The following is a 56,050-nucleotide window of genomic DNA, read 5'->3' as shown; positions in this document are numbered from 1 at the left end:
GTTCGGTCAGGCGCAGGCTGGGGCGGGCCACTTGGAGTAATTCGAGCAGGCGATAGGAGCAGTTTTCGTCGAAGAAAAAATAGTCGAATTGAATCTGCTTGAGTTCCCAGACGTGCTCGACCATGCGCTCGGTTTCCGCCTGGCTCAGGTTGAGGCGGTATTCCCACAGGTCGCGGTTTTCCAGGCTACGGTACTCGGAGAGTTTTTCCTGGTATGGCACCAGGGCGAACAGGCCGGGATAGCCGCCCATCAGGCCTTTCCAGGCGTAGAGGATGCTGTTGTCCGAGCCTTCGATGTAGGCGCCGAAATTGATCGCATAGCTGAGCAGGGCGGTCTTGTCGCTTTGCACATCGGCCTGGTCGATGCGCAGCAGGGTATGGCCGAACATCGACGAAGGGCTGTTCAGGTACGCCGCGGGGAAAATCATCACCGCGCTGTGGGGCGACACATCCTTGAACCACTGGGTGAATTCGCGGCAATCGATGGCTGGCAGGTCCGTCAGCTTGAGCTGCGCCTTGAGCCAGCGCGTTCGCGCCGGGAACACGCACTGGGCGTGCTGCTGACCAGCGCTGGCCGGGCCGTACAGGGCTTGCAGGGTGGCGGTCAACTCACGGTCGGGATGTTCATTGCCGTCGGGCGCGAGGAAAAATTTCTTGTCGCTGACATAGCTGCGCCAGCCGCCAAGCTTGGCGGTTTCGTAGTGGCCCAGGGAAATCCAGAAGCGGTCATTGGCCAGTTGCTGCAAACGTTGAGGGTCGATATGAGGCGCGGCGGACAGCGGGGCGCACACACAGAGCGCCAGCCAGGCAAGGCGTTTGAGCATAGTCGGCTACTTGGAAAGTCGAAAATAAAGACCGAAAGGGGCCCCAAAAAGAAAAACCCGCTCCCCGAGAGGAGCGAGTGGTGCCGAGCTTAAGCTTGAGTGGCGTACTTGGCCAGGCGAGGATCGCTTTTCAGTACAGCCAGGGTGTTGGTATGCACGTCTTCTGCGGTCACGTCAGCCTTGCTGAAGATCTGCTGGAAGTGCTCGTGAGTGACGGCGGAGAAATGCGCACGGTCTTCCGGCGCCACGCCCAGTACCACAGCGTAGGTGGTCAGCGCTTCGCCCTGACCCTTGGCCATGTCTTCGGACAGCTCGTTCATCATGCCATTCATGGCCAGCCAGGACTTGCCACCGTAGGTCAGTGCCGCGTTGGTCGAGCAGCCGTTGGTGCCGGAGGTCATGCCGAAGGTCGCGTTACCGGAAGTGCCGTTGGTGGTGGATGCCAGGAAGTGAGCTGGAGTGCCACGCTGACCTTCGAACAGCATGTTGCCCCAGCCGCAATCCGGGCCGCCCGGCGCCTGAGCCATGGCGTTGAGGGATACAGCGGTGAAGAGAGTACCGAGAAGAATCCGTTTCATAGCTATGTTCTCTTTATGTGCATACCAATGGACAGGGTCTGGCCCCTACAGCTGCCAGTGGGCTGGTTATGTTCCAGCCGCGCAATTTGGAGTTTAGGCACGATCCAAGGGTTCCGTGACATTTTGCAAAAACTATCCTTCAAGTCCCGAATTCACCGAGCCCCGCTCGGGGTATGTCCCTCGACTATGCTTTGGCCTGAGGCGCTCCTTGCCAGTCAGGTGCGGGGGGCGCCAGAATGCCGTTATCTGCCCCGCCTGATGTAAGGAAGCCCGATGCCTGATCCTGTTGCTGCCAGCTTGCGTCTAGCGCCCGAAGCGCTGACCCGTCCGTTTTCCGCTGAACAGTTCAGCTTCTCTACCACCAATGATCTGGAGCCCTTCCGCGGTGTGCTTGGCCAGGAACGTGCGGTCGAAGCATTGCAGTTTGGCGTGGCGATGCCGCGCCCCGGTTACAACGTCTTTGTCATGGGCGAGCCCGGCACGGGCCGGTTCTCGTTCGTCAAACGCTATCTCAAGGCCGAAGGCAAGCGCCTGCAGACCCCGGCCGACTGGGTCTACGTCAACAACTTCGATGAACCCCGCGAACCCCGTGCCCTGGAGCTGCCGTCGGGCACTGCCGGGGCGTTCATCGCCGACATCAACGGCCTGATCGACAACTTGCTGGCGACCTTTCCGGCGGTGTTCGAGCATCCGTCCTACCAGCAGAAAAAAAGCGCCATCGACCGCGCGTTCAACCAGCGCTACGACCGCGCGCTCGATGTGATCGAGCGCCTGGCGCTGGAGAAAGATGTCGCGCTGTACCGTGACAGCAGCAACATCGCCTTCACGCCGATGAGCGAAGGCAAGGCGCTGGATGAGGCCGAATTCGCCCAGTTGCCGGAGGCCGAGCGCGAGCGTTTCCACGAGGACATTTCCGGCCTCGAAGAGCGTCTGAACGAAGAACTCGCCAGCTTGCCGCAGTGGAAGCGCGAATCCAGCAACCAGTTGCGCCAGCTCAACGAAGAAACCATTACCCTGGCCCTGCAACCCCTTCTCGCGCCGCTGTCGGAAAAGTACGCGGAAAACGCGGCGGTCTGCGGTTATTTGCAGGCCATGCAGGTCTATCTGCTCAAGACCGTGGTCGAGCAACTGGTGGACGACGGCAAGACCGACGCCATCGCCCGCAAGCTGCTGGAGGAACAATACGCACCGAGCCTGGTGGTCGGGCATCCGTCCAGCGGTGGCGCGCCAGTGGTGTTCGAGCCGCACCCGACCTACGACAACCTGTTCGGTCGCATCGAATACAGCACCGACCAGGGCGCGCTCTACACCACGTATCGGCAGCTGCGTCCGGGGGCCTTGCACCGGGCCAACGGCGGCTTCCTGATTCTTGAAGCGGAAAAAATGCTCGGCGAGCCGTTCGTGTGGGATGCGCTCAAGCGCGCCCTGCAATCGCGCAAGCTGAAAATGGAATCGCCGCTGGGTGAGCTGGGCCGGCTGGCCACGGTGACCCTGACGCCGCAGCACATTCCGTTGCAGGTCAAGGTCGTGATCATCGGCGCGCGCCAGCTCTACTACGCGTTGCAGGACCTGGATCCGGACTTCCAGGAAATGTTTCGCGTGCTGGTGGATTTCGATGAAGACATCCCGATGGGCGACGAGAGCCTGGAGCAGTTCGCCCAGTTGCTCAAGACCCGCACTTCGGAAGAGGGCATGGCCCCGCTGACCGCCGATGCGGTGGCGCGCCTGGCGACCTACAGCGCCCGGTTGGCCGAGCACCAGGGGCGCTTGTCGGCGCGGATCGGCGACCTGTTCCAACTGGTCAGCGAGGCGGATTTCATCCGTCAGCTGGCCGGCGACGAGATGACCGACGCCGGCCACATCGAACGCGCCCTCAAGGCCAAGGCCACGCGCACCGGGCGGGTCTCGGCGCGGATCCTCGACGACATGCTGGCGGGGATCATCCTGATCGACACCGACGGCGCGGCCGTGGGCAAATGCAACGGATTGACGGTACTGGAGGTCGGCGACTCGGCGTTCGGTGTGCCGGCGCGGATTTCCGCCACGGTGTACCCGGGCGGCAGTGGGATCGTCGACATCGAGCGGGAGGTCAACCTCGGCCAGCCGATCCACTCCAAGGGCGTGATGATCCTGACCGGTTACCTGGGCAGCCGTTATGCCCAGGAATTCCCGCTGGCGATCTCCGCGAGCATCGCCCTGGAGCAGTCCTACGGTTATGTGGACGGCGACAGCGCATCCTTGGGCGAGGCGTGCACGCTGATCTCGGCGTTGTCGAAGACGCCGTTGAAGCAGTGCTTCGCCATCACCGGCTCGATCAACCAGTTCGGTGAAGTGCAGGCGGTGGGCGGGGTCAACGAGAAGATCGAAGGCTTCTTCCGCCTCTGCGAAGCCCGTGGATTGACCGGTGAGCAAGGGGCGATCATTCCCCAGGCCAACGTCGCGACCCTGATGCTCGACGAGAAAGTGCTGGCTGCCGTGCGCGCCGGGCAATTCCACGTCTATGCCGTGCGCCAGGCCGACGAAGCCCTGAGCCTGCTGGTGGGCGAGCCTGCCGGTGAGCCGGACGAAAACGGCGAATTCCCCGAGGGCAGCGTCAACGCGCGGGTGGTGGAGCGGCTGCGGGTCATCGCGGAAATGATCAGCGAAGACGACATCAAGGAAGCGGAAAAGGAACTGGCGCAGCAGGCATTGGCGGAGGCCAAGCCGGCCTGATTGCTGTATTCCAAGTGGGACCCTGTGGGAGCGAGCTTGCTCGCGATAGCGGAATTTCAGTCACTCATCAGTCGACTGTCACACCGCTATCGCGAGCAAGCTCGCTCCCACAAGTTTTGGGTTGCTTCAAAAAAAACGCCGCCACTTTGGCGTCAATATTCACACTATGACCGCTCGGCGCATTCTGGTCTCGAAAACCCTTGCCCCCGGAACTTTTCTTCTATCCTCAGCTCAAGGATAACGAGAGTCATCATCGGATCGAAACAGCCTCTTCCCGGGGCTGAATACCGGATCTACCGAGGGGCGCCGCCATGTCGCGCAACCTTTGCCTCACTCGTCAATGCCTGGGCCTTGTCACCCGTATCGAATGCGCCATCCGCCCACTCGCGGGAGATACGGGTATGTGGACCGTGCTCTTCGCCGCCGGAATGGCCGGTGAACAACCTTCTGCAATCAAGGCCCAGGGCCCGTTTCCTGGCCCGAACGCCGCCGAATCGATCCTCGATAACATCGTCCAGACCCTGACCACGCACGGCTACACATTGGCCGACGATCCGCAAATCTGGTGCCTGCACATGCAGGCTCAATTGCGTGAGATCAATGGCGGTCGGTGTCGCAGCGTCGACGGCTTCGAGTTTCGCCCGCTGCATTGAAGGCCTCGGTGCGCGGGCAGCGGCTGTAAGATTTTGAAACAAGGGCTGGGGCCAAGGATGGGCCCGACGTTTGTAGGGCAGGTCGTGGCTGATATACTCGCCGCGATTTTTCAGCCCTGGTGTGAGATTCAATGGAACGCTTTATCGAAAATGCAATGTACGCCTCCCGTTGGCTGCTGGCGCCGATCTACTTCGGGCTGTCCCTGGGCTTACTGGCCCTGGCGCTGAAATTTTTCCAGGAAGTCTTTCACGTCATCCCCAACGTGTTTGCCATGGCTGAATCCGAGCTGATCCTGGTGTTGCTGTCGCTGATCGACATGGCGCTGGTGGGTGGCCTGCTGGTGATGGTGATGATTTCCGGATACGAGAACTTTGTCTCGCAATTGGACATCGACTCCGACAAGGAAAAGCTCAACTGGCTAGGCACCATGGACTCTTCGTCGCTGAAGATGAAAGTCGCCGCCTCGATCGTGGCCATTTCCTCCATTCACCTGTTGCGCATTTTCATGGACGCCAAGAACGTCGATCCCGAACACCTGATGTGGTACGTGATCATCCACATGACGTTCGTGGTCTCGGCATTTGCCATGGGCTACCTGGATAAACTGACCAAGCACTGAGGTCGTTTCATTGCCCTGGCGCGGCGCCCGCCTGCAGAGATGCAGGCGGGCGTTGTCGTTTCTGGGGCGATGCTTTGACGCGGGGCTCGTCACCCGCCCCGGCATCTGTGCTAGTCTGCTCGCCCTTTTGGTTCCGGGCGCTCCGGGAGGCGCTGTGTCACGCACGGCAATTTCCCGAGCCGTCCGCACAGCGGAGCAGCATCATGTCCGAAGTTAACCTGTCCACCGACGAAACCCGCGTCAGCTACGGCATTGGCCGTCAGTTGGGCGACCAGCTGCGCGACAATCCGCCACCGGGTGTCAGCCTGGACGCGATCCTGGCCGGCCTGACCGATGCCTTCGCCGGCAAGCCAAGCCGTGTGGGCCAGGACGAGATGTCCGCCAGCTTCAAAGTCATCCGCGAAATCATGCAGGCCGAAGCCGCTGCCAAGGCTGAAGCCGCCGCTGGCGAAGGCCGTGCGTTCCTCGCTGAGAATGCCAAGCGCGAAGGCATCACCACTTTGGCTTCGGGCCTGCAGTTCGAAGTGCTGACCCAGGGCGAAGGCGCCAAGCCGTCCCGTGAAGACCAGGTGCGTACCCATTACCACGGTACCCTGATCGACGGCACCGTGTTCGACAGCTCCTACGATCGTGGCCAGCCTGCCGAATTCCCGGTGGGCGGCGTGATCCCTGGCTGGACCGAAGCACTGCAACTGATGAACGCCGGCAGCAAATGGCGCCTGTACGTGCCGAGCGAACTGGCTTACGGCGCTCAAGGCGTTGGCAGCATTCCGCCGCACAGCGTGCTGGTGTTTGACGTCGAGTTGCTGGACGTTCTGTAAGATTTGCCGACATCGGTAATGTGATGTGGGAGCGGGCTTGCTCGCGAATGCGGACTGTCAGTCGACATTGTCGTTAACTGAGACACCGCCTTCGCGAGCAAGCCCGCTCCCACATGAGCTCCGCGTTCATCCGTGAAACCTGCCATTGAAATCACTCGTCGGGCGCAACGCCCGGGCATAACAGAACAGGAACAGGTTGCGCACCAACTCCTTGAGCACCAGCGGTTCGCTGGAATTGAGGCTGTTGAGGTCCAGATCCCCCTGGTCCTGCAACTCGTTCAAGGCTTCTTCTTCAAGCACTGCACAGACTTCTCCGGTTTCCCGATGCAGGATCCTGAGGTAGGGATGTGGGCGGTCCAGCCAGGCATCGATCAAATAAGTCATGGTTCTCATCTCCTTGATGGGTTCGATGAGAATAATTCTTATTCGCTAAATAGCAAGTCTCTATTGGTACTCCGATTCGTTTTCTGACGGTGGGTCGTGTCAGGTCAAACCGACTGGTGCTTGGCTGTGTGCGGAATACGGGGCTGAAACGGGGAGGGCGAAGCACCATCCCACGCAGGCGCGCGGGATGGGATACACAAAGATCAGACTTTTCTGACGAACTCGGATTTGAGCTTCATTGGGCCGATGCCGTCGATCTTGCAATCGATGTCGTGGTCGCCATCGCACAGGCGGATGTTCTTGACCTTGGTGCCTACCTTGACCACCAACGACGTGCCCTTGACCTTGAGGTCCTTGATCACGGTGATGGTGTCGCCATCCTGCAGGACGTTGCCGACCGAATCTTTCTTCACGGTGTCATCGGACGCCGTTTCAGCTTCGCCGCTGGCAGACCATTCGTGGGCACACTCCGGGCAGACCAGTTGGGTACCGTCTTCGTAGGTGTATTCGGAATTGCATTTCGGGCAGGGAGGCAACGTGCTCACTAAGGTTCCTTGGGTATCAGGAGGGCAAAAGGGCGCACATTATATAGGGTTTTGTTACAAGCAGGGGAGCCGGGGCTGCGTTCGGATATCTGTGGCGAGGGGATTTATCCCCGTGGGGCTGCGCAGCAGCCCCAAGAGCAGCGCTCAACCCAATCGGCCTGGAATACCGGGAATGACTTTTAGGGCTGCTTCGCAGCCCAGCGGGGATAAATCCCCTCGCCACAAAAAAGCCCCAGGGATGTTAGTGAGTGCGGGCCACCGCAAACTCACTCAGCTCCACCAGCGCATCGCGGTACTCGCTGGCCGGCAGGGCGTCGAGGCATTTGATCGCACGGGCGACGTAGTCACGGGCCAGTTTTGCGGTGTAATCCAGCGAGCCGGACGCCTCGACGGCTTCGCGAATGCTTTCCAGGTCCTCGATCCCGCCTTTCTGGATCGCCTTGCGTACCAGTGCCGCCTGTTCTGGCGTACCTTCGCGCATGGTGTAGATCAGGGGCAAGGTCGGCTTGCCTTCGGCCAGGTCGTCGCCGACGTTCTTACCCAGGGTTTCGGCGTCGCCTTTGTAGTCCAGCAGGTCGTCCACCAGTTGGAAGGCCACGCCCAAGTGATCGCCAAAGGTGCGTAGCGCTTCGCTCTGCTCGGCGCTGGCACCGGCCAGGGCCGCGGCACTGTGGGTCGAGGCTTCGAAGAGCATCGCGGTCTTGCCGCGGATGACTTCCATGTAGGTTTCTTCGGTGGTGCTGGCATCGCGCACCTTGGACAACTGCAGCACTTCACCTTCGGCGATGATGCGCGTGGCCTGGGACAGGATCTTCATCACCGGCATCGAGCCCAGTTCGACCATCATTTCGAACGAGCGCGAATAGAGGAAGTCGCCCACCAGCACGCTCGGGGCATTGCCCCACATGGCGTTGGCGGTCGAACGGCCGCGGCGCATGCCGGACATGTCGACCACGTCGTCATGCAACAGGGTTGCGGTGTGGAGGAACTCGATGGTGGCGGCCAGCAGGCGCATGTCATCGCCTTCACGACCCAGGGCCTTGCCGCACAACAGCACCAATAAAGGACGCAGGCGCTTGCCACCGGCTGAAGTGATGTAGTCGCCGATTTTCGATACCAGAGGCACTCGGGAAGTCAGCTGCTTCTTGATAATGCCGTCGACGGCGCTAAAATCGTCCGCCACCGCGCGGTAGAAAGCTTGGGGTTGCATCAGCGACAGGTGCTCCAGAAGGGTTGCGCGGCATGCTAGGACCCCCACCCAGACCTGTCAAGGCGCGATGGACGGCCACTTGCAAGGCGCTGGCGGCTTGCGTACAATCGCGCACCCTGAACTTCCTGGGCAGCACCTGCCTTACGCAATTGCATCCGGGCCTTCCAGCCCATGCAGCCATGCCAGCCAATACCTCTTCTTATAAAGCGCTGGGTGAGCAGGATTATCGGAGAAATACCATGTCGTACGCAGTAATTGTTACTGGTGGCAAGCAATACAAGGTCGCCCCAGGTGAATACCTGAAGATCGAAAAACTGGAAATCGCTACCGGCGAATCCGTGACTTTTGATCGCGTTCTGTTGGTCGCCAATGGCGATGACGTGAATATCGGCGCTCCAGTCGTTGCTGGCGCTACCGTTGTGGCTGAAGTGATCTCCCAAGGTCGTCACGATAAAGTCCGCATCATCAAGTTCCGTCGCCGTAAGCACCACATGAAGCGTATGGGCCACCGCCAGTGGTACACCGAGATCAAAATCACCGGTATTCAGGCTTAATTTCAGCCTAATTCCTCACTAGGAGAATTGAACTCATGGCACACAAAAAAGCTGGTGGTAGTACCCGTAACGGTCGCGACTCAGAAGCCAAACGCCTTGGCGTGAAGATGTATGGCGGCCAGAAAATCATTCCGGGCAACATCATCGTGCGTCAGCGCGGCACCCAATTCCACGCCGGTTACGGTGTTGGCATGGGTAAGGATCACACCCTCTTCGCTAAAATCGAAGGCGTGATCAAGTTCGAAGTAAAGGGCGCGTTCAACCGCCGTTACGTGAGTGTTGTCGCGGCTTAATCGCGAGAATGCTGGAAAAGCCCTGTCTTGCGACGGGGCTTTTTCGTTTGTGGGGTGAGTCTCTTGCAAAACTGTTTGTATGGGCTGCCGGCGCTGCAATTGGGGCGTTTCATCAGGTCGCTGCGTTCATTTTTGCAAGAGTCTTATGTCTTGTTTTTTTGGCTCGTCCGTATGGCGAGAGGCGTGTGTCATGAAGTTTGTTGATGAAGTATCGATTCGAGTAAAGGCTGGCGACGGCGGCAATGGTTGCATGAGTTTCCGTCGGGAAAAATTCATTGAAAACGGTGGTCCGAACGGTGGTGACGGGGGCGACGGTGGCTCGATCTACATGCTCGCCGACGAAAACCTCAACACCCTGGTGGACTACCGTTACACCCGGCACTTCGATGCCGAGCGTGGCTCCAACGGCGGCAGCACCGACTGCACCGGCAAAAAAGGTGAAGACCTGGTCCTGCGCGTTCCGGTCGGCACCACGGTGATCGACTCCGCCACTCAGGAAGTCATTGGCGACCTGACCAAGGCTGGCCAGCGTCTGCTGGTCGCCCATGGCGGCTGGCACGGCCTGGGCAACACCCGTTTCAAGTCGAGTACCAACCGTGCGCCGCGCCAGACCACGCCAGGCAAGCCCGGCGAGCAGCGTGACCTGAAGCTGGAAATGAAAGTACTGGCTGACGTCGGCCTGCTGGGCCTGCCGAACGCCGGTAAAAGCACCTTCATTCGCTCGGTGTCGGCAGCCAAGCCGAAAGTGGCCGATTACCCGTTCACCACCCTGGTGCCGAACCTGGGCGTGGTCAGCGTCGACCGTTGGAAGAGCTTCGTGGTCGCCGACATTCCGGGGCTGATCGAAGGCGCTTCCGACGGTGCTGGCCTGGGGATTCGCTTCCTCAAGCACTTGTCCCGTACCCGCCTGTTGCTGCACCTCGTGGACATGGCGCCGCTGGATGAAACCAGTGCCGCCGATGCCGCCGAAGTCATCGTCAGCGAGCTGACCAAATTCAGTCCGGCCCTGGCCGAGCGTGATCGCTGGCTGGTGCTGAACAAATGCGACCAGATCCTCGAAGAAGAGCATGAAGAGCGGGTCAAGGAAATTGTCGATCGCCTGGAATGGGAAGGTCCGGTCTACGTGATCTCGGCCATTGCCAAGGAAGGTACCGAGCGCCTGTGCCACGACATCATGCGTTATCTGGAAGATCGCGCCGATCGCCTGGCCAATGATCCGGCGTACAAGGAAGAGCTTGCCGAGCTCGACCAGCGCATCGAGGACGAGGCGCGTGCTCAGCTTCAGGCTCTGGACGACCAGCGTGCCCTGCGTCGCAGTGGCGTGAAGTCGGTCCATGACATCGGCGACGACGATTGGGATGAAGAAGATGTGGATGACGAAGACGGTCCGGAAATCATCTACGTTCGCGACTGATCTTGTGGTGATACCACTCAGTTGAGCCAGAACCTGTGGGAGCGAGCTTGCTCGCGAAAGCGGTCTGTCAGTTGGCATAGTTGTTAGCTGGCACGCCGCTATCGCGAGCAAGCTCGCTCCCACAGGTTCAAGTGTTTCAGCGCAGTGTTATCATCGCCGGCAAGCCGGTTTCCAAGGCGCCGCTCATTCGAGCGGCGTTTTGGTTTCTGTAAAACGCAAATACGAATAATCCCATGGACGTCGCTGGGTCGCGCCGTTCGCTGGCAAAGGTTGAAGATGATGCGGAGCAAGGTGACGGGTGCGCAGCGCTGGGTCGTGAAGATCGGCAGCGCGCTGCTGACGGCGGATGGCAAGGGGCTGGATCGCCAGGCGATGGCGGTGTGGGTCGAGCAGATGGTGGCCTTGCATGAGGCCGGCGTCGAGCTGGTATTGGTCTCTTCAGGGGCTGTGGCGGCGGGCATGAGTCGTTTGGGCTGGACATCGCGACCCAGCGCGATGCACGAGCTGCAGGCGGCTGCCGCCATCGGTCAGATGGGCCTGGTGCAGGCCTGGGAGTCGAGCTTTGCCGAGCATGGCCGCCATACGGCGCAGATTCTGCTGACCCACGACGACCTGTCCGACCGCAAGCGCTACCTCAATGCCCGCAGTACCCTGCGCGCGCTGGTCGAGCTGAAGGTCATCCCGGTGATCAACGAAAACGACACGGTGGTCACCGACGAGATCCGTTTCGGCGATAACGACACCCTGGCCGCGCTGGTGGCGAACCTGGTGGAAGCCGATCTGCTGGTGATCCTCACCGATCGCGACGGCATGTTCGATGCTGACCCGCGCAACAACCCCAATGCCCAGTTGATCTACGAAGCCCGGGCCGATGATCCGGCCCTGGATGCGGTGGCGGGTGGCACGGGCGGTGCGCTGGGGCGTGGCGGCATGCAGACCAAGCTGCGTGCCGCGCGCCTGGCGGCGCGTTCCGGGGCCCATACCATCATTGTCGGTGGTCGGTTGGAGCGGGTACTGGATCGCCTGAAGGCGGGCGAGCGCATCGGCACCTTGCTGTCCCCTGAGCGCGGCATGCTGGCGGCGCGCAAGCAATGGCTGGCCGGGCATCTGCAAACCCGTGGCACGCTGGTGCTGGATGCGGGTGCCGTGACGGCTTTGTCCCAGGGCAACAAAAGCTTGCTGCCGGTGGGTGTGAAGCTGGTCCAGGGCAGTTTCCGTCGCGGCGAAATGGTGGTGTGCGTAGCGCCGGATGGTCGCGAGATCGCCCGTGGCCTGGCCAACTACAGCGCTCTGGAGGCGCAGAAAATCATCGGTCAATCGTCTGATGCGATTGTTGGTCTGTTGGGTTACATGGCGGAGCCTGAACTGGTTCACCGTGACAACTTGATCCTCGTCTAAGGAAAAATCATGGGTTTGGCAAAAGGATTGATCGGTTTGCTGCTGGCGGTACCGTTGCTGGCGTCGGCCGAGGAAATTGGCCAGGTGTCGACGGTGTTCAAGTTTGTCGGGCCGAACGACCGGATCGTGGTCGAGGCATTCGATGATCCCAAGGTCGATGGCGTGACTTGTTACCTGTCGCGGGCCAAGACCGGCGGCGTGAAGGGCGGCCTGGGCCTGGCCGAGGATCGCGCCGAGGCGTCCATCGCCTGTCGCCAGGTGGGACCCATCAACTTCAAGGGCGAGCTCAAGGATGGCGAGGAGGTGTTCAAGGAGCGCACTTCCCTGGTGTTCAAGACCATGCAGGTGGTGCGTTTCCTCGACAAGAAGCGCAACACACTGGTGTACCTGGTCTACAGCGACCGTGTGATCGAGGGCAGCCCGCAGAATGCGGTGACGGCGATTCCGATCTTGCCGTGGGCTCGCGCTCAATAATCAACATATAGCCCTGTGGGAGCGAGCTTGCTCGCGATGGCGGTCTGTCAGTGGAGTGGATGTTGCCTGGCACACCGCTTTCGCGAGCAAGCTCGCTCCCGCATTTTTTGTGGCGTGCCTGTTAAATCCCGGGCAATAAAAAACCGACCCTGAGGTCGGTTTTTTAATGAGCGCGTCGCTTAGGCAGCAGCGGCAACGTTCAGGGCCTTTACGTGGCCATTCAGGCGGCTCTTATGGCGAGCAGCCTTGTTCTTGTGGATGATGCCTTTATCGGCCATGCGGTCGATAACTGGCACAGCCAGAACGTAAGCAGCTTGGGCTTTTTCAGCGTCTTTTGCGTCGATGGCCTTGACTACGTTCTTGATGTAGGTACGGACCATGGAACGCAGGCTGGCGTTGTGGCTGCGACGCTTCTCAGCCTGTTTTGCACGTTTTTTGGCGGAAGGTGTGTTGGCCACCGTCGAGCTCCTCGAAAGACTTTTTAGGAAATAGCAAACAAAATAGGCCGCGAATCATGCCGATGAGTTGACGTGTTGTCAAGGGCGGGTGACGCGTTCCGCTGAATGGCAGGTGCAGCGCACCGAAGGATTTCTTTCCGGCGTGCGACCTGTAAACTCGCGGGCTTTGGCTCTGTGCTGTTTAGCGGCGCGGAGTATCGCATAAGTGGGCGCGTTGTTCGCCTGCTGTTTATCGACAGGCAAAAACTCTTTTCATGAATCTGCTCAAATCGTTGGCTGCCGTCAGCTCTATCACGATGCTTTCCCGCGTCCTGGGGTTCGTTCGCGACACGCTGATTGCGCGGATATTCGGCGCCGGGATGGCCACCGACGCCTTCTTTATCGCCTTCAAGCTGCCCAACCTGCTGCGGCGGATCTTCGCCGAGGGGGCGTTTTCCCAAGCCTTTGTGCCGATCCTGGCGGAATATAAAAGCCAGAAGGGCGATGAGGCGACCCGCACGTTCATTGCCTACGTCACGGGTTTGTTGACCCTGGTGCTGGCGCTGGTCACCGCCGCCGGCATGCTCGCCGCCCCGTGGGTGATCTGGGCCACGGCGCCGGGTTTCACCGATACCCCGGAAAAATTCCAGCTCACCGCTGACCTGTTGCGGGTGACCTTTCCTTATATATTGCTGATTTCCCTGTCGTCCCTGGCCGGGGCGATCCTCAATACTTGGAATCGTTTTTCCGTGCCGGCCTTTGTGCCGACCTTGCTCAACGTCAGCATGATCGTGTTCGCGGTGTTCCTGACGCCGTACTTCGATCCACCCGTGATGGCCCTCGGCTGGGCCGTGCTGGTGGGTGGCCTGGCGCAGTTGCTATATCAACTGCCGCACCTGAAAAAGATCGGCATGCTGGTACTGCCGCGGCTGAACCTGCGCGACAGCGGCGTATGGCGGGTGATGAAGCAGATGCTGCCGGCGATCCTCGGGGTGTCGGTGAGTCAGATTTCCCTGATCATCAACACCATTTTCGCCTCGTTCCTGGTGGCCGGCTCGGTGTCGTGGATGTACTACGCCGACCGTCTGATGGAGCTGCCCTCCGGCGTATTGGGCGTGGCCCTGGGCACGATCCTGTTGCCGACCCTGGCCAAGACCTACGCCAGCCAGGACCGCCAGGAGTACTCGCGCATTCTCGATTGGGGCCTGCGCTTGTGTTTCGTGCTGGTCCTGCCCTGTTCCCTGGCGCTGGGGATCCTGGCCGAGCCGCTGACCGTTTCGCTGTTCCAGTACGGTCAATTCAACGCGTTCGACGCCTTGATGACCCAGCGTGCACTGATCGCTTACTCGGTGGGCTTGCTCGGGATCATCGTGATCAAGGTGCTGGCGCCGGGCTTCTACGCCCAGCAGAACATTCGCACGCCAGTGAAGATCGCCATTTTTACCCTGGTGATGACCCAGTTGTTCAACCTGTTGTTGATCGGCCCACTGGCCCACGCCGGCTTGGCCCTGGCGATCAGCGCCGGCGCGTGCCTCAACGCCGGGTTGCTGTTTTACCAGCTGCGCAAGCAGAAGATGTATCAGCCGCAGCCAGGCTGGGGCAAGTTTGGCCTCAAGCTGCTGGTGGCGGTGGCGGTGATGTCGGCGGTTTTGCTTGCAGCGATGCATTTCATGCCGGCCTGGGGCGAAGGGCAGATGCTCGCGCGTTTCCTGCGCCTGGGCGTGCTGGTCGTCGCTGGCGTGGTGGCGTATTTCGGTATGTTGCTGCTGATGGGGTTCCGCCTGCGCGACTTCAACCGCAAGGCCTTGGGCTGAGGCTCGGCCCTCGATAATCCCGGGCTGGGCAGTGGTTTTGTCGGTTCGATCACTTTGGGGTGCGGTGTTGCCTGTCGTCGGCCGCCGGGTGTGGTTATAATCGGCCACTTTATGAGCAAGAAGCGCGTTATGCAGCTGGTTCGAGGCCTCCACAACCTGCGCCCCCAACATCGGGGCTGTGTCGCCACTATTGGCAACTTTGACGGTGTTCACCGTGGCCACCAGGCTATCCTGGCGCGACTGCGCGAGCGTGCGCTGGAGTTGGGCGTGCCCAGCTGCGTGGTGATCTTCGAGCCGCAGCCCCGGGAGTTTTTCGCCCCGGACACCGCCCCGGCCCGCCTGGCCCGGTTGCGGGACAAACTGCAACTGCTGGCCGCCGAGGGCATCGATCGGGTCCTATGCCTGGCCTTCAACCAACGCCTGAGCAAGCTCAGCGCTGCCGAGTTCGTCGACACGATCCTGGTGGACGGTCTCGGCGTGAAGCATCTGGAAGTCGGCGATGATTTCCGTTTTGGCTGTGACCGGTCGGGGGATTTCGATTACCTGCAACAGGCCGGTATCGCCCAGGGCTTCACCGTCGAAGCGGCACAGACGGTCGAGATCGATGGTTTGCGCGTCAGCAGCACCCAGGTTCGCAATGCCCTGTCGGCTGCCGACTTCGAATTGGCCGAGCGCTTGCTCGGCCGGCCGTACCGGATTGCCGGGCGGATCCTGCACGGGCAGAAGCTGGCGCGCCAATTGGGCACGCCGACGGCCAACGTGCAACTCAAGCGCCGTCGTGTGCCGCTGACCGGGGTATTCCTGGTGAGTGTCGAGATCGACGGCAAGACCTGGCCCGGTGTCGCCAATATCGGCGTACGGCCCACGGTCCAAGGGGATGGCAAGGCCCACCTCGAAGTACATGTTCTGGATTTTGCCGGCGATCTGTATGACCGGCGTTTGACGGTGGTTTTCCACCATAAGCTGCGTGAAGAGCAGCGTTTTGCCTCTCTGGAGGCGCTCAAGACGGCGATCCATGCAGATATCGCCGCCGCCCGTGCCCTTGTCGCAACCAGCGCCAATCGCTAATGAAGAGCCTTAAATGACCGACTATAAAGCCACGCTAAACCTTCCGGACACCGCCTTCCCTATGAAGGCCGGCCTGCCTCAGCGCGAACCACAGATTCTGCAGCGTTGGGACAGCATTGGCCTGTACGGAAAGTTGCGCGAAATTGGCAAGGATCGTCCGAAGTTCGTCCTGCACGACGGCCCTCCGTACGCCAACGGCACCATTCACATCGGTCACGCGCTGAACAAGATTCTCAAGGACATGATCATCCGCTCCAAGACCCTGTCGGGTTTTGATGCGCCGTATGTCCCGGGTTGGGACTGCCATGGCCTGCCGATCGAGCACAAGGTGGAAGTGACCCACGGCAAGAACCTGGGCGCGGACAAGACCCGCGAGCTGTGCCGTGCCTACGCCACCGAGCAGATCGAAGGGCAGAAGTCCGAATTCATCCGCCTCGGCGTGCTGGGCGACTTCGCCAACCCGTACAAGACCATGGATTTCAAGAACGAAGCCGGAGAAATCCGTGCCCTGGCGAAAATCGTCGAGGGCGGCTTCGTGTTCAAGGGCCTCAAGCCGGTGAACTGGTGCTTCGATTGCGGTTCGGCCCTGGCCGAGGCGGAAGTCGAGTACGAGAACAAGAAGTCCTCGACCATCGACGTCGCGTTCCCGATTGCCGATGAAGACAATCTCGCCGCCGCGTTCGGCCTGGGCAAGCTGGGCAAGCCGGCGTCGATCGTGATCTGGACCACCACCCCGTGGACCATCCCGGCCAACCAGGCGCTGAACGTCCATCCGGAATTCAACTACGCCCTGGTCGACGTCGGCGACAAGCTGCTGGTGCTGGCCGAAGAACTGGTCGAGTCCTGCCTGGCCCGCTACAACCTCGAAGGCTCGGTGGTCGCCACCACGCCGGGTTCGGCGCTGGAGCTGATCAATTTCCGTCATCCGTTCTATGACCGCCTGTCGCCGGTGTACCTGGCCGACTACGTGGAGCTGGGCGCTGGCACGGGTGTGGTTCACTCCGCGCCGGCCTATGGCGTCGACGACTTCGTGACCTGCAAGAAATACGGCATGGTCAACGACGACATCCTCAACCCGGTGCAGAGCAATGGCGTGTACGTGCCGTCGCTGGAGTTCTTCGGCGGCCAGTTCATCTGGAAAGCCAACCCGGCCATCGTCGACAAGCTGACCGAAGTCGGCGCGTTGCTGCACACCACCGTCATCGAACACAGCTACATGCACTGCTGGCGCCACAAGACCCCGCTGATCTACCGCGCCACCGCGCAGTGGTTCATCGGCATGGACAAGCAGCCCACCAGCGGCGACACCCTGCGCCAGCGTTCGCTCAAGGCCATCGAAGAGACCCAGTTCGTGCCGGCCTGGGGCCAGGCGCGCCTGCACTCGATGATCGCCAACCGTCCGGACTGGTGCATCTCCCGCCAGCGTAACTGGGGCGTGCCGATCCCGTTCTTCCTGAACAAGGAAAGCGGTGAGCTGCACCCGCGCACCGTCGAGCTGATGGAAGCGGTGGCCAAGCGCGTCGAAGTCGAAGGCATCGAAGCCTGGTTCAAGATGGATGCCGCCGAGCTGCTGGGCGACGAAGCGCCGCTGTACGACAAGATCAGCGATACCCTGGACGTCTGGTTCGACTCCGGTACCACCCATTGGCACGTGCTGCGCGGTTCGCACCCGATGGGCCACGAGACCGGCCCGCGTGCCGACCTGTACTTGGAAGGTTCGGACCAGCACCGCGGTTGGTTCCACTCGTCGTTGCTGACCGGTTGCGCCATCGACAACCACGCGCCGTACCGCGAGTTGCTGACCCACGGTTTCACTGTCGATGAGTCTGGCCGCAAGATGTCCAAGTCCCTGGGCAACGTGATCGCGCCGCAAAAGGTCAACGACACTCTGGGCGCCGACATCATGCGTCTGTGGGTGGCGTCCACCGACTATTCCGGCGAGATGGCCGTTTCCGAGCAGATCCTGCAGCGCAGCGCGGACGCCTACCGGCGGATCCGTAACACCGCGCGCTTCCTGCTCTCGAACCTGACCGGCTTCAACCCGGCCACCGACCTGCTGCCGGCCGAAGACATGCTCGCGCTGGACCGTTGGGCCGTGGACCGTACCCTGTTGCTGCAACGCGAATTGCAGGAGCACTACGGCGAGTACCGCTTCTGGAATGTCTACTCCAAGATCCACAACTTCTGTGTGCAGGAGCTCGGTGGTTTCTACCTCGACATCATCAAGGACCGCCAGTACACCACCGGCGCCAACAGCAAGGCCCGTCGTTCGTGCCAGACCGCGCTGTTCCATATCAGCGAAGCGCTGGTGCGCTGGATCGCGCCGATCCTGGCGTTCACCGCCGATGAGCTGTGGCAATACCTGCCGGGCGAGCGCAACGAGTCGGTGATGCTCAACACCTGGTACGAAGGCCTGACCGAATTGCCGGCCGGCTTCGAGCTGGACCGTGCGTACTGGGACCGGATCATGGCGGTCAAGACCGCGGTCAACAAGGAAATGGAGATCCAGCGCGCGGCCAAGGCCGTCGGTGGCAACCTGCAGGCCGAAGTGACCCTCTACGCTGAAGAAGCCCTGAGCAGCGACCTGGCCAAGCTGGGCAACGAGCTGCGCTTCGTGCTGATCACTTCCACCGCCAGTGTCGCGCCGTTGGTGCAGGCGCCGGCCGATGCGGTGGTCACTGAAGTCAGCGGCCTGAAGCTCAAGATCGTCAAGTCGAGCCACACCAAGTGCGCCCGCTGCTGGCACTGCCGCGAAGACGTCGGCGTGAACCCGGAGCATCCGGAAATCTGCGGGCGTTGTGTCGACAACATCAGCGGCACCGGTGAGGTTCGCCACTATGCCTAATGTGGCGCCTAACGCAGCGGGCCGTTTCGGACGGCTGAGCTGGCTTTGGTTGAGCGTGCTGGTACTGGTCATCGACCAGGCCAGCAAGTTCTACTTCGAAGGCTCGCTGACCATGTACCAGCAGATCGTGGTCATCCCTGACTATTTCAGCTGGACCCTGGCCTACAACACGGGTGCAGCGTTCAGCTTCCTGGCCGACAGTTCGGGCTGGCAGCGCTGGCTGTTCGCCCTGATCGCCATCGTGGTCAGTGGCGTGCTGGTGGTCTGGCTCAAACGCCTGGGCCGCGACGAGACCTGGTTGGCCGTGGCGTTGGCGTTGGTGCTCGGTGGCGCACTGGGCAATCTTTACGACCGAATTGCCCTCGGCCACGTGATCGATTTCATCCTGGTGCATTGGCAGAACCGCTGGTATTTCCCGGCGTTCAACTTTGCCGACAGCGCCATCACCGTGGGCGCCGTGATGCTCGCCCTGGACATGTTCAAGAGCAAGAAAACCGGAGAAGCCGTCCATGACTGAGCAGCGTATCGCTCAAAACACTGAAGTGAAGCTTCACTTCGCCCTGCACCTGGAAAACGGCGACACCGTCGACAGCACCTTCGACAAGGCCCCGGCGGTGTTCAAGGTCGGCGACGGCAACCTGCTGCCAGGCTTCGAAGCGGCGATCTTCGGTTTCAAGGCCGGCGACAAGCGCACCGTAGTCGTGCCACCGGAAAACGCCTTTGGTCAGCCCAACCCGCAAAACGTGCAGACCATGCCACGCTCCCAGTTCCAGGACATGGAGTTATCCCTGGGCCTGCTGGTGATCTTCAACGACGCCGCCAACACCGAGCTGCCGGGTGTGGTAAAGGCGTTCGACGATGCCCAGGTAACCGTGGATTTCAACCATCCGTTGGCGGGCAAGACCTTGAACTTCGAAGTGGAAATCCTCGACGTCAAGGCGTTGTAACTGAGTGAATGCGGTTTAGTGTGGGAGCGGGCTTGCTCGCGAAAGCGTCGGCACATCCAATATCTGTGCTGACTGACACTCCGCTTTCGCGAGCAAGCCCGCTCCCACATGGGATCTCCATTGTTTTCGGGTTTTTTTGCTTGATCGACAAGCACTGATTCAATTTCTTGCGCGCAAGACACGAGGCATAGCATGCAAATCAAACTCGCCAACCCCCGTGGCTTCTGCGCCGGTGTGGACCGGGCGATCGAAATCGTCAACCGCGCCCTGGAAGTCTTCGGGCCGCCGATCTACGTGCGCCACGAAGTGGTCCACAACAAATTCGTCGTCGAAGACCTGCGTAGCCGCGGCGCCATTTTCGTCGAGGAACTGGACCAGGTCCCTGACGACGTCATTGTGATCTTCAGCGCCCACGGGGTTTCCCAGGCGGTGCGCACCGAAGCCGCCGGCCGTGGCCTGAAAGTCTTCGACGCGACGTGCCCACTGGTGACCAAGGTGCATATCGAAGTCGCGCGCTACAGCCGTGACGGTCGTGAATGCATCCTGATCGGCCACGAAGGCCATCCGGAAGTCGAAGGCACCATGGGCCAGTACGACGCCAGCAACGGCGGGGCGATCTACCTGGTCGAAGACGAGGAGGACGTTGCGGCCTTGCAGGTGCGTAACCCCGAGAGCCTGGCGTTTGTCACCCAGACCACCCTGTCCATGGACGACACCAGCCGTGTGATCGACGCCCTGCGCTCCCGCTTTCCGGCCATTGGTGGCCCACGCAAGGACGACATCTGCTACGCCACCCAAAACCGTCAAGACGCGGTCAAGCAACTGGCGAACGAGTGCGACGTGGTGCTGGTGGTCGGCAGCCCGAACAGCTCCAACTCCAATCGCTTGCGCGAACTGGCTGAGCGCATGGACACCCCGGCCTACCTGATCGACGGTGCCGAGGACATGCAGCGCAGTTGGTTCGATGGCGTCGAGCGTATCGGCATCACCGCCGGTGCTTCCGCGCCAGAAGTGTTGGTACGCGGCGTGATCCAGCAATTGCAGGCCTGGGGCGCCACCGGTGCCGATGAACTGGCCGGTCGCGAGGAGAACATCACCTTCTCCATGCCCAAGGAACTACGCGTTCGTTCCCTGCTTTAAGCCTTTTTCGCACAAGGCCTGTTCGGCTTTCTCGCTGCGCAGGCTGATGCGTCCGCTACGCGCCAGCACCACCTGATGGTGACTGATCGGCTCGCGTCTGGCGCAGACATGCAGCGTGCCGGCCTGGAATGCGTCGCTGGGCAGCAGCGCTTGCCCTTGGCTGCCGAACCTCACCGAACGCTTCACCGGCCAGTTGCCAATCACTCGCGCGCGGCCGCTGTGCTCCATCAGCAATGTCTTTTCCTTGTCGTCCAGGGTGATCCGCCAGCCTCGGCCCCAATCGTTGTCTATCCCCCTGATCACGACGGTCCGGTTGCGCGTGATGGCTTCGCTGCGGGCGCTACGCAAACCACTGGCCAGCAACTGCGCGGCGTCTTTGCGTTCGCTGGCTTCGACCAGCGCTGTATAGCTTGCGCAGGCCCACGGCAGAACAATTGCCGCAATCGCCAGTCCCATAAGCAGCTCGATCAGGCTGAAGCCCTGTTGGTGCATGACCTCTCCTCCCTGGAGAATGTGAAGCGGATTCAAGATTAATGGCTCATTGTGGTGTTACGCACACGGCGGTGGTTTGTTCTAGCGTGTAGAAGCAGGTATAGCCGACGGCAACGGAGGGCACCGATGGATCCTCGTACAAAAGGTTTCACGCTGATCGAGGTGTTGGTGGCCTTGGGTGTGCTGCTGATCCTGATCACGATGGCGGTACCGGCGTTTACCGGATCGATGCAAAGCACCAAGGCCGATACCGAGATCGGCGATCTGCGTCGGGCACTGAACTTCGCCCGGATGGAGGCGATCGATCGGGGCACCACCATTCGAATTCGCCCCACGGCCGAGGGCGGGGCCTGGAGCAGCGAACTCACGGTGTACGACAGTACTGGCTCGTCGCCCACTGTGTTGCGGGTTATTCCAGCGATGGGCAGCGGCGTCACTCTGACACTAAGCTTGGAGGTGACCAGCATCGATTTCAACAGTTTTGGCGGGTTGTCGGCCCTGGCCATGCCGGTGAGTTTCAATTATGTAAGGGGGGCGCAGAGCAGGACGCTGAGTGTTTGCCTCAATGGACGAATCGTATTGGGTGGTGGGTGCGGATGAAGGGTTGCAGTAACAGGGCACAGGCAGGCATGACGCTGATCGAGGTGCTGGTGGCGGTGCTGATCCTCGGCGTGGGCATGCTGGGGGCGGCGATGATCCAGCTCAATGCCCTCAAGTACACCGACAGCTCGCGCATGACCAGCCAGGCCAGCTTCATCGCCTATGACATGCTGGACCGCATCCGCGCCAACTCCGGCGCCGACTACACCATCACGCCGCCCAATTCACCCAATCTCAACGTGGCGCGGGACCAGGATCTCTACGATTTCAAGACCAACATCGTTGCCTTCGGCGGAGCCACGGCCACTGGCACCGTTGCGCTGAACCAGCGGGTCTACACCATCACCATTTCCTGGGACGACACCCGGGCCGCCAACACGACCGACGCGGCCGAGGCGCGACGCAGCTTTGTACTGACCAGTCGTGCCGCCGTCGACCCGCTGGGGACGCCGCCATGAGCAGGCATTGCCGGGGATTCGGTCTGATTGAATTGATGATCGCGCTGGTGCTCAGCCTGATCGTCGTGCTGGGCGTCGTGCAGATTTTCATTGCGGCCAAAAACACCTACGTCAGCCAGGGTGCCGCGGCGGTGATACAGGAGGATGCCCGGTTCGCCCTGAGCAAAATGGTCCAGGAGCTGCGCATGGTGGGCATGTTCGGTTGCCTGGGAGCCATTACCGATGCTTCCACGGCGGGAGATTTCAACGCCAGCCAGATCACGCCGATCCGTTGGGACAACGCCAACCTGAAGCTGACCCTGGTGACGACGGATGTCGGCAGTGGCGGTGGTGCGCCGACCTGGACCGTCGTCTCCGATTGCCGCACCTCGGCCACCGCCTACACCGGCGTGCGGGCACCCGCGAGCGGGCAGCTGGCGTTCCCGATACGGCGCCTGGTCTACAGCTTCAGCAACAACCAGTTGCTGATGGGCACCGGTGCCGGCAACCCGACCCAGGCGGTGCTGGTAGACAACGTGCGAACGTTCAACGTGACGTTCGGCATGGCCGCTAGCGCGTCGGATACCGCGGCGTCGAGTTACAGCAGCAACCCAACGGATCCGGCCCTGATTCGCAGCGTGCGCCTGACCCTGACGCTCTTCGATCCGAAGAACGCCGTGCGCGAGCAGACCTTCAACGTGGTTGCCGCTTTGCGCAACCGGCTCTTGTGAGGGGCGCTTGATGAATACGACGTCCATCCAGCACCGCCAGCGCGGCATGGCCTTGCTGGTCAGTTTGGTCTTCCTGCTGCTGCTGACGCTGATCGGCCTGTCGTCGATGCAGAGCGCCACCCTCCAGGAAAAGATGACCAGCAGCGTCATGCTGCGCAACCAGTCTTTCCAGATCGCCGAAGCGGCGCTGAGGATGGGCGAGAGTGCGGTGCAGGTCGAGACCTATTCCTTGCCAGTCTGTACCTCCACTAGCCAATGCGCGCCGCCGCCTGAGTCGGCCACCGTTAACGCGGCGGGACGTTATTCTTCTTCGGGAGTGACCTGGGTCGCCGCCGCTGGCGGGTTTTATGGGGTGCAGAACATCGGCACCACGCTCGCGGCGGTCAATGTGCCCAGCAATACGTCGGCGACGCTTTACAGGATCACGGCGGTGGCTGTGGTGGGGAATAACCAGCGCAGCGTGGTGGAGAGCATTTATGCGAAGTACTAAGGTACGCCGCCATTGGACGCAGGCGCTGTGGGGCGCGCTGCTCAGCCTTTACCTGGCGGCCCCGGCGTATGCGTTCACACCCTCGGATTCGCCGCTGTTGAGTGCGGCTGCGGTTACGCCGAACGTGATGCTGCTGATCGATGATTCGGGGAGTATGAATAACATCATCTGGGCGGCGGGGTTTGATCCGGCGGCGACACAGACGCGCACTTATGCCTGCAGCGCCAGTAACAACTGTAACGACAGGTATGAGCTCGACTTGGAGGATTCGAACATCCTGTTGGTAGGTCTGTTGCGTGGCGGTTGCTCGTCTGGCTGGTACGGTTTCTATCGACCCAGCGTTGGCCGGGTCTGTCTGCGGCTACCTGACCCAGTGGGGAGCGGCAATACCCGTTACACGGCCAAGTACCTGGCGTATCTGGTGACCCTGGCCAACGGTTCAAGCCGGGATTTCACCACCGGCACGATTCCCAACGACTATCGAATCAACGTGGCACGGGAGGTCTCCAACGACTTGGTCGCCGCTAACCGCGCCTTGCGCATTGGTCTTGCCACCTTCAACCCGCCCAACAGCAGCAATTCCGGTCCGGGGGGCTACATCGCCCGCGCTATCAGCGACCTGTCACCGGTCACCGGCAGCGTGACCCAGACCCAGGCCAACACCAACTACAGCGCCCTGATCAACGCCATCAACGCGCTGGGCGCTGTCGCGAATACGCCGCTGGCCGAGAGTTATTACGAAGTCACCCGTTACTTCAGGGGCATGGCGCCGTACTACAACGGCACGCCGAGCACCTACACCAGCCCGATCCAGTACCGTTGCCAGAAAAACTTCGGCGTGGTGATCACCGACGGCTTGCCCACCTATGACCGGACGTTCCCCACCAACGACCCGCAGGGTACCCCAACGGGTGGCGCCCGGCTGCCCAACTGGGATGGCATCAGCACCAACGATGGCGACAACCCCAGTGGTGACAGCGAGGGCGACACGCTGTACCTGGACGACATCGCCAAGTTCGCCTTCGACATCGACATGCGGTCCACCGGCACCGATGCCACCGGCCAGAGCTGGAACGCCACGGATTTTCCCCGGCAGTACCTCAATACCTACACCGTGGGGTTTGCCGTTACCAACCCGATGCTGTCCGACGCCGCCCGTTACGGCGCGGGTAAATACTATCCGGCGACCGACAGCGAAGGTCTCAACTCTGCGTTGGCCTCTGCCCTGAGCGACATCACCTCCAAGGCTGGATCCGGGGGCGCTGGCACGACCAATGCCGCCACGTTGTCCAGTACCTCCAGCTACTACCAGACCACGTATGACCCCAAGGACTGGCGCGGGACCATCCGGGCGTTCGGTTTTACCTCGGCCGGCACGGTCAATAGGGCCGCAGCGCAATGGACCACCGACACGGCCATCGTGCCCGGTGCCACGGCACCGATTTATCAGTCGTGGAATACCGCAACCAACGTGCCGGTCACCCTGGCCTACGCTAACTTTTCACCCATCCAGCAAACCAGCCTCAGCCAGAATCTGCCCACGGGAATCACCGGCAACGATCTGGTGGAATGGAGCAAGGGCGTCAATAAAACCGGCTTGAAGGTGCGCAGTGTATTGCTGGGGGACATCATCAACTCGCCACTGGTGCTGGCATCGCCTAATGAGCAGACCGCCGCGGATTTGCTCAACGACACCAGCTACAGCACGTATCTGACGACCAAGGCGACGAACATGAGCGCCAACCTGGTGGTGAACGCCAACGACGGTTTTTTCAGTGTCATCAACAGCGCCAACGGTACGCGGCGTTACGCCTACATGCCGTCGAGCGTGCTGCCCTCGCTGGTGAACATTGCCGACACCAATTACGTCAATGGCGTGAGCCACAAGTTTCTGGTGGATGGCCAGATTGGCGTATTCGATACGCAGTCGGGAAGTGCCTGGAAGACGGTGGCCGTGGGCGGCACTGGCGCCGGAGGCAAGACGTTCTTCGCGGTCCAGTTGTTCGATGCGGCGGCGGGCAATGCACTTCGGGCGCTGTGGGAAATCAGCGCACCGACCGTTGCCAATACGGCCAACGCCTTCAATGATCTGGGCTACGCCTACGCCCGCCCCGAAGTCGCCCGCCTGGCGGATGGACGCTGGGCGGCGTTCATCTCCAATGGCTATGGCAGCAACAGCGGTGTGGCGGCGCTGTACGTGGTGGATATCCGCGACGGTTCGTTGATCCGCAAAATCGTCATCAACAGCAGCGAGACCAATAACGGCCTGTCGTCGGTCAAGCTGCGGGTCAACTCCCAGAACGTGGTTCAGGCAGCGTACGGGGGCGACTTGAGAGGGCGGATGTGGAAGTTCGACCTCAGTGGTACTTCCCCGACCACATGGGGCGTCGCGTTTTCCGGCCAGCCGTTGTTCACCACGTCCGGTGGCGCGACCCAGCCGATCACCGTTCAACCGTTGCTGGCAGCCAATCCGCAGGGCGGTACCCAGGTATTTTTCGGCACCGGCAAGTTCAACGAAACGGCGGACAAACTCAACAAGGACCTGCAAGGGTTCTACTCGATCTGGGACGCCACCGGCGGCGCCGGGCAAATCACTGTGTCGAGCCTGCAGGCGCAGTCCATCACCGGGGTGTTCTCAGGCACCACGGGGCAGTTCGTAACCACCAGCCAGAACGACGTGGCTTATCCTTCGAAAAAGGGCTGGTACCTGCCCCTGGTGTACAACAACGTGCTGACTGGGGAGCGGGTGATCAACCCGGCCAATCTGGTGAGCGGGCGCGTGGTCTTTACCACGGCCGCCGTGGACACCACCGACCCGTGCGCCAGCTTCGGTACCGGCAAACTGATCGAAGTGGATGCGTTCAACGGTAAGATGCTCAACTACGCGGTGCTCGATACCAACGGTGACGGTGCGCTCAATACCCTCGACACGATTTCCAGCGGGGTGGTCTTCACCGGCGGTATCCCGACCTTGAGTGCCGTCGTCAGCGCCAGCGGGGCCACCAACATGATCGTCAACGACTCCAGCGGCAACATCACCGAGTTGCTGGAAAAAACCGTGGGCGGCAGCCGTCGCATCATGTGGCGTCAAATACAGTGAGAGATAAGGTATGCGCAGATCCAACCGGGGTTTCACCTTGATCGAAATCATGATCGTGATTGCGATCATCGGTATCGTGATCACCGTCGGCTATCCAAGCCTGACCGAATACATGAAGAAAGGCCGACGCACTGAAATCGCCGGGCTGTTGTCGCAGCAGGTGCAGATTCTCGAGCGTTATTATTCGAAGAACAATGTCTACAGCAATGAGACGCCCGGCCTGAGCGGCGGGAATGATTTCTACACCATCAACCGGGCGCTGACGGAGCAGAGTTTCACCCTGACCGCCGTGCGCAAGAGTGGCTCGTCCATGGCGACGGACAAATGCGGTGACTTCAAGATCACCAATACGGGTGCACGAACCGTTGAAAACGCCGCCGCCGGGGTGACCACCAAGGATTGCTGGGGCCGCTGAGTTTCTTTCATTCGGGTGCTGTCTCGCGCCCTCTGTCTTATGAGTCGAATCAGAACATGACCAGGCAACAGCAAGTGGTGATTGTCGGCGGCGGAGTCATCGGCCTGCTGACGGCGTTCAATCTGGCGTCCGAAGGGCAGCGAGTGGTGCTGCTGGACCGTTCCAGTCTCGGCCAGGAATCGTCCTGGGCCGGCGGCGGTATCGTTTCGCCGCTGTACCCGTGGCGCTATAGCCCGGCGGTCACCGCGTTGGCCCATTGGTCGCAGGATTTTTATCCACAGTTGGGCCAGCGTCTGTTCGCCGCCACCGGGATCGATCCACAAGTGCATGTCACCGGCCTGTATTGGCTGGACCTGGACGATCAGGATGAGGCGCTGGCCTGGGCGGAGCGGGAAGGGCGTCCGCTGCGGGCTGTGGATATCTCCTCTGTTCATGATGCCGTGCCGGTACTGGGTCCTGGTTTTTCCCGGGCGATCTACATGGCCGATGTGGCCAACGTGCGTAATCCGCGCTTGGTGAAATCCCTCAAGGCTGCCTTGCTGGCGCTGCCCAATGTCACGATTCATGAGCACTGTGAAGTCAGTGGGTTTATTCGCGAGGGTGAGCGTGTCGTCGGGGTGGACAGCTCGGTAGGGCCGATGCATGGCGATCAGGTGGTGCTGGCCGCAGGTGCCTGGAGCGGTGAATTGCTCAAGACGCTGGGGCTGAAGTTGCCGGTCGAGCCGGTCAAGGGCCAGATGATTTTGTACAAGTGTGCGTCGGATTTTTTATCGAGCATGGTGTTGGCCAAGGGGCGTTATGCGATTCCGCGTCGTGATGGGCATATTCTGGTTGGCAGTACGCTGGAGCGTGAGGGCTTCGACAAAACGCCGACTGAGGCTGCTTTGGACAGTTTGAAGGCTTCGGCGCAGCAGTTGATTCCGGCGCTGGCGGGGGCTGAGGTGGTTGGGCATTGGGCTGGGCTGCGGCCTGGGTCTCCGGAGGGTATTCCCTATATTGGCGAAGTGCCGGGGGTTGCGGGGCTGTGGTTGAATTGTGGGCATTATCGCAATGGGTTGGTGTTGGCGCCTGCGTCGTGTCGGTTGTTTACGGATCTGATGTTGGGGCGGGAGGCGGTGATTGATCCTGTGCCTTATGCGCCGGCGGGGCGGTTGTAGGTTCGGGGATTTTTTTACTGAGTACATATCCGTTGCTGCGGTAACGGCTACTTAGGGTTCCGCCCTTACGGCGGCTCACTTTTGAGAAGCGCAAAAGTAAGCAAAACGCTTGTGCCCCACCACTCGGTGCCTCGCCTAGGCTCGGCATGCCCGAACGCAGGCATCGCTCCGTGGGCCGCCGCGAAGGGCCATCCATGGCCCAGCGCGGCTACCTCGGCATCCATGCCGAGATGCCCACTGCGCAATACCTACGTTCGGCCATCGTGGTTAATGGGGCGTCGAGATCAACGTCCGACGCGAGGCGGCCTTATAGCCGACCTGTCTCTTTTGTCGTACTCCGACCCAATTGTGGGAGCGGGCTTGCTCGCGAAGAGGCCAGTACAAACGACATCCTGGTTGACTGCGGTCGCGTCTTCATAGCCTCAGCCTGTTCACGATAATGGTAATTCCGTGACATCGCGGTTGGATTTCCTACCGTCATCGCGAGCAAGCTCGCTCCCACATTTAGACCTTCAACAGCCACAAATTTTGTATACGCCACACATCCCTTGTGGGAGCGAGCTTGCTCGCGATGAAGTCAGCAAACGCAACATCCTCATCGACAGTGACATCGCCTTCGCGAGCAAGCCTGCTCCCACAGGAGGAACGCGATCCCACCCAAACCAGGCCGGCTATCAGGCCGCCTCGCAGTGGACGTTGATCTCGGCGCCCCATTAACCACGCTGGCCGAACGCAGGCATTGCGCAGTGGGCATCCCGGCATGGATGCCGGGATAGCCGCGCTGGGCCATGGATGGCCCTTCGCGGCGGGCCCACGGAGCAATGCCTTCGTTCGGGCACACCGAGCCTAGGCGAGGTGCCGAGTGGTGGGGCATAAGCGCTTTGGTTACTTTCGCGCTTTTTCGAAAGTGACCCGCCGTCAGGGCGGAACCCTAAGTAGCCGTTACCGCAGAAATGGATATACACACTCCCGATGTCCTGACAGCCAAACCAGAATTTGTGGGAATGGTCGGACAACCTTCTAATTTAAGCAGACATTTCCGACGAGTTCTGGCGGTTGCCGGGTGGGAAGGGCTCTAGCTAACCTTCTCCCGTCGCTGCCAATTCAGCGTCCGGGCGTCGCGGCCCGCAAAACTTGGTAATCCATTCCCCTTTTGGAGTACCGCAATGTGTAACAAACCTCCATCACCTTCAGAAACCAATAACGCATCGCCCAACTCCAGCCTCAACCCCAAAAAACTCGACGAAGCCGCCAAACGCGCCCTCGACTATTACCTAGCCCCAAAGCCTGAAGCCAAAAAGAAACCACCCTCAAACCAGCTATTCACTGTCGTGGACGGCATCGACACCGAATGCCTCCTCGCCAACCTCAGCGAAACCCTTGCCTCAGCCAACGCAACAATCAGCGACCTGGCCTTCGAACTCGACGGCTCGCGAAGGTATGTTGCATTGGGTGTGCAACAGCTGATCGAGCTGAGCGAGTTGCTGGCCAATCGGGTGCTGGACGAGCAGGTGCCGGTGGCGAAGGGCTAGAAAAGCTGCCAAGGCGAACACAGCACCTGTGGTGAGGGGATTTATCCCCGTTGGGCTGCGAAGCAGCCCCAAAAAGCAGCGACTCAAACAACCTGATACACCGAGGTGCCAGGTTCGGGGCTGCTGCGCAGCCCAGCGGGGATAAATCCCCTCGCCACACACTTCGGTGTAGACCCAGCCATTTGATTGAGCTGAACCGGCCACACGCTCAATCCAACCCCAACTTCTTCAACCGATACCGCATCGACCGAAACGACAACTTCAACCGCTGCGCCGCCGCCGTGCGGTTCCAGCGGGTTTCCTCCAGGGCCTGGAGGATGAGTTTGCGCTCGACGTCTTCCAGGTAGTCTTCCAGGTTATCAACCTGCATCAAATCGGGGTTGCCCGCCTCAGAGCTGCCATTACCCTCGGCCAGGCGCAGGTCGTCGGCTTCGATCTGTTGATGTTCGCAAAGGGTGTAGGCCCGTTCGAGCATATTCTCCAGTTCCCGCACATTGCCCGGGAAACGGTAGTTGCGCAGGGCGTCCAGCGCTTGGGGATGAAGCTTGACCGTAGGGCTGCCGGCGTTGGCCGCCAGGCGCTGGAGCATGTGCTCGGCCAGCAGCCCAATGTCTTCGCGGCGTTCACGCAATGGCGGCACGCGCAGTTCGATGACGTTCAGCCGATAGTAAAGGTCCTGGCGAAAGCGCCCGGCGGCCACTTCGCCGTCCAGGTCCTTGTGGGTCGCGCAGAGGATTCGCACATCCACCACTTCTTCCTGCTGGCCGCCGACGGCACGCACGGCTTTTTCCTGGATCGCCCGCAGCAGTTTGACCTGCATGGCCAGGGGCAGGTCGGCCACTTCATCGAGGAACAAGGTCCCTCCATGGGCGGCCTGGAACAACCCAGGTTTGTCTTCGATGGCGCCGCTGAAGCTGCCTTTTCGATGACCGAAAAACTCGCTTTCCATCAACTCGCTGGGAATGGCCCCACAGTTGACCGGTACAAAACGCTGGTTGGTGCGGGGACCTTGTTCGTGGATCAACCGGGCAACCAGTTCCTTACCGCAGCCTGACTCCCCGCTGATGTATACCGGTGCCTGGCTGCGGGCGAGTTTTTCGATCTGTTTGCGCACGCTGCGCATCGGAGGGGAGTCGCCCAGCAGGCAGCGCTCGATGGTGGCGGCAGGTGTGGTGACGGATGGCAGGCGCAAGGCGCTGGTGACCAGTTCCCGCAGGCGGCCCAGGTCGACCGGTTTGGTCAGGAAGTCGAAGGCCCCGGCCTTGAGCGCGTCGATGGCGGTTTCCAGGCTGCCGTAGGCGGTGATCATCGCCACGGGGAGTTGGGGGTAACGCTGCTGGATGTGCTGTACCAGTTCCAGGCCGGTACCATCGGGCAGGCGCATGTCGGTCAGGCACAGGTCGAAGGTTTCGTCCATCAGCAGGCTTTGGGCCTCGGCGAGGTTCTTGGCGCTGCGGGTGTCGAGTTTCATCCTTCCCAGGGTGATGTCCAGGAGTTCGCGGATGTCCGGTTCGTCGTCGACGATCAGGATTCGTTGCCGTGAGCGAATATTCAAATCTGTTTCCGTCCGTGAGCAAAGGTGATGCGAAAGCAGCCGCCGCCTTGGCGTGGTTTGAAGTCTAGGCGGGCCTGGTTGCTTTCGCACAGCTCACGGGACAGATAGAGCCCAAGGCCAGTGCCCTGGTTGCTGGTGGTGAAGAAGGGCTCGAACAGATGCGCTTGCTGCTCCGCTGGGACGCCGGGGCCGTTGTCGAAGATATCCAGTGTGGATAACTGACTGTCGGGGTCGATGAACAGTTTCAGCCAGGCCTCGGCCTGTTCATGGAGCATGGCGCTGTGGCGCCAGGCGTTGCGCAACAGGTTGTCGAGCACTTGGGTCAACTGGTCGGGATCCATCAGCGTGGTGTAGTCGCCCGGGTCGATGCTCAGGTGCAATTGCTGGGGCTCGGTTGCGTTTTCGCGGGACTGGCGGACGAACTGCTCAAGCCAAGCCCGCAGATCCAGGCGTTGGGGCGTGGTTTGCTGGCGGCGGGACAGTTGCAGGACGTTTTCAATGACGCGATTCATTCGTTGAGAGTGGTCTTGAATAATCTGCGTCAGACGTCGATCCGCGTCGTTCAGTTCCTCGGATTCGCGCAGCAATTGCGCCGCATGACTGATCGCCCCCAAGGGGTTGCGGATTTCATGGGCGATACCGGCGGTCAGGCGCCCGAGAGAGGCAAGTTTGAGTTGCTGGGCGTGCTGGGCGACCTGGGCCAGGTCTTCGAGGAATACCAGGGTCTGATGCTGGTCATTGTGCCCCAGGGCGATGAAGCTCGGTTGCAGGCTCAATCCCGTGCTGGAAACGGTCAGGCTTGGCGGGCGCAGGCTGGGGTTGTTCAGCCACAATTGCAGGCGCTCGACCAGGGCCGTGGAGTAATCGTCGATGGGCTGGCCGACCAGATCGTGCATGCCCAACAGGTTCAGCGCGCTTTCGTTGGCCAGTTGTACCCGGCGCTCGCGATCAAGCACCAGGATGCCGGTGCGCATGCGTTGCAGGATGAGGGCATTGAGCGCTTCGAGGCCGATCACTTCGCTGGCGCGTTGCTCGGCCAGGGTTTCGCTGGCTTCCAGTCGCCGGGTCAGGCCTTGTACCAGCAGGGCGGCGGCGAAACACAGCGCCCCCAGGGTGCCGGCCTGCAAGTAACTGCTGGGACGGTTTGAATCGCTCAGGCCGAGGAAGAACGTCGAGCTGACGATACCAATCGTAGCGACGGCGGCGATCAACAGGCCGATTCGACCGCGCAACAGCGTGTTGCCGATGGCGACCGAGACGATGAGCAGGTTGCCGATAGCACTGGGGGCGCCGCCAGCGGCGAAGAACAGCCACGAAAGCAACAGCACGTCGGTAAGGGCGAGACCGAACAGCCGGGCAGGGCGGCGGGTGTTTTCCAGGAACACCACCAGCAGGATGTTCAGCACCAGGTACAACCAGATGCCGCTGCGCAGCAGGTCGTCGTTGGCGAACTCCAGCAGGCGATTGTCCATGTTGCTGGAGATCAGCAACACCAGGGTGATGCCGATGCTCAGGCGGTACAGGTGGTAGAGACGCAGCAAGCGCTGCGCCTGTTTGACGCGCGGGCTTGAGGCCTCAGCGCTCACGAGTGCCCGGGCCTTGCTCGAGATGAGCCTGGCTGCAATACCACTGTTGTTCGAGGGCCAGCGCCCGGTCACGAGGCAGGTGTACGCCGCAATGGGCGCAACGAACCATTGGGGGGGCGTCTTGCTCCGGGGTGGAACGCGACGCGCGGGGGCCGGATTTCATCCCGCGAAAGATCCATATGGCGGCGGCAACGACAGCGAACAAGATCAATAAACGAAGCATGATGGGCGGCTTTCTGGCGAGTGATCCGGCAGTTTAGCCAAAGGACTGGAACGGCGCACAGCGCAATAAAGGCCAGGCACAAAAAAGGGAGACCCGTGGGTCTCCCTTTTTGAGTTGATCGCTCCCACACGGAGCGTGGGAGCCATCATCGTCAGGTGTTTTTCGATTGATCAGTCGAACACGCCGAAGGTCATGTAGCTGAACCAGGAACGGTCGCTGGACTCGCTCTCAGGCTCTTCTTCCTCGATCACGTCGCCATTTTCGTCCTTGGGCTTGAGCTCGTTCGGAATGGCTTCCTTGGCATCCTGGAATTGACGCTGTACGTCCTGGTTGGCGCGGGTTTCACCCGGTGGCAGCGGTGGACGGGACTCGATCAGGCCCAAGGTCGCCTTGCTCAGCCACGAACGGTTGTCGGCTTCGTCAACCCGTGGGGTGAACTGGCCATCGACCAGCGAAGGGTGATCCGGGTAGTTCAGCTTGAGGGTTTCCAGGCTGGTGGCCGCCAGGTCGTCCAGGTGCAGGCGCTGGTACGCTTCGGTCATCACCGCCAGGCCGTCGCCCACCGATGGGGTTTCCTGGAAGTTCTCCACCACGTAGCGGCCACGGTTGGCGGCGGCGACGTAGGCCTGACGGGTCAGGTAGTAGTCGGCCACGTGGATTTCGTAGGAGGCCAGCAGGTTGCGCAGGTAGATCATGCGCTGCTTGGCGTCCGGCGAGTAGCGGCTGTTGGGGAAGCGGCTGGTCAGTTGGGCGAACTCATTGTAGGAGTCGCGCGCGGCGCCCGGATCACGCTTGGTCATGTCCAGCGGCAGGAAGCGCGCCAGCAGGCCGACGTCCTGGTCGAAGGAGGTCAGGCCCTTGAGGTAATAGGCGTAATCGACGTTCGGGTGCTGCGGGTGCAGACGAATGAAGCGCTCGGCGGCGGACTTTGCAGCTTCCGGCTCGGCGTTCTTGTAGTTGGCGTAGATCAGCTCCAGTTGAGCCTGATCGGCGTAGCGCCCGAACGGATACCGCGACTCCAGCGCCTTGAGCTTGGCCGTGGCGCTGGTGTAGCTGTTGTTGTCCAGGTCGGTCTGCGCCTGTTGGTACAGCTCGACTTCGCTCAGGTTTTCGTCTACGACTTCCTTCGACGAGCAAGCAGCAGTCAATGCGAGGATGGCGATCAGCAGCAGGTGTTTCACTTGCATGGCGGCTTGCGTCCCTATGACGGCCGCTGTCTTGGGCGGGGCCGTCCTGTTATGATGAGCGCCCCGTTGAAAAGCCTCGGGGCAAAAGACGCCGTATTTAACCACAAGCGCGCAGCCGAAACCAAAGGCTGTGCCGACGCCCAGTCCGAGCATGTCCGATAAAATAGAACTTCGCGCAGAGGTGCCGTCCGAATTGGGCGGCCAACGCCTCGATCAAGTCGCCGCACAACTCTTCGCCGAGCACTCTCGCTCGCGCCTTTCCGCCTGGATCAAGGACGGCCGCCTGACTGTGGACGGGGCGGTGATCCGCCCGCGCGACATTGTCCATGGCGGTGCCATCCTCGAGCTGACTGCCGAACAGGAGGCCCAGGGAGAATGGGTCGCCCAGGACATCGCCCTGGACATCGTCTATGAAGACGATGACATCCTGGTGATCAACAAGCCTGCGGGCCTGGTGGTGCACCCGGCGGCCGGTCATGCCGACGGCACGCTGCTCAACGCCTTGCTGCATCACGTACCGGACATCGTCAATGTGCCCCGTGCCGGCATCGTGCACCGCCTGGACAAGGACACCACCGGTCTGATGGTGGTGGCCAAGACCATCCAGGCGCAGACACAACTGGTCACACAGCTGCAAAGCCGCAGTGTCAGCCGTATCTATGAATGCATCGTGATCGGCGTGGTCACCGCCGGTGGCAAGATCAACGCCCCCATCGGCCGTCACGGCCAACAGCGCCAGCGCATGGCGGTGATGGAGGGTGGCAAGCAGGCGGTGAGTCATTACCGCGTGCTCGAACGCTTCCGCTCCCACACGCATGTGCGGGTCAAGTTGGAAACCGGCCGTACCCACCAGATTCGCGTGCACATGGCCCACATCAACTTCCCGCTGGTGGGCGACCCAGCCTACGGTGGACGTTTCCGCATTCCGCCGGCCGCTAGCCAGACCATGGTCGAATCGCTGAAAAACTTCCCGCGCCAGGCGCTGCACGCGCGTTTCCTGGAACTGGATCATCCGACCACCGGTAAACGCATGAGCTGGGAGTCGCCGTTGCCGGATGACTTCGTCTGGCTGCTGACCTTGCTCAAGCAGGACCGCGAGGCGTTCATCGGATGAGTGACTGGCTGATACCCGACTGGCCCGCGCCGGCCCGGGTAAAGGCCTGCGTCACCACCCGTGAGGGCGGCGTCAGCCTGTCGCCGTTCGACAGCCTCAACCTGGGCGATCATGTGGGCGACGACCCGTCGGCCGTCGCCGAAAACCGTCGCCGTCTCACCGAACACTTCGCCATCACGCCGGCCTGGTTGCAGCAGGTCCATGGCATTGCCGTGGTCGAGGCTGACCCGACCCAGGTGGCGACCGCCGATGCCAGCTGGACCACCACGCCGGGTATCGCGTGCGCGGCGATGACGGCGGACTGCTTGCCCGTGCTGTTCTGCAACCGTGCCGGCACCCGCGTCGCGGCGGCCCATGCCGGTTGGCGCGGATTGGCGAATGGCGTGCTGGAGGCCACCCTGGACAGCCTCGAAGACCCCGCCGATGAAATCCTTGCCTGGCTCGGCCCGGCCATCGGCCCGCAAGCGTTCGAAGTCGGGCCCGAGGTGCGTGAAGCCTTCATCGCGCAGTTGCCACAGGCGGCACAAGCCTTCGTCCCCAGCCGCAACGCCGGCAAGTTCCTGGCCGACATCTATGCCCTGGCACGTTTACGGCTGGCGGCGCGGGGTGTCACGACGGTTTACGGTGGCGGCCTGTGCACCGTGACCGATCCGCGCTTCTTTTCCTACCGCCGCGCAGCGCGCACCGGTCGCTTTGCCTCGCTGATATGGATCGAACGCTAGACTTCTCTGATCTGCATCAACAGTGCACTGCTTGAATCTTCCAGAATCGACCACATCTATAACGGTATCTGGCAGGTTTCTTCATTCAGGATGTTTTTAGGTCCGGCCTGCTCAAAAGGAAGGTGACCCATGCGTATTGATCGTTTGACCAGTAAGTTACAACTGGCCCTGTCCGATGCCCAATCGTTGGCCGTCGGGTTGGACCATCCCGGTATCGAACCGGCACACTTGATGCAGGCCATGCTCGAGCAGCAGGGCGGCTCCATCAAGCCATTGCTGATGCAGGTAGGCTTTGACGTGAGCAGCCTGCGTAAAGAGTTGACCAAAGAACTCGACCAGTTGCCCAAGATCCAGAATCCGACAGGGGACGTGAACATGTCCCAGGATCTGGCGCGGCTGCTCAACCAGGCGGATCGCCTGGCCCAGCAGAAGGGCGATCAGTTCATTTCCAGCGAGCTGGTGCTGCTCGCCGCCATGGACGAGAACAGCAAGCTCGGCAAATTGCTGCTGGGCCAGGGCGTGAGCAAGAAAGCCCTGGAAAATGCCATCAACAACCTGCGTGGCGGCGAAGCGGTGAACGACGCCAACCACGAGGAGTCCCGCCAGGCGCTGGACAAATACACCGTCGACCTGACCAAGCGCGCCGAAGAAGGCAAGCTCGACCCGGTGATTGGTCGCGACGACGAAATCCGCCGCACGATCCAGGTGCTGCAGCGCCGCACCAAGAACAACCCGGTGCTGATCGGTGAGCCTGGCGTGGGTAAAACCGCCATCGCCGAGGGCCTGGCCCAGCGCATCATCAACGGCGAAGTGCCGGATGGCCTCAAGGGCAAGCGCCTGCTGTCCCTGGACATGGGGGCATTGATCGCCGGTGCCAAGTACCGTGGCGAATTCGAAGAACGGCTCAAGTCCCTGCTCAATGAACTGTCGAAGCAGGAAGGACAGATCATTCTGTTCATCGACGAATTGCACACCATGGTCGGTGCGGGCAAGGGTGAAGGCTCGATGGACGCTGGCAACATGCTCAAGCCGGCGTTGGCCCGTGGCGAGTTGCACTGCGTCGGCGCGACCACGCTCAACGAGTACCGCCAGTACATAGAAAAGGACGCGGCCCTGGAGCGGCGTTTCCAGAAAGTGCTGGTGGAAGAGCCGAGCGAAGAAGACACCATTGCCATCCTGCGTGGGCTTAAAGAACGCTACGAAGTTCACCACAAGGTGGCGATCACCGATGGCGCGATCATCGCGGCGGCCAAGCTCAGCCACCGCTACATCACCGACCGGCAATTGCCGGACAAGGCCATCGACCTGATCGACGAGGCGGCCAGCCGCATCCGCATGGAAATCGACTCCAAGCCCGAAGTGCTGGATCGGTTGGAGCGGCGCCTGATTCAGCTCAAGGTCGAATCCCAGGCCTTGAAGAAAGAAAGCGACGAAGCGGCGAAGAAGCGCCTGGAGAAGTTGCAGGAGGAAATCGTTCGTCACGAGCGCGAATATTCCGATCTCGAAGAGATCTGGAACTCGGAGAAAGCCGAAGTCCAGGGTTCGGCGCAGATCCAGCAAAAAATCGAGCAGTCCCGCCAGGAATTGGAAGCGGCCCGCCGCAAAGGCGATCTCAACCGCATGGCCGAGCTGCAGTACGGGGTGATCCCCGATCTGGAGCGCAGCCTGCAAATGGTCGACCAGCACGGCAAGAGCGAAAACCAGTTGCTGCGCAGCAAGGTCACCGAGGAAGAGATTGCCGAAGTGGTCTCCAAGTGGACCGGCATTCCGGTCTCGAAAATGCTCGAGGGCGAGCGCGACAAGCTGCTGAAGATGGAAAGCCTGCTGCACCAGCGCGTGATCGGCCAGGAAGAAGCGGTAGTGGCGGTCTCCAACGCTGTGCGCCGGTCCCGTGCCGGGCTGTCGGACCCTAACCGTCCGAGCGGTTCGTTCATGTTCCTCGGCCCGACCGGTGTCGGTAAAACCGAGTTGTGCAAGGCGCTGGCCGAGTTCCTCTTCGACACGGAAGAGGCCATGGTGCGCATCGATATGTCCGAGTTCATGGAGAAGCATTCCGTGGCCCGGCTGATTGGTGCTCCACCGGGTTATGTCGGCTATGAAGAGGGCGGTTACCTGACCGAGGCTGTGCGTCGCAAGCCGTACTCGGTGATTCTGCTCGATGAGGTCGAGAAGGCCCATCCGGACGTGTTCAACATTCTGCTGCAAGTGCTCGAGGATGGTCGCCTGACCGATAGTCACGGGCGCACGGTGGACTTTCGCAACACGGTGATTGTGATGACCTCCAACCTGGGCTCGGCGCAGATCCAGGAGTTGGTGGGGGACCGCGAGGCGCAACGCGCTGCGGTGATGGATGCGATTTCCACCCACTTCCGGCCGGAATTCATCAACCGGGTGGATGAAGTGGTGATCTTCGAGCCACTGGCCCGTGATCAGATCGCCGGCATCACTGAGATCCAGCTCGGTCGCCTGCGCAGCCGTCTCACCGAGCGCGAGCTGAAGCTGCAATTGAGCAGCGAGGCCTTGGACAAGTTGATCGCCGTGGGTTACGACCCGGTCTACGGCGCACGGCCGCTGAAGCGGGCGATCCAGCGCTGGATCGAGAACCCGCTGGCGCAGTTGATTCTGTCCGGTCGCTTCATGCCAGGCGAAACCGTGACGGGCACTGTGGAGAACGACGAAATCGTCTTCAACTGAAAGGTGATTGGAATGGCCTCGCACCGCGAGGCCATTTTTTTCATCAGGCCGTTGAACTCAAAGGAAAAGGCTTGTAAAGTGCGCCCCGCAGTACGTCACCCCCAAGGGTTACTTCTCCCTGAGAAAGAACCCGAAATAAGTTGCAAATCATTGTCTTGAAAGCAATTTAAGGGGTTGACAGAGGTTTTTAAGATTGTAGAATAGCGCGCCTCAGACACACGAACGCAGCGATGCGTAAGGGTAGAAGAGGTTGAGGCTAGCTTCAACGTTTCAACTTGAAATATCAGTTCCGTGATAGCTCAGTCGGTAGAGCAAATGACTGTTAATCATTGGGTCCCAGGTTCGAGTCCTGGTCACGGAGCCATTTCAATCGGGGTATAGCGCAGTCCGGTAGCGCGCCTGCTTTGGGAGCAGGATGTCAGGAGTTCGAATCCCCTTACCCCGACCATTTTTGGGTCGTTAGCTCAGTTGGTAGAGCAGTTGGCTTTTAACCAATTGGTCGTAGGTTCGAATCCCACACGACCCACCATTTTTGAAACCAGTTCGCTGGAATCGAATCTTAAGATCAGAGGCCAAAAGCGCTGATCGAGAAGGCGACTTGCGAAGGTCGCCTTTTTTTTACCGGGGTATAGCGCAGTCCGGTAGCGCGCCTGCTTTGGGAGCAGGATGTCAGGAGTTCGAATCCCCTTACCCCGACCATATTGAAAATCCTCGTATCGAAAGATACGGGGATTTTTTTTGCCTGCGAAAAAGCGTAGTGCCTCAAGTCGTCGTACGACCTGCCGATAACCCGCCGACAGGGGCACGGACGTCTGCCCTATTTCAGGCCAAACAATAAAAAAAGGCACCTCGTTATGTTTCTTCGTCAGCTGAATATCGCCCCCCGTGCGGCGCTGGGGTTTGCCTTGATCGCCGTGCTGGTGGCGTTGCTCGGGGTGTTTGCGCTGGGGCAGATGTCGAGTATCCGCGACAGTGAAGTCGCGGTGGAAACCCAATGGCTGCCCAGCATCCGTGGTGGTGACGAGATCCGAGAATGGATGTTGCGTATCCGCACGATCTCCCTGCGCATGGCCCTGGACCAGGACCCGAAGAACATCCCGGTGTACCGCGGGCAAATGGACACGCGCGACAAAGAGCTGAGCGAAAAAATCGCCAGTTACGAAAAGCTCGTCGTCACGCCTGAAGGCAAGGCGCTCTATGACCAGTTCAAGCAAACCTTCGCCGCTTACCGCACGGGCATCGCCCAATCCTTCACCCTGGCAGAGCAGGGGCGTCGGGACGAGCTGATCAAGCTGTTGCTGGTGGACATGAAGACCGTGGTGGATGGTTCCGGTAAACAGCTCAATGATTTGGCGGAGTTGTTCTCCAAGCAGGTGTCCATCGAGAGCCAGAAGTCCCAGGAGCACTATGCCAATTCCCGGATGATCGTCAGCCTGTTCGTGGTGCTCGCGGCCCTGGCCACGGTCGTGCTGGCCATGCTGCTCACCCGTAGCATCGTCAGGCCTTTGGGCGAGGCGCTGAATGCCGCCGAGAACGTAGCCCGAGGCGACCTGACGCGACCGATCGAGACCCACGGCAACGACGAAGTGAGCCGCTTGCTCAAGGCGCTGGCGACCATGCAGCAGAACCTGCGGGAAACCCTGCAGGGTATCAGCGGCTCGGCGGCGCAATTGGCCACCGCCGCTGATGAGCTGAACGCCGTCACGCTCGACAGCACCCAGAGCCTGCAACAACAGAATAACGAAATCGAACAGGCCGCCACGGCTGTCACCGAAATGACCACGGCGGTGGAAGAGGTCGCGCGCAATGCGGTTTCCACCTCTGACGCCACGCGCCAGTCCAGTGAGTCGGCGTCCCTTGGGCAGCAGCGGGTCAGCGACACGGTCGGCGCCATCGGCGCCCTCGCCAGCGATGTGCAGGTGACCGGCGGCCTGGTGCAGTCCCTGGCCAACCAATCGCAGGACATTGGCAAGGTGCTGGACGTGATCCGGGCCATCGCCGAGCAGACCAACCTGTTGGCCCTCAATGCGGCCATTGAAGCGGCCCGGGCCGGCGAAAGCGGTCGTGGGTTTGCGGTAGTGGCCGATGAGGTGCGGGCGCTGGCTTATCGCACGCAGCAATCGACCCAGGAAATCGAGCAAATGGTTCAGGGCATGCGCAGCGGCGCCACCCAGGCGCTGGATTCCATGCAGGCCAGTTCCAGTCGTGCCGCCAGTACCCTGGCGATGGCGGAGCGGGCGGGCGAAGCGCTACAGACCATCACCACGTCGGTCAATGAAATCCACGAACGCAACCTGGTGATCGCCAGCGCCGCCGAAGAACAGGCACAAGTGGCTCGCGAGGTGGATCGCAATCTGGTGAATATTCGTGATTTGTCCGTGCGCTCGGCTTCCGGCGCGGGCCAGACCAGTGCCTCCAGCCATGAGTTGTCGCAACTGGCGAATTCGTTGCGCACGATGGTGCAGCGGTTTCAGGTTTGATTGATGGATAGCTCGGACGGAGATTCCGCCCGAGGTTGAGCATTGACTGTTCTGCCCTCATCGCGAGCGAGCTCGCTCCCACTGTTGATCGCGGTCATCCTGTGGGAGCGAGCTTGCTCGCGATTGCGGTGGATCATTCAGCATCCATATTGCTGATCCAGCGCAATCGTCAGTAAGGTCTCAGTGCAACTTCAGCCGTGGCTCAGTCCCGCGTCCGATCTTGCTGCCCAGCATCAACATCGCCGTGCGGAACAGGCCGTACAGCGCCATCTGGTGCATGCGGTACAGCGACACGTAGAACATCCGCGCCAGCCAGCCTTCAAGCATCACGCTGCCGGTCAGGTTACCCATCAGGTTGCCCACCGCCGAGAAACGCGACAGCGAGATCAGCGAGCCGTAGTCGGTGTATTTGTAGTGCGGCAGGGTCTTGCCTTCGATACGCAGCTTCAACGACTTGGCCAGCAGCGATGCCTGCTGGTGCGCGGCCTGGGCGCGGGGCGGAACATTGCGGTCGCTGCCGGGTTGCGGGCAGGCGGCGCAGTCGCCGAAGGCGAAGATGTTCTCGTCGCGGGTGGTCTGTAGCGTCGGCAGCACTTGCAACTGGTTGATCCGGTTGGTCTCCAGTCCGTCGATGTCCTTGAGGAAGTCCGGTGCGCGAATCCCGGCGGCCCAGACTTTCAGGCTCGCGTCGATCACCTGGCCGTCCGTGGTAATCAGGCTGTCGGCGGTCACCTGGCTGACGGACGCGTTGGTCATGACGTTGACCCCGAGTTTCTCCAGAGTCTTGTGCACCGGTCCGCCGATACGCTCCGGCAGCGCCGGCAAGACCCGTGGACCCGCCTCGATCAGGGTGATGTGCATGTTCTCCGGTTTGATCCGGTCCAGGCCATAGGCGTGCAGTTCGTGAGCGGCATTGTGCAGCTCGGCCGCCAGTTCGACACCGGTCGCACCGGCGCCGACGATGGCGACGCTGATGCGCTCGACAATATCGGTCTGTCCGGCATGGGCACGCAGATAGTGGTGGAGCAATTGCTGATGGAAGCGCTCGGCCTGCTTGCGGGTATCCAAGAACAGGCAGTGCTGCGCCGCGCCTTCGGTACCGAAGTCATTGGTGGTGCTGCCGACGGCAATCACCAGGCTGTCGTAGCCCAATTCCCGAGCCGGCAACAGCTCGACGCCCGCCTCGTCATAGGTGGCGGCCAGCTGGATTCGCTTGCGCTCGCGATCCAGGCCGCTCATGCGTCCAAGCTGGAACTCGAAGTGGTTCCATTTTGCCTGGGCGACGTAGTTGAGTTCGTCTTCGGAGGAGTTCAGGGACCCGGCGGCCACTTCGTGCAGCAGCGGTTTCCAGATGTGGGTCAGGTTCGCGTCGACCAGCATCACACTGGCCGTGCCACGCTTGCCCAGAGTCTTACCCAGACGGGTAGCCAACTCCAGGCCGCCGGCGCCGCCGCCAACGATGACAATACGATGAGTCATGGGGATATCTCGCAAGGCTAAAGGAAATCGGTGCCGTTACCCGAGCGAGCGCGATGCGCTTCATAGCGTCAGGTAACTGATCAGTCGGCTCAACAGGCCCAGGCCGATGGTCACGGCCAGTACCACCACCAGGAGCATCCAAGGCCGGAAAGGCCGGCGCTCGACTCGATGCTGGGACAGTTGCAGGTACTCTTCGACATGCTTCTGGTCATCTGGGTTCAGGCGGCTGGTCATAAAGGCCTCGTCAGGTAGACGTTGCGAAAGGTGTAGACGCTACAGCGTCTGGCTATCCGGCATTGAAAGCAGCGTAGCCGCTCGCTGGAACGGGTTCGACACTCAAGCGGTCGTCCAGGCGAATGATTCCACTTTTTATCACCCGTGCGGTGATTCCGCCATGGCCGCGTACAGCCTGGAACGTACCCTCCCCAAGGTTGCGCTCCAGTCGCGCGCACGGTTGGCACCAGCCGGTGGTTTCGAAGAGGGCCTGGCCGATGCGGAAGCGCCGGCCCTTGAGGCTGAACAGATTGATACCGCTGACTACGATGTTGCGGCGCAGTTCTTGCGGTAACACGGGGCGATCCGCCGGGCGTCCCATTAGCGAAGCGATCACGGCCAGGTGTTCCCATTGAATCAAAGTGACTTGCCGCGCATTGCGCACGCCGGGACGGGCATGGTCGCCCGTCAGGCCGGCCTCCAGGCGTGCCTCCACGGCGTCCAGCTCGAGCATGGGCGCATGGCCTTGGGGGCGCACGCCAATCCAGCGTACGCGGCCTTGCTGGGGCACGGCGGCGATCAGTTCCTGTAACGGGCTCATAGGCTGATCCCGACATCGAACACAATGCTGCGCCCCAGGTTGCCCCGTAGGAAATCCGGCGCGTCAGGGTGGGCGAACAGCACCCGGGCGAACGTCGGCCCCACCAGCGACAACGAGCGCCAACCCTGGCGCAGGTATTCGGTGGGCGGTGGGAAGTGGCTGTTAAGGTCCAGCACTTCGCGCTTGAGGCTGGCGAAGGCAATGATATCCAGGTCCCCCAGGTCCATGCCGCGCTCGGTGTAGTTGTGGGCCTTCTTGCGCAGGGTTGGAGCCAGCCGCATCAGGAACTCATTGGCCGGAATCCGCCGGGGCTTGGCTTCGCGGCGCACCAGTTGGCTCAGGGAGAAGGCGCTGCGGCGGCGTTGCAGTTCGTCGCGCCACTCGTCATTGAGGCGCCGGCCTTCGTCGAGCACGAAAAACACTTCGAAGTTGGCATCCCGAAACAACACGTCCGGCGGCTCTCCCGCGGGAGCGAACTCGTCGGCGCGATAGGGCACGTTCAGCCCTTGCAGCAGACGCTGGCAGACCCAACGCTCACGCTCCCATTTGCGGGCATTGGAGAGAAAGGCGTTGGCTTGCTCGGCCGCGATGGTCAGCAGGCGTAAATAATCGGAATCATCCATGAGCCCAAGCTTAGCGTTCAATTGCGACAAGCTGAAAGCGTTGCGTTGATTAATGGACATTGCGGGTGGGGTGTAGACTGCTGGCTTGAAGTAACCGTGGCGAGGGAGCTTGCTCCTGTCGGACTGCGAAGCAGACCCAGAAGAATTTGCGACCGCTTCGCGCTCGAGCGGGAGCAAGCTCCCTCGCCGCAACAGCCTGTTTGATGCAAGGGTCAGCGAAAGGAGTATTCCCATGATCGGTGCCGAGCTGCTCTCACCGCAGACCCTGGCGGGCGGCTGGCTGATTTATGTGCCGGTGTTGCTCTGGGCCGTGTCGCGCGCGCCGTGGGTCGAACTATTCACCGACAGCCGTCGCCAGCACTTGCTGTTCGGCACGGTGCTGGCGCTGTTCCTGTTGTGGCTGGTGCGACGGGATTTCGATACGGGCGTCTCGTATCACTTTATCGGCATGACCGCCGTGACCCTGCTGCTGGACTGGCCGCTGGCGATCCTCGGCGGCCTCTTTGCCCAACTTGCGCTGGTGCTGCTGGGCCGCCAGGACATGGCGGCGGTGGGCGTCAACGGGGCGTTGCTGATCCTGTTACCCGTGCTGGTTACCGAGTGTTGCGCGATCCTGGTGGAGCGCGCCCAGCCGCGCAATCTTTTCGTGTACATCTTTTGTTCGGGATTCCTCGCCGCCGCGCTTTCGGCATTGTTGTGCCTGCTGCTGGGGCTCGGTTTGCTCTGGTACGACGGCATTTTTGCCATGCCTTACTGGCTTGAGGATTTCATCGGCTACCTCTGGCTGATCATCTTTCCCGAGGCCTTCATCAACGGCATGGTGATCAGTGCGCTGGTGGTGTTCAGCCCTGAATGGCTGGAGACGTTCAACCGCACGCGCTACCTGTCGGCGCCGTGGAACGATGACGACAAGCCTTGATTCACATCAAGGCTGTGCAGGCAGGCGCCCTTCATGCTCTGGAAAAACTTCCAGGAGTACAACCATGAGTGTTTATGAGTGGGCGAGACAAGAGATCAGGCGTAGCCACGATGCGGCCATGGAGATCGGTTTCGATCCGGGCTTGAGTCTGCGTGCCTTGCTCAGTGCAATCGTGCAGCAGAGCAAGACAGTGCGCAGCGTTGAAGATTTGGCCGATGAGTTGAGTTTCCTGGCGGAAAATCTCGACGATGAACGGGACTACGGGTTCATGCGGCCTTAATGATGTGAGCGGGGCTCGAAATCTTCGCTGAACAGCTCATCCTCGGCATCGGGGCTGACCGGAATCTTGTGTTCTTCCGAGGCCCAGGCGCCCAGGTCGATCAGTTTGCAACGATCAGAACAGAACGGTCGGAATTTGCTCTCCGGGCTCCATTCCACAGGGGCGCCACAGGTTGGGCAATCAACGGTTGGGATTTGGCTCATGATTGGCCTCCACGCAAAGTAAGGTAAAAGTGATGCAGGCGCTCGACCTCGCTGTGTAGCCAGGCGAGGTCGCGGTCGTTGACCACCACGTCGTCGGCATGGCTCAGGCGATCCTGGCGGCTGGATTGGGCCTTGAGGATGGCCTGGACCTGCTGCTCACTGGTCTGGTCACGCTGCAAGGTGCGTTCGATCTGCAACTGTTCCGGCGCGTCGATCACCAGGATCCGCTGGGTCATGGCGTACTGGCCCGATTCGATCAGCAGCGGCGAGACCAGAATCGCGTAGGGCGATTGTGCCTGGGCCAGATGATGAGCGATCTCGTCGGCGATCAGTGGATGCAGCAGCGCCTCGAGCCAGCGGCGCTGCTCGGCATTTTCGAAGATCAGTTTGCGCAGGGCTGCTCGGTCCAGTGTGCCGTCGGCCTGCAATACGCCAGGGCCGAAGTGTTCGGCAATTTTAGCCAATGCCGGACGGCCGGGTTCAACCACCCAGCGCGCCGCGTGATCGGCGTCGATGACATGCACGCCCAAGTCGATGAAGTGCTGGGCCGCCGCGCTTTTGCCGCTGCCGATGCCACCGGTCAGGCCGAGAATCCAGGGTTTTTCCACAGGGTTATTCATAAAAGATCGACATTAGAGACCGACAGACTGCCAATAGAAGGCGGTTATTTGACCACCCCAGAGCAAGGCAATCCAGCCGGCAATGGCCAGATAGGGTCCGAAGGGGATCTGCGTCGACCCCGGGGCATCACGCAGGCGCAGCACAATCACGCCGACAACGGCGCCCACCAGCGAAGACAGCAGCAATGTCAGCGGCAGGATCTGCCAGCCACCCCAGGCTCCCAGCATCGCCAGGAGCTTGAAATCCCCATAGCCCATGCCTTCCTTGCCGGTGATCAGCTTGAACACCCAGAACACTGACCACAGCGCCAGGTAACCGGCCACCGCGCCCCACATCGCCTGGTTCAAGGGGACGAACAGCTCGAAGCTGTTGACGATCAAGCCCAGCCACAACAACGGTAGCACCAGGGTATCGGGCAGTAATTGATGCTCGGCGTCGATCAGGCTCATGCCCAGCAGGCCCCAGCTCAACACCATCACCATCGCGGCCTGCCAGCCAAAGCCGAAGTGCCAGGCAACGAACGCTGACACGGCGCCGCAGGCCAGTTCGGTCAACGGGTAGCGCCTGCCGATGGGCGCGGCGCAGCTGGAACAGCGACCACGCAACATCAGGTAGCTCAACACCGGGATATTTTCCCAGGCGCGGATACGATGACCACAGTGAGGGCACTGGGAGTGCGGCAGCATCAGGTTGTAGACCGGGCCGGGCGCTTCGGCCGGCAGGCCCAGCAGGTCGTGGGCTTGCACGCGCCATTCCCGGGTGAGCATCTTCGGCAGGCGCCACACCAGTACATTGAGGAAGCTGCCGACGATCAATCCGAGCAATAACGCAGTGAGCACGAAGGCCAGGGGATAGAGCACGAAGAAATCAGTCAGGGGCATGTCAGATCGCAGAGCCGAGTTGAAAGATGGGCAGGTACATGGCAACCACCAGGCCACCGACGACCACCCCCAGGACCACCATGATGAAGGGTTCCATCAGGCTGGTGAGGTTGTCCACCAGATTGTCTACCTCGGCCTCATAAAAACTCGCCACTTTGTCGAGCATGTCGTCCAGTGCACCGGACTCCTCGCCGATAGCGGTCATCTGGATCGCCAGGTTGGGAAAGATGCCTGAGGCGCGCATGGAAAAATTCAACTGCATGCCGGTCGAGACATCCTGGCGGATGCGCTGCACCGCGCGTTTGAACACCACGTTGCCGGTGGCGCCCGAGACCGAATCCAGTGCCTCTACCAGCGGTACGCCGGCGGCGAAGGTGGTGGAGAGCGTACGGGCGTAGCGGGCCACGGCGGACTTGTACATCAAGGTGCCTATCAGCGGCAGCTTGAGCAGCCATTTATCCCGCCAGTCACGAAAGGCCTCGGAACGCCTGAGGGCGTATTTCACGCCAAAAAACGTCCCCACAAACCCGCCAAGCACCACCCACCACCATTGCTGCAGGAATTCCGACAGGCCGATGACCATCACCGTGAAGGCCGGTAGCTGTGCGCCGAACCCTGAAAAGACCGATTCGAATTGCGGCACGACCTTGACCAGCAGGATGCCGGTGACCACGGCCGCGACCACCACCACGGCCGCCGGGTAGGTCATGGCTTTCTTGATCTTGGCCTTGAGTGCTTCGCTCTTTTCCTTGTAGGTCGCGACCCGATCCAGCAGCGTGTCGAGGGCGCCGGCCTGTTCCCCGGCATCCACCAGGTTGCAGTACAAATCGTCGAAATACTGCGGGCATTTGCGCAACGACGCCGCGAAGCTGTTGCCGGCGGCGACTTCCTGTTTCACCTCGTCCACCAGCTTGCGCATATTGGCGTTGTCGAAGCCTTCGCCAATGATGTCGAACGCTTGCAACAGGGGCACGCCTGCCTTGAGCATCGTTGCCATCTGGCGGGTGAACAGGGCGATGTCCAACGGCTTGATGCGCTTGCCCTTGCTGAATATCGAGGTGGATTTCTTGCGTACCTTCTCCGGGTTGATGCCCTGTTTGCGTAACTGAGCCTTGATCAGGGCTGGGCTCTGACCGGTCAGTTCACCGCTCATTTTCGTGCCTTTGCGGTCTTTGCCTTCCCACGTGTAGACATCGGTTTTGACTGCTTTGACCGCCATGTTCAATCCTTGGTGACCCGGTTGATTTCCTCGAGGCTGGTGACGCCCTGCATCACTTTTTGCAACCCCGAGGTACGTAGGTCGTTGAAACCGTCTTTACGCATTTGCAGGTCGATTTCCAGCGAGTTGCCCTCGGCCATGATCAACCGTTGCAGGTCAGGCGTGTTCTTGACCACTTCGTAGACCCCCACGCGCCCTTTGTAACCGTGGTTGCACTGTTCACAACCGACCGGCTCATAGATTGTGAATGTGCCGATGCGTTCCCGGGGGAAACCTTCCTTGAGCAGGGTTTCCTCGGGAATCTCGATGGCTTTCTTACAGTGGGTACACAGCTTGCGCGCCAGCCGTTGGGCGATGATCAGGTGCACCGCCGTGGCAATGTTGAAGCCCGGGATGCCCATGTTCTGCAGGCGGATCAGGGTCTCGGCGGCGCTGTTGGTGTGCAGCGTAGAGAGTACCAAATGCCCGGTCTGGGCGGCCTTGATGGCGATTTCGGCGGTTTCCAGGTCGCGGATCTCGCCGACCATGATCACATCCGGGTCCTGGCGCAGGAACGAGCGCAGGGCCTGGGCAAAATCCAGCCCCTGGCGTGGGTTCACGTTGACCTGGTTGATGCCTTCCATGTTGATTTCCACCGGGTCTTCGGCGGTGGAAATGTTGATGTCCACGGTGTTGAGGATATTCAGCCCGGTGTACAGCGACACGGTCTTGCCCGAACCGGTCGGCCCGGTCACCAGGATCAGCCCTTGTGGCTGTTTGAGGGCCGCCATGTACAGGTCTTTCTGATCCGGCTCGTAGCCCAGGGCATCGATGCCCATTTGCGCACTGGACGGATCGAGGATCCGGATCACCACTTTCTCGCCCCAGAGCGTGGGCAGGGTGTTGACCCGGAAGTCGATGGATTTGTTTTTCGACAGGCGCATTTTCAGCCGCCCGTCCTGGGGTTTGCGCCGTTCGGAGATATCGAGGCTGGCCATGACCTTCAGGCGTGCGGCGATGCGGGTGGCCAACTGGATCGGTGGCTTGGCCACTTCCCGCAGCATGCCATCGGTGCGCACCCGCACTCGGTAGGTTTTTTCATAGGGCTCGAAATGCAGGTCGGAAGAGCCGCCCTTGATCGCGTCCAGCAACATCTTGTTGACGAAGCGCACCACCGGGGCGTCGTCGGTGTCCTGGCCGCCGATGGCGTCCTGCTTGGAATCGTCGATCGCTTCGATGTCCAGACCATCGAGGTCGACATCGCCCATGCCTTCCAGGCCCGTGCTGCTGGATTCGAAAAACTTTTCGATGGCGTCGCTGAGCTTGTCGTCCTCCACCAGGATGGCTTCGGTGGTCAGGCCGGTACTGAATTGAATGTCATTGATAGCCTGGTGATTGGTCGGGTCGGAGATGCCCACGAACAACTTGTTGCCGCGCCGCCATAGGGGCAGGGCGTGATGTTGGCGCACCAGTTTCTCGCTGACCAGGCCGATGGGCTGGGTGTCCTTGTCCAGGCTGTTGAGGTCCAGCAGGGCGACGCCGAAATGCTCCGAGGCAATTTCGGCAACCCGGCGGCTCTGCACCAGTTTGTTTTGCACCAGATAACTGACCAAGGGCATGCGACTGCGCTGGGCCTGTTGGTACGCCTGCTGCGCACTTTGCTCGGTGATCAGTTCGGCCAGCACCAATTGCTTGGTCAGGCCGCTGAGGGCGATGTCAGTCATGGGGATACCGGCGGTGAACAGTTCATGACTTATAGCCTAGTCAAGCATCGACGCCAAACCAGCGGGGCAGGGTGACAAAAAACGTCAGATAGTGCGGTTGTTGGGGTAGGACGTAGGTGTTGTACGGGGTGCGGCCCCTTGTGGGCCGGGTTGCAAAGGGTTGGCATGTGCCATGCAACGGCCGTTTCAGGTCATGAGATTTCGCCTCATGCATTGGAGATGTCTATGAATAAGCAGAGTGGTTTTACCCTGATCGAGCTGCTGATCGTTGTGGCGATCATCGGTATTCTGGCGACCTTTGCGTTGCCGCAATATTCCAAGTATCAGGCGCGGGCCAAGGCGACGGCGGGGTTGGCGGAAATTTCTGCGTTAAAGGTGCCGTATGAGGACGCCATGAATCAAGGCACTGATCCGTCCACGACTAACATGAACATAACCTCGCCTACCAGCAATTGTGAACTTACAGTTACGGGTACCGCTTCGGCCGGATCAGGTACTATCATTTGTAAGCTGGTTAAGTCGCCTGCCGCCGTGGCAGGTAAGACGATCACGCTCTCCCGCTCGACGGCAGGCGCCTGGACGTGTGGTTCTAATGCCGATCAGGAATTCTTGCCGGCCGGCTGTACCGGTGGCGCTGCGGCTCCTACCGGAGGTTAAGGAATTCGAACTTGATTTGATTTGATCTGGGCTGCGTAGCGGCCCTTTTTATGGCTGCTGGGAACTTCGGCGGGAACGATTTCGGGCTTTACTGAAAACCCTCTGCAATTCATAAGCTTAGAATTTGACCCAAACCCGCAACTTGCATGTCCAGAATCAACGGTTCATGCATTTTGCATGATTATGAAAATTGCCGCTTCGCTTAACTTATTGATTTAAAACGATTTAATTAATTTTTCAAAACTGGCACAGCCTTCGCACTACTCCTGATAACCCTGCCGGGATGCACCTCCGGCAGTTTTTGAGAAAAACAGGAGTTACTCGTATGAAGAAGTTCGCTATCACTGCCGCCGCTGCTACCGCACTGACCCTGACCATGGCTAGCGCATTCGCCGAGACCACTCAAGCAACTCAGGCTCCAATGATGCTGGCTGCTGGCGAAGTGACAGAGGCCAAGGAAGCTACCTCCGACACCTGGATCACCACCAAGGTCAAAGCTGACCTGGTCACCGAAAAAGGCATTCCAGGCACTGATATCAAAGTCGAAACCAACAAAGGTGTTGTGTCCCTATCTTCGATGACCAAAGTCACGGAGGCACAAAAGGACACCGCTGTGGCGATCGCCAAGAAAATCAAAGGCGTCAAAGCCGTATCGGCTGACGGCCTGAAAGCCGAATAAGGCTTAAGACTTCTCGCCTGGACTGGGAGAAGGCGCGGCAAGCGGGCCTAGATATACGTTTGCCGTCGCTTTGGAGTTCATGCGAAAGGCCACACGGACGTGGCCATTACAGGCCCCCGGCATTCGTGCCGGGGGCCTGTTCTATTCTGGGGTGGATCAATCTGTGGGTCAGCGGTTGCGGATTAGTCTGTAGGATCGAGTTGCCGCCATCGCGAGCAAGCTCGCTCCCACAGGAGGATGGCGGTCAATATTGATGTTGCGGTCACCCAAAACAATGTGGGAGCGAGCTTGCTCGCAATGGCGGCAGCACATTCAACGCCTCTGTAAGGACAAGCTCAGCGCCCCCGCTTGCTGGTGATCTGCACCAGCCGGTTCCCTTCGAAACGCAAGTACTGGTACATGCCGTTGTTGGGCCCGTAGGTCCATTCTTCCACCGGGTATTCTTCCCGGCGATTGACACTGCGTTTATAGCCCAGATCATCCTGCGCCACAGGCTGCCCGCACTTTTGCAGCACTTCGCTCGAGCGGTCGCCGACGCTGATCAACTGGCTGCCGCAACGCAGCGTATCGGCGCCGTCGCTTGGCCTGCGGCGAGCAGTAGACCCAGGCTGAGCCCATACAAACGCTTCATGTCATTCAGCATCCAGATGCAGTGGGGTAATCACGCGACCGTCGCTTTCGGCCTGGCCTAGGCTGGCGTCGATGAAGTACACGCGGTCGTCGGCCAGGCGGCCTTTGTCCACCAGGAAGTCCTTGATGCTGCTGGCCCGTTCTTGCCCCAGTTGGCGCAAGAGCACGTCGCTGCCGCTCCAGAACTTGATCACGCCTTCGCGCAGTTTCTCGATACGCGCCTTTTTATCCAATTGCGTCCATTCGGCCGGCGGCTGGGTCTTGAGGCGCGTGCGATAGATGCCTTCGAGCAGCGGTGGTTTTTCATCCTCGGGCACTTCCAGCAACGAGGCCTGGGCTGGCACTTTGTCGCCTCGGCGCTGGAGCATCTTGTAATAGTTGTACTGGTATTCGCGCTCTAAACGCTGGGCGGCGAGCAGCGGGCCGTCGCTGCCTTCGGCGGCGGTGCCTTCGATCTCCAGGCGCAGCTCCGGACGCTTGCCGAGGGCTTCGGACAGTTTCAGCAGCGTGCCTTCGTTTTCCTTGCTCAGCTCGCTGGAGCCCGCCGCGAACGACACGCTGCCCAGGTCCTCCGAGCCGCCACCGGCCACCAGCCCGCCGATGAGTTTGAACGGTGCCTGGGCCGCTCGGACCACCAGGTTGCGCAGGGTCTGCCAGACAATCGGCATGACACTGAATTGCGGATCGTTGAGGTTGCCGGAGACCGGCAGTTCGATGGAAATCTTGCCTTCGGAATCCTTCAGCAATGCCACCGCCAGTTTGAGTGGCAGGCTCACGGCATCCGGGCTGTCGACTTTTTCTCCCAGTTGCAGTTGTTCGACCACCACTTTGTTTTCCGCCTGGAGCTGGCCCTTGGTGATGCGGTAGTGCAGGTCGAGATTGAGCCGACCCTTGCGGATGCGATAACCGGCGAACTTGCCGGAGTAGGGCGTCAGGGTGGTCAGCTCGACCCGTTTGAAACTGGTGGCGATGTCGAGGCTGGCCATCGGATCGAAGGGGTTCAGCGCGCCCTTGATGGTGACCGGCGCGTAGCGGTCGACCTTGCCCTTGACGTCCACGGTCGCCGGCTTGGCCTGGCGGCTGTCGATGGTGCCGATCTCACCGTTGAGCTGCTGGATAGCCGTGGCGAAGTTGGGTGTCAGGCTGAAGTCGGCGAAGTTGGCCGAACCGTCGTTGATGGCGATGCCGCCGATGTGGATGCCCAGCGGTTTTTCCTGGGACTTCGGTTTTGCCGCAGTGCTCTTTGCGCCACTGTCGGCCGGTTGTGGGATCAGCAGGTCATCGACGTTGGTGGTGCGGTCGTCGTTGATCATGAAGCGCGCGTAAGGCTGGAACAGGTTGACCTTGTCGATGGACAGGCTGTCGCCGTGCTGATAATTGAGGCCTTCGAGCACCAGGCGCTGCCACTTGAGGAAGTCGCGGGTCTTGAGGGTGTCGAGGGTGTGCAACTGATCGACCTGGGCGCGACCGGTAACCGCGAACGCCAGCGGCTCGGTGCTCTTGAGGTCTACCGCCAGGTCGCTGCCGAGCATCCCGGAGCGCAGTTCCAGGCGAATGAACGGGTTGATATACGACTGGGCAACCCGCAGGTCGATGTCCTGGGTCTTGACCTTGAGCCGGGCGCTGATCGGGTTCAGGTTGACCTCGCCGTCGGCCAGGATCTTGCCTTGCTTGCCCAGCCCGGTGTCCAGCTTGAGGCTGAAGGGCGAGCCGTTGAGGGTGTCGTAGTTCTGCAGGTCGAGGTTCAGCGGGCCGACCTCCAGGGCCACGGCGGGCTGCGCCTGACGGTCGGCCAGGTGCACTTGGTAGTCACGCAGTTGCACGTCTTTCAACAGCACCTGCCACGGTTTGCTGGGAGGCGCCGGTTCAGGTTTTGGCGAATCGGCCGCCGCCGGGGCGGATGCCGGTTCGGCCTTGACCTGCGGCTTGGCCGGTTGGCTGGCGAAGAGCTTCTGCCAATCCAGTTGCCCGTCCGCTTCGCGAGCGGCCCAGGTCTCCAGCTTCTGGCTGCGGATCTTGCCCACGATGACTTGCTGCTTGGCCAGGTCCACGGTGGTGTCACTGACATCCAGGCGTTCGAGTTTTACCAGTGGACGGCCATCGGGCGCCTTGATGGAGAAGGGCGCGACACTGATCGCGGCGTTGCTGAGCAGCAGTTCGGTGCCCTTGGCCAGGTTGAGCTTGTAGTCGGTGCTGAGGTTCAGGACGCCGTTTTCCAATGCCAACGGTACCGCATCGCGCACGTAGGGCCACCAGGCTTTCATCTGGCCGCCGGTCACCTTGAGGGTGCCTTCGGAGGCGATTGGCGTGAGGCTGAAATTACCGGTCCAATCGATCTGCCCGCCTTCGGGACCCGCGGCCACCAGGGTCATGTCGGCGTTGTCGTCGGGCAGGGTGCTGAGGTTCTTCAGCTCGAAATCGAGGGTGTCGTAGAGAAATTCGATGGGCTCGCTGGGGCGCAAGTCCTGGAAATGCACATAACCGCCGGCCAACTTGATGCGATCGACCCGTAGCGGAAACGGTTGGGCTTCGGGATCGGCGGGCTTCGGTTCGCTGGGGGGCAACTTGAAGAGGCTCAGCAGGTTCAACTGACCGTTCTTGGCGAAGACGACTTCGGTCTTGGGCTTGTCCAGCTCGATGTCGACCAGGTGCAGGGCGCCGGACCATAGGCTGTCGAGTTGCAGGTTGGCGTAGAGCCGTTCGAAGCCGACCTGTTCCTTGCCCGGTTCGCCTATATTCAGGCCCCAAAGGGTGACTTCAAGGCTGAAAGGATTGAGTTCGATGCGTTGGATCTGGGCCGGCATCGTCGCATGCGTGGCCAATTGCTGATTGGCGATCCGCAAGGCGATGCCCGGCAAAATCAGAAAACCCAACAGGCTGTAGAGGGCCAGTACGGTCAACAGGGCGCCGAAAGCGCGTATCAATCCTTTGGGCATGTGCGGCTTCATCTAGTGTGAATTCGGAGTGCCTTGGAGTATGGCATGCGTTTACGGTTCCGAAGCCACTGTGATTTAAGAGATTTGTCCGTTTTTTGCGTAAGAATTCTGAGCCTGGCTTAGAGCTGGAGGACCAGCGTCTTGAGCGGCGGTTGTTGGTCCTGGGAGGGGAAATCGCTGCCGGGGGTCAGCACGCTCCATTCGCGTACCGGGCGGCCGGCCTTTTCGGCGCAACGCAACACCTGCTCGCGCCAGTCGTCCATGGAGACCTTTGCCAGGTTGTTGCAGCAAATCAGTACGCCATCGTCGGCGGTGGTCAGCAGCGCCGGTTTGAGCAGGCTTTGGTAGTCGCGCAACAGGTCGACGGTGCCGAAAGCGCTCTTGGCCCAGGCCGGCGGGTCGAGCAATACCAGGTCGTACTGGCGTTGTTCCAGGCGCACGTAGCTGGGCAGTTTCTGCCCGCGCCGCTGGCTGATGGGCAGGCCGGCCAGTTGGCGGATTGCCGGGAAGTAATCCGACTGCACGAATTCCATGGCTGGCAAATCGGGGTTCAACAGGCCGTTTTCGCGACCCACCGCCAGGTTGCCTTCGGCGAAGTCCAGGTTGCACACCTCCCGCGCGCCACCGGCCGCAGCGCTCAGGCCGACGCCGCAGGTGTAGGCGAACAGGTTCAGCACGCTTTTGTTGCGGCTGTGTGCCTTGACCCAGCCCCGGGCGTTGCGCAGGTCGAGGAACAGCAGTGGGTCCTGCCCGGCATGGCGTCCGCGAACGCGGTAATTCAGGCCCCATTCATGGCCGACCAAGTCTTGCAGGGCGGCTTCGTCGGCTTGATAGACAGTGTCCTGGCGGTCTATGCGCGAATTGCCCCGGGCACGGTCGTTGTAGACCAGCAGGGTGTCCAGGCCCAGGCGCTCGTTGACGATGCCATGCAATTGCAACAAGGCTTCGCGCTCCAGCGATTGGTGGAAGCTCTGCACCAGCAGTTGCGGGCCGTAGCGGTCGACGGTCAGGCCCGGTGCGCCTTCCTGGCTGCCATGGAACAGGCGATAGCAATCGGTGCCTTGCAGGTGCAATTGGCCGAGCAGGTCCTGACGCTGGTCGAGGGCGGCGCGCAGCGCCTGATTCAAGGAAGACATGCCGGGCGCGCCTTAGAGAAATGAG

The 56,050-nt window shown here is 60.8% G+C and carries 53 protein-coding genes, 4 tRNA genes and 2 pseudogenes (1 of these 59 running past the window's edge); 36 read left to right on the top strand and 23 right to left on the bottom strand.

From position 1 onward, the window contains the following. Both LOY70_RS25570 and LOY70_RS25565 read right to left on the bottom strand, forming a co-directional pair. Nucleotides 1–823 carry the beginning of a DUF4105 domain-containing protein gene (locus tag LOY70_RS25570; RefSeq protein ID WP_265030607.1) on the bottom strand. 1,031 nt of this gene lie to the left of the window's left edge, so 823 of the gene's 1,854 nt are visible here — the first part of the coding sequence; its start codon is at nt 821–823; the stop codon falls past the left edge of the window. Nucleotides 824–912: 89 nt separating this feature from the next. Beyond that, the gene (locus tag LOY70_RS25565) at nt 913–1,401 is read right to left on the bottom strand and encodes a DUF3015 domain-containing protein (protein WP_057451579.1); all 489 of its coding nucleotides are present in this window, start codon (nt 1,399–1,401) and stop codon (nt 913–915) included. 273 nt (nt 1,402–1,674) lie between these two features. On the opposite strand from LOY70_RS25565, the gene LOY70_RS25560 reads away from it, so the two are divergent. The 4 genes from LOY70_RS25560 (at nt 1,675) to LOY70_RS25545 (ending at nt 6,207) form a co-directional block, all read left to right on the top strand. Further along, nucleotides 1,675–4,113, top strand: a complete 2,439-nt coding sequence (locus tag LOY70_RS25560; RefSeq protein WP_123344844.1) for a Lon protease family protein — start codon at nt 1,675–1,677, stop codon at nt 4,111–4,113. Nucleotides 4,114–4,424: 311 nt separating this feature from the next. After that, nucleotides 4,425–4,766, top strand: coding sequence for a hypothetical protein (locus LOY70_RS25555; protein WP_025215566.1), 342 nt, complete (start codon nt 4,425–4,427; stop codon nt 4,764–4,766). A 131-nt stretch (nt 4,767–4,897) separates the two neighbouring features. Further along, nucleotides 4,898–5,386, top strand: a complete 489-nt coding sequence (locus LOY70_RS25550) for a TIGR00645 family protein (RefSeq protein ID WP_025215565.1) — start codon at nt 4,898–4,900, stop codon at nt 5,384–5,386. A gap of 203 nt (nt 5,387–5,589) precedes the next feature. Next, nucleotides 5,590–6,207, top strand: coding sequence for an FKBP-type peptidyl-prolyl cis-trans isomerase (locus LOY70_RS25545; RefSeq protein WP_025215564.1), 618 nt, complete (start codon nt 5,590–5,592; stop codon nt 6,205–6,207). Nucleotides 6,208–6,333: 126 nt separating this feature from the next. Here the strand turns inward: LOY70_RS25545 and LOY70_RS25540 are convergent, their stop codons facing one another. From LOY70_RS25540 to LOY70_RS25530, 3 genes are all read right to left on the bottom strand, one after another. Next, nucleotides 6,334–6,591: a hypothetical protein gene (locus LOY70_RS25540; RefSeq protein ID WP_025215563.1), complete on the bottom strand. Its 258-nt coding sequence runs from the start codon at nt 6,589–6,591 to the stop codon at nt 6,334–6,336. Nucleotides 6,592–6,794: 203 nt separating this feature from the next. Further along, nucleotides 6,795–7,136 carry a zinc ribbon domain-containing protein YjdM gene (locus tag LOY70_RS25535; protein WP_025215562.1) on the bottom strand — a complete coding sequence of 114 codons (342 nt, stop codon included), beginning with the start codon at nt 7,134–7,136 and terminating at the stop codon, nt 6,795–6,797. 241 nt (nt 7,137–7,377) lie between these two features. After that, nucleotides 7,378–8,346 (bottom strand): polyprenyl synthetase family protein, encoded by a 969-nt coding sequence (locus LOY70_RS25530; protein ID WP_025215561.1) that lies wholly within the window; start codon nt 8,344–8,346, stop codon nt 7,378–7,380. Between the two features lie 239 nt (nt 8,347–8,585). On the opposite strand from LOY70_RS25530, the gene rplU reads away from it, so the two are divergent. The 5 genes from rplU (at nt 8,586) to LOY70_RS25505 (ending at nt 12,479) form a co-directional block, all read left to right on the top strand. Further along, entirely contained in the window at nt 8,586–8,900 is a 315-nt protein-coding gene (gene rplU / locus LOY70_RS25525) for a 50S ribosomal protein L21 (protein ID WP_003176051.1), read from the top strand. A 35-nt stretch (nt 8,901–8,935) separates the two neighbouring features. After that, entirely contained in the window at nt 8,936–9,193 is a 258-nt protein-coding gene (rpmA, locus tag LOY70_RS25520) for a 50S ribosomal protein L27 (protein ID WP_003176049.1), read from the top strand. A gap of 190 nt (nt 9,194–9,383) precedes the next feature. Beyond that, the gene (gene cgtA / locus LOY70_RS25515) at nt 9,384–10,607 is read left to right on the top strand and encodes an Obg family GTPase CgtA (protein WP_265030403.1); all 1,224 of its coding nucleotides are present in this window, start codon (nt 9,384–9,386) and stop codon (nt 10,605–10,607) included. A gap of 279 nt (nt 10,608–10,886) precedes the next feature. Then, nucleotides 10,887–12,005 carry a glutamate 5-kinase gene (gene proB / locus LOY70_RS25510; RefSeq protein WP_123344861.1) on the top strand — a complete coding sequence of 373 codons (1,119 nt, stop codon included), beginning with the start codon at nt 10,887–10,889 and terminating at the stop codon, nt 12,003–12,005. A gap of 9 nt (nt 12,006–12,014) precedes the next feature. After that, nucleotides 12,015–12,479: a CreA family protein gene (locus LOY70_RS25505; protein WP_060740553.1), complete on the top strand. Its 465-nt coding sequence runs from the start codon at nt 12,015–12,017 to the stop codon at nt 12,477–12,479. A gap of 179 nt (nt 12,480–12,658) precedes the next feature. Here LOY70_RS25505 and rpsT read toward each other — a convergent pair whose 3' ends face one another. Next, the gene (gene rpsT, locus LOY70_RS25500; RefSeq protein ID WP_003185593.1) at nt 12,659–12,937 is read right to left on the bottom strand and encodes a 30S ribosomal protein S20; all 279 of its coding nucleotides are present in this window, start codon (nt 12,935–12,937) and stop codon (nt 12,659–12,661) included. Between the two features lie 254 nt (nt 12,938–13,191). Between rpsT and murJ the strand changes: the two genes are divergently transcribed. The 6 genes from murJ (at nt 13,192) to ispH (ending at nt 20,730) form a co-directional block, all read left to right on the top strand. After that, nucleotides 13,192–14,730 carry a murein biosynthesis integral membrane protein MurJ gene (murJ, locus tag LOY70_RS25495; protein WP_265030386.1) on the top strand — a complete coding sequence of 513 codons (1,539 nt, stop codon included), beginning with the start codon at nt 13,192–13,194 and terminating at the stop codon, nt 14,728–14,730. Between the two features lie 129 nt (nt 14,731–14,859). Then, entirely contained in the window at nt 14,860–15,798 is a 939-nt protein-coding gene (ribF, locus tag LOY70_RS25490) for a bifunctional riboflavin kinase/FAD synthetase (RefSeq protein WP_185067170.1), read from the top strand. 13 nt (nt 15,799–15,811) lie between these two features. Beyond that, nucleotides 15,812–18,643 carry an isoleucine--tRNA ligase gene (ileS, locus tag LOY70_RS25485; RefSeq protein WP_265030384.1) on the top strand — a complete coding sequence of 944 codons (2,832 nt, stop codon included), beginning with the start codon at nt 15,812–15,814 and terminating at the stop codon, nt 18,641–18,643. Beyond that, on the top strand, nt 18,636–19,160 hold the full coding sequence (gene lspA, locus LOY70_RS25480; RefSeq protein ID WP_265030382.1) for a signal peptidase II: 525 nt from the start codon (nt 18,636–18,638) through the stop codon (nt 19,158–19,160). Before ileS ends, lspA begins: the two co-directional genes overlap by 8 nt. Next, nucleotides 19,153–19,590 carry an FKBP-type peptidyl-prolyl cis-trans isomerase gene (gene fkpB / locus LOY70_RS25475; RefSeq protein ID WP_123344851.1) on the top strand — a complete coding sequence of 146 codons (438 nt, stop codon included), beginning with the start codon at nt 19,153–19,155 and terminating at the stop codon, nt 19,588–19,590. The genes lspA and fkpB overlap by 8 nt, the downstream gene beginning before the upstream one ends. Before the next feature lie 192 nt (nt 19,591–19,782). Further along, on the top strand, nt 19,783–20,730 hold the full coding sequence (ispH, locus tag LOY70_RS25470) for a 4-hydroxy-3-methylbut-2-enyl diphosphate reductase (protein WP_265030379.1): 948 nt from the start codon (nt 19,783–19,785) through the stop codon (nt 20,728–20,730). Here the strand turns inward: ispH and LOY70_RS25465 are convergent. Beyond that, the gene (locus LOY70_RS25465; protein WP_265030378.1) at nt 20,707–21,222 is read right to left on the bottom strand and encodes a GspH/FimT family pseudopilin; all 516 of its coding nucleotides are present in this window, start codon (nt 21,220–21,222) and stop codon (nt 20,707–20,709) included. The two genes, ispH and LOY70_RS25465, sit on opposite strands and share 24 nt — an antisense overlap. Before the next feature lie 126 nt (nt 21,223–21,348). Here LOY70_RS25465 and LOY70_RS25460 point away from each other — a divergent pair, with 126 nt between their 5' ends. From LOY70_RS25460 to LOY70_RS25425, 8 genes are all read left to right on the top strand, one after another. After that, nucleotides 21,349–21,822 carry a GspH/FimT family pseudopilin gene (locus LOY70_RS25460; protein WP_265030376.1) on the top strand — a complete coding sequence of 158 codons (474 nt, stop codon included), beginning with the start codon at nt 21,349–21,351 and terminating at the stop codon, nt 21,820–21,822. After that, nucleotides 21,819–22,280 carry a type IV pilus modification protein PilV gene (gene pilV / locus LOY70_RS25455; protein WP_265030374.1) on the top strand — a complete coding sequence of 154 codons (462 nt, stop codon included), beginning with the start codon at nt 21,819–21,821 and terminating at the stop codon, nt 22,278–22,280. The genes LOY70_RS25460 and pilV overlap by 4 nt, the downstream gene beginning before the upstream one ends. Next, a complete protein-coding gene (locus LOY70_RS25450; protein ID WP_265030372.1) occupies nt 22,277–22,990 on the top strand; it encodes a PilW family protein in 714 nt (237 codons plus the stop codon). Before pilV ends, LOY70_RS25450 begins: the two co-directional genes overlap by 4 nt. Nucleotides 22,991–23,000: 10 nt before the next feature. Then, the gene (locus LOY70_RS25445; RefSeq protein WP_265030370.1) at nt 23,001–23,480 is read left to right on the top strand and encodes a PilX N-terminal domain-containing pilus assembly protein; all 480 of its coding nucleotides are present in this window, start codon (nt 23,001–23,003) and stop codon (nt 23,478–23,480) included. Next, complete coding sequence (locus tag LOY70_RS25440) at nt 23,467–26,580, top strand: pilus assembly protein (protein WP_265030368.1); 3,114 nt, start codon at nt 23,467–23,469, stop codon at nt 26,578–26,580. The genes LOY70_RS25445 and LOY70_RS25440 overlap by 14 nt, the downstream gene beginning before the upstream one ends. Before the next feature lie 10 nt (nt 26,581–26,590). Further along, nucleotides 26,591–26,995 (top strand): type IV pilin protein, encoded by a 405-nt coding sequence (locus tag LOY70_RS25435; protein ID WP_265030366.1) that lies wholly within the window; start codon nt 26,591–26,593, stop codon nt 26,993–26,995. A gap of 56 nt (nt 26,996–27,051) precedes the next feature. Next, nucleotides 27,052–28,152: a glycine oxidase ThiO gene (thiO, locus tag LOY70_RS25430; protein WP_265030364.1), complete on the top strand. Its 1,101-nt coding sequence runs from the start codon at nt 27,052–27,054 to the stop codon at nt 28,150–28,152. 1,166 nt (nt 28,153–29,318) lie between these two features. Beyond that, entirely contained in the window at nt 29,319–29,684 is a 366-nt protein-coding gene (locus LOY70_RS25425; RefSeq protein ID WP_265030363.1) for a DUF6124 family protein, read from the top strand. 208 nt (nt 29,685–29,892) lie between these two features. On the opposite strand, the gene LOY70_RS25420 is transcribed toward LOY70_RS25425, so the two are convergent. From LOY70_RS25420 to LOY70_RS25405, 4 genes are all read right to left on the bottom strand, one after another. Then, entirely contained in the window at nt 29,893–31,239 is a 1,347-nt protein-coding gene (locus LOY70_RS25420) for a sigma-54-dependent transcriptional regulator (protein WP_265030361.1), read from the bottom strand. After that, entirely contained in the window at nt 31,236–32,825 is a 1,590-nt protein-coding gene (locus LOY70_RS25415) for a sensor histidine kinase (RefSeq protein ID WP_265030359.1), read from the bottom strand. Before LOY70_RS25415 ends, LOY70_RS25420 begins: the two co-directional genes overlap by 4 nt. Then, on the bottom strand, nt 32,815–33,048 hold the full coding sequence (locus tag LOY70_RS25410) for a PP0621 family protein (protein ID WP_123344866.1): 234 nt from the start codon (nt 33,046–33,048) through the stop codon (nt 32,815–32,817). The genes LOY70_RS25415 and LOY70_RS25410 overlap by 11 nt, the downstream gene beginning before the upstream one ends. A 170-nt stretch (nt 33,049–33,218) precedes the next feature. Then, complete coding sequence (locus LOY70_RS25405) at nt 33,219–34,235, bottom strand: outer membrane protein assembly factor BamD (protein ID WP_123344867.1); 1,017 nt, start codon at nt 34,233–34,235, stop codon at nt 33,219–33,221. A 151-nt stretch (nt 34,236–34,386) separates the two neighbouring features. Here LOY70_RS25405 and rluD point away from each other — a divergent pair, with 151 nt between their 5' ends. From rluD to LOY70_RS30295, 9 genes and pseudogenes are all read left to right on the top strand, one after another. After that, on the top strand, nt 34,387–35,349 hold the full coding sequence (gene rluD, locus LOY70_RS25400; RefSeq protein ID WP_192263756.1) for a 23S rRNA pseudouridine(1911/1915/1917) synthase RluD: 963 nt from the start codon (nt 34,387–34,389) through the stop codon (nt 35,347–35,349). Then, on the top strand, nt 35,346–36,071 hold the full coding sequence (gene pgeF / locus LOY70_RS25395) for a peptidoglycan editing factor PgeF (RefSeq protein WP_265030354.1): 726 nt from the start codon (nt 35,346–35,348) through the stop codon (nt 36,069–36,071). Before rluD ends, pgeF begins: the two co-directional genes overlap by 4 nt. Nucleotides 36,072–36,200: 129 nt before the next feature. Next, a complete protein-coding gene (gene clpB / locus LOY70_RS25390) occupies nt 36,201–38,765 on the top strand; it encodes an ATP-dependent chaperone ClpB (RefSeq protein WP_025215535.1) in 2,565 nt (854 codons plus the stop codon). A gap of 288 nt (nt 38,766–39,053) precedes the next feature. Then, nucleotides 39,054–39,129 (top strand) — tRNA-Asn (locus LOY70_RS25385). A 7-nt stretch (nt 39,130–39,136) separates the two neighbouring features. Beyond that, nucleotides 39,137–39,213, top strand: a tRNA-Pro gene (locus LOY70_RS25380). Between the two features lie 5 nt (nt 39,214–39,218). Further along, nucleotides 39,219–39,294: transfer RNA gene (locus LOY70_RS25375), tRNA-Lys, on the top strand. A 93-nt stretch (nt 39,295–39,387) separates the two neighbouring features. After that, a tRNA-Pro gene (locus LOY70_RS25370) sits at nt 39,388–39,464 on the top strand. 155 nt (nt 39,465–39,619) lie between these two features. Beyond that, a pseudogene (locus tag LOY70_RS30300) lies at nt 39,620–40,390 on the top strand (MCP four helix bundle domain-containing protein); the annotation flags it as partial. Further along, the gene (locus LOY70_RS30295; protein ID WP_413776659.1) at nt 40,382–41,245 is read left to right on the top strand and encodes a methyl-accepting chemotaxis protein; all 864 of its coding nucleotides are present in this window, start codon (nt 40,382–40,384) and stop codon (nt 41,243–41,245) included. The pseudogene LOY70_RS30300 and the gene LOY70_RS30295, both read left to right, overlap by 9 nt. Nucleotides 41,246–41,425: 180 nt before the next feature. Here the strand turns inward: LOY70_RS30295 and LOY70_RS25360 are convergent, their stop codons facing one another. From LOY70_RS25360 to LOY70_RS25345, 4 genes are read right to left on the bottom strand one after another with little or no spacing between them, the layout of a single operon-like run. Beyond that, a complete protein-coding gene (locus LOY70_RS25360) occupies nt 41,426–42,724 on the bottom strand; it encodes an NAD(P)/FAD-dependent oxidoreductase (protein WP_265030350.1) in 1,299 nt (432 codons plus the stop codon). A gap of 60 nt (nt 42,725–42,784) precedes the next feature. Further along, nucleotides 42,785–42,958, bottom strand: a complete 174-nt coding sequence (locus LOY70_RS25355; protein WP_003185543.1) for a DUF3094 domain-containing protein — start codon at nt 42,956–42,958, stop codon at nt 42,785–42,787. Nucleotides 42,959–43,010: 52 nt separating this feature from the next. After that, a complete protein-coding gene (locus LOY70_RS25350) occupies nt 43,011–43,538 on the bottom strand; it encodes an MOSC domain-containing protein (RefSeq protein ID WP_025215532.1) in 528 nt (175 codons plus the stop codon). Next, nucleotides 43,535–44,161 carry a DUF1780 domain-containing protein gene (locus LOY70_RS25345; RefSeq protein WP_025215531.1) on the bottom strand — a complete coding sequence of 209 codons (627 nt, stop codon included), beginning with the start codon at nt 44,159–44,161 and terminating at the stop codon, nt 43,535–43,537. Before LOY70_RS25345 ends, LOY70_RS25350 begins: the two co-directional genes overlap by 4 nt. A gap of 232 nt (nt 44,162–44,393) precedes the next feature. Between LOY70_RS25345 and LOY70_RS25340 the strand changes: the two genes are divergently transcribed. Together LOY70_RS25340 and LOY70_RS25335 are read left to right on the top strand one after the other, a co-directional pair. Further along, a complete protein-coding gene (locus tag LOY70_RS25340; protein WP_265030345.1) occupies nt 44,394–45,080 on the top strand; it encodes an energy-coupling factor ABC transporter permease in 687 nt (228 codons plus the stop codon). A gap of 64 nt (nt 45,081–45,144) precedes the next feature. Next, a complete protein-coding gene (locus tag LOY70_RS25335; RefSeq protein WP_265030343.1) occupies nt 45,145–45,360 on the top strand; it encodes a hypothetical protein in 216 nt (71 codons plus the stop codon). Here LOY70_RS25335 and yacG read toward each other — a convergent pair. From yacG to pilB, 5 genes are read right to left on the bottom strand one after another with little or no spacing between them, the layout of a single operon-like run. Beyond that, nucleotides 45,357–45,563: a DNA gyrase inhibitor YacG gene (yacG, locus tag LOY70_RS25330; protein ID WP_109756364.1), complete on the bottom strand. Its 207-nt coding sequence runs from the start codon at nt 45,561–45,563 to the stop codon at nt 45,357–45,359. The two genes, LOY70_RS25335 and yacG, sit on opposite strands and share 4 nt — an antisense overlap. After that, on the bottom strand, nt 45,560–46,183 hold the full coding sequence (gene coaE, locus LOY70_RS25325) for a dephospho-CoA kinase (protein WP_265030339.1): 624 nt from the start codon (nt 46,181–46,183) through the stop codon (nt 45,560–45,562). Before coaE ends, yacG begins: the two co-directional genes overlap by 4 nt. A 12-nt stretch (nt 46,184–46,195) precedes the next feature. Continuing rightward, on the bottom strand, nt 46,196–47,065 hold the full coding sequence (locus LOY70_RS25320) for a prepilin peptidase (protein WP_265030338.1): 870 nt from the start codon (nt 47,063–47,065) through the stop codon (nt 46,196–46,198). 1 nt (nt 47,066) lies between these two features. Next, complete coding sequence (locus LOY70_RS25315) at nt 47,067–48,284, bottom strand: type II secretion system F family protein (RefSeq protein WP_265030337.1); 1,218 nt, start codon at nt 48,282–48,284, stop codon at nt 47,067–47,069. 2 nt (nt 48,285–48,286) lie between these two features. Beyond that, nucleotides 48,287–49,987 carry a type IV-A pilus assembly ATPase PilB gene (gene pilB / locus LOY70_RS25310; RefSeq protein ID WP_265030336.1) on the bottom strand — a complete coding sequence of 567 codons (1,701 nt, stop codon included), beginning with the start codon at nt 49,985–49,987 and terminating at the stop codon, nt 48,287–48,289. A gap of 225 nt (nt 49,988–50,212) precedes the next feature. Here pilB and LOY70_RS25305 point away from each other — a divergent pair, with 225 nt between their 5' ends. Then, on the top strand, nt 50,213–50,644 hold the full coding sequence (locus tag LOY70_RS25305) for a pilin (RefSeq protein ID WP_265030335.1): 432 nt from the start codon (nt 50,213–50,215) through the stop codon (nt 50,642–50,644). 325 nt (nt 50,645–50,969) lie between these two features. Next, a complete protein-coding gene (locus tag LOY70_RS25300; RefSeq protein ID WP_265030334.1) occupies nt 50,970–51,323 on the top strand; it encodes a BON domain-containing protein in 354 nt (117 codons plus the stop codon). Nucleotides 51,324–51,658: 335 nt separating this feature from the next. Here LOY70_RS25300 and LOY70_RS25295 read toward each other — a convergent pair. From LOY70_RS25295 to LOY70_RS25285, 3 genes and pseudogenes are all read right to left on the bottom strand, one after another. Continuing rightward, nucleotides 51,659–51,954, bottom strand: a pseudogene (locus LOY70_RS25295) (DUF2845 domain-containing protein). 1 nt (nt 51,955) lies between these two features. Beyond that, nucleotides 51,956–54,889 (bottom strand): DUF748 domain-containing protein, encoded by a 2,934-nt coding sequence (locus LOY70_RS25290; protein WP_265030333.1) that lies wholly within the window; start codon nt 54,887–54,889, stop codon nt 51,956–51,958. A 119-nt stretch (nt 54,890–55,008) separates the two neighbouring features. Then, nucleotides 55,009–56,025: a class I SAM-dependent rRNA methyltransferase gene (locus tag LOY70_RS25285; RefSeq protein ID WP_265030332.1), complete on the bottom strand. Its 1,017-nt coding sequence runs from the start codon at nt 56,023–56,025 to the stop codon at nt 55,009–55,011. Nucleotides 56,026–56,050 lie beyond the last annotated feature (25 nt).

This window comes from Pseudomonas sp. B21-054 (genome assembly GCF_026016345.1).
GTDB lineage: Bacteria > Pseudomonadota > Gammaproteobacteria > Pseudomonadales > Pseudomonadaceae > Aquipseudomonas.
This window is presented reverse-complemented; position numbering and strand designations above follow the sequence as displayed.

Bases quoted from the DNA above. Each gene is read 5' to 3' on its own strand.
- pilV (WP_265030374.1), top strand. From the start codon at position 21,819: ATGAAGGGTTGCAGTAACAGGGCACAGGCAGGCATGACGCTGATCGAG.
- LOY70_RS25440 (WP_265030368.1), top strand. From the start codon at position 23,467: ATGCGAAGTACTAAGGTACGCCGCCATTGGACGCAGGCGCTGTGGGGC.
- LOY70_RS25550 (WP_025215565.1), top strand. From the start codon at position 4,898: ATGGAACGCTTTATCGAAAATGCAATGTACGCCTCCCGTTGGCTGCTG.
- LOY70_RS25345 (WP_025215531.1), bottom strand. From the start codon at position 44,161: ATGGATGATTCCGATTATTTACGCCTGCTGACCATCGCGGCCGAGCAA.
- ispH (WP_265030379.1), top strand. From the start codon at position 19,783: ATGCAAATCAAACTCGCCAACCCCCGTGGCTTCTGCGCCGGTGTGGAC.
- LOY70_RS25530 (WP_025215561.1), bottom strand. From the start codon at position 8,346: ATGCAACCCCAAGCTTTCTACCGCGCGGTGGCGGACGATTTTAGCGCC.
- pgeF (WP_265030354.1), top strand. From the start codon at position 35,346: ATGAGTGACTGGCTGATACCCGACTGGCCCGCGCCGGCCCGGGTAAAG.
- LOY70_RS25555 (WP_025215566.1), top strand. From the start codon at position 4,425: ATGTCGCGCAACCTTTGCCTCACTCGTCAATGCCTGGGCCTTGTCACC.
- lspA (WP_265030382.1), top strand. From the start codon at position 18,636: ATGCCTAATGTGGCGCCTAACGCAGCGGGCCGTTTCGGACGGCTGAGC.
- LOY70_RS25350 (WP_025215532.1), bottom strand. From the start codon at position 43,538: ATGAGCCCGTTACAGGAACTGATCGCCGCCGTGCCCCAGCAAGGCCGC.
- LOY70_RS25300 (WP_265030334.1), top strand. From the start codon at position 50,970: ATGAAGAAGTTCGCTATCACTGCCGCCGCTGCTACCGCACTGACCCTG.
- clpB (WP_025215535.1), top strand. From the start codon at position 36,201: ATGCGTATTGATCGTTTGACCAGTAAGTTACAACTGGCCCTGTCCGAT.
- ribF (WP_185067170.1), top strand. From the start codon at position 14,860: ATGCAGCTGGTTCGAGGCCTCCACAACCTGCGCCCCCAACATCGGGGC.
- LOY70_RS25285 (WP_265030332.1), bottom strand. From the start codon at position 56,025: ATGTCTTCCTTGAATCAGGCGCTGCGCGCCGCCCTCGACCAGCGTCAG.
- LOY70_RS25425 (WP_265030363.1), top strand. From the start codon at position 29,319: ATGTGTAACAAACCTCCATCACCTTCAGAAACCAATAACGCATCGCCC.
- LOY70_RS25360 (WP_265030350.1), bottom strand. From the start codon at position 42,724: ATGACTCATCGTATTGTCATCGTTGGCGGCGGCGCCGGCGGCCTGGAG.
- LOY70_RS25540 (WP_025215563.1), bottom strand. From the start codon at position 6,591: ATGACTTATTTGATCGATGCCTGGCTGGACCGCCCACATCCCTACCTC.
- coaE (WP_265030339.1), bottom strand. From the start codon at position 46,183: ATGAATAACCCTGTGGAAAAACCCTGGATTCTCGGCCTGACCGGTGGC.
- LOY70_RS25405 (WP_123344867.1), bottom strand. From the start codon at position 34,235: ATGCAAGTGAAACACCTGCTGCTGATCGCCATCCTCGCATTGACTGCT.
- thiO (WP_265030364.1), top strand. From the start codon at position 27,052: ATGACCAGGCAACAGCAAGTGGTGATTGTCGGCGGCGGAGTCATCGGC.
- murJ (WP_265030386.1), top strand. From the start codon at position 13,192: ATGAATCTGCTCAAATCGTTGGCTGCCGTCAGCTCTATCACGATGCTT.
- LOY70_RS25355 (WP_003185543.1), bottom strand. From the start codon at position 42,958: ATGACCAGCCGCCTGAACCCAGATGACCAGAAGCATGTCGAAGAGTAC.
- LOY70_RS25460 (WP_265030376.1), top strand. From the start codon at position 21,349: ATGGATCCTCGTACAAAAGGTTTCACGCTGATCGAGGTGTTGGTGGCC.
- LOY70_RS30295 (WP_413776659.1), top strand. From the start codon at position 40,382: ATGCAGCAGAACCTGCGGGAAACCCTGCAGGGTATCAGCGGCTCGGCG.
- LOY70_RS25545 (WP_025215564.1), top strand. From the start codon at position 5,590: ATGTCCGAAGTTAACCTGTCCACCGACGAAACCCGCGTCAGCTACGGC.
- LOY70_RS25465 (WP_265030378.1), bottom strand. From the start codon at position 21,222: ATGCACCAACAGGGCTTCAGCCTGATCGAGCTGCTTATGGGACTGGCG.
- ileS (WP_265030384.1), top strand. From the start codon at position 15,812: ATGACCGACTATAAAGCCACGCTAAACCTTCCGGACACCGCCTTCCCT.
- fkpB (WP_123344851.1), top strand. From the start codon at position 19,153: ATGACTGAGCAGCGTATCGCTCAAAACACTGAAGTGAAGCTTCACTTC.
- LOY70_RS25450 (WP_265030372.1), top strand. From the start codon at position 22,277: ATGAGCAGGCATTGCCGGGGATTCGGTCTGATTGAATTGATGATCGCG.
- LOY70_RS25410 (WP_123344866.1), bottom strand. From the start codon at position 33,048: ATGCTTCGTTTATTGATCTTGTTCGCTGTCGTTGCCGCCGCCATATGG.
- rpmA (WP_003176049.1), top strand. From the start codon at position 8,936: ATGGCACACAAAAAAGCTGGTGGTAGTACCCGTAACGGTCGCGACTCA.
- LOY70_RS25320 (WP_265030338.1), bottom strand. From the start codon at position 47,065: ATGCCCCTGACTGATTTCTTCGTGCTCTATCCCCTGGCCTTCGTGCTC.
- LOY70_RS25560 (WP_123344844.1), top strand. From the start codon at position 1,675: ATGCCTGATCCTGTTGCTGCCAGCTTGCGTCTAGCGCCCGAAGCGCTG.
- LOY70_RS25335 (WP_265030343.1), top strand. From the start codon at position 45,145: ATGAGTGTTTATGAGTGGGCGAGACAAGAGATCAGGCGTAGCCACGAT.
- proB (WP_123344861.1), top strand. From the start codon at position 10,887: ATGCGGAGCAAGGTGACGGGTGCGCAGCGCTGGGTCGTGAAGATCGGC.
- LOY70_RS25505 (WP_060740553.1), top strand. From the start codon at position 12,015: ATGGGTTTGGCAAAAGGATTGATCGGTTTGCTGCTGGCGGTACCGTTG.
- LOY70_RS25340 (WP_265030345.1), top strand. From the start codon at position 44,394: ATGATCGGTGCCGAGCTGCTCTCACCGCAGACCCTGGCGGGCGGCTGG.
- LOY70_RS25315 (WP_265030337.1), bottom strand. From the start codon at position 48,284: ATGGCGGTCAAAGCAGTCAAAACCGATGTCTACACGTGGGAAGGCAAA.
- LOY70_RS25290 (WP_265030333.1), bottom strand. From the start codon at position 54,889: ATGCCCAAAGGATTGATACGCGCTTTCGGCGCCCTGTTGACCGTACTG.
- LOY70_RS25565 (WP_057451579.1), bottom strand. From the start codon at position 1,401: ATGAAACGGATTCTTCTCGGTACTCTCTTCACCGCTGTATCCCTCAAC.
- cgtA (WP_265030403.1), top strand. From the start codon at position 9,384: ATGAAGTTTGTTGATGAAGTATCGATTCGAGTAAAGGCTGGCGACGGC.
- rplU (WP_003176051.1), top strand. From the start codon at position 8,586: ATGTCGTACGCAGTAATTGTTACTGGTGGCAAGCAATACAAGGTCGCC.
- LOY70_RS25445 (WP_265030370.1), top strand. From the start codon at position 23,001: ATGAATACGACGTCCATCCAGCACCGCCAGCGCGGCATGGCCTTGCTG.
- LOY70_RS25435 (WP_265030366.1), top strand. From the start codon at position 26,591: ATGCGCAGATCCAACCGGGGTTTCACCTTGATCGAAATCATGATCGTG.
- yacG (WP_109756364.1), bottom strand. From the start codon at position 45,563: ATGAGCCAAATCCCAACCGTTGATTGCCCAACCTGTGGCGCCCCTGTG.
- rluD (WP_192263756.1), top strand. From the start codon at position 34,387: ATGTCCGATAAAATAGAACTTCGCGCAGAGGTGCCGTCCGAATTGGGC.
- LOY70_RS25305 (WP_265030335.1), top strand. From the start codon at position 50,213: ATGAATAAGCAGAGTGGTTTTACCCTGATCGAGCTGCTGATCGTTGTG.
- pilB (WP_265030336.1), bottom strand. From the start codon at position 49,987: ATGACTGACATCGCCCTCAGCGGCCTGACCAAGCAATTGGTGCTGGCC.